Annotated in this window: 54 protein-coding genes and 1 pseudogene (2 of these 55 cut by a window edge); 44 read left to right on the forward strand and 11 right to left on the reverse strand. The window is 46.7% G+C overall.

Annotation, left to right across the window (positions count from 1 at the left end; translation table 11 throughout):
- The 7 genes from miaB to HII30_RS10775 form a co-directional block, all read left to right on the forward strand.
- A protein-coding gene (miaB, locus tag HII30_RS10745; protein WP_169505028.1) for a tRNA (N6-isopentenyl adenosine(37)-C2)-methylthiotransferase MiaB crosses the window boundary here: on the forward strand, window positions 1-1195 show its 3' portion. Its footprint begins 365 nt before the window's first position; the window shows 1195 of its 1560 coding nt (coding positions 366-1560); its start codon lies off the left edge, out of view; it ends in the stop codon at window positions 1193-1195.
- 37 nt (window positions 1196-1232) lie between these two features.
- Entirely contained in the window at window positions 1233-1682 is a 450-nt protein-coding gene (locus tag HII30_RS10750; RefSeq protein ID WP_169505029.1) for a YlbF/YmcA family competence regulator, read from the forward strand.
- Between the two features lie 171 nt (window positions 1683-1853).
- Window positions 1854-2627, forward strand: coding sequence for an NUDIX hydrolase (locus HII30_RS10755; RefSeq protein WP_169505030.1), 774 nt, complete (start codon window positions 1854-1856; stop codon window positions 2625-2627).
- A 56-nt stretch (window positions 2628-2683) separates the two neighbouring features.
- Window positions 2684-3235 (forward strand): cysteine hydrolase family protein, encoded by a 552-nt coding sequence (locus tag HII30_RS10760; protein WP_169505031.1) that lies wholly within the window; start codon window positions 2684-2686, stop codon window positions 3233-3235.
- A gap of 15 nt (window positions 3236-3250) precedes the next feature.
- A complete protein-coding gene (locus tag HII30_RS10765; protein ID WP_169505032.1) occupies window positions 3251-4717 on the forward strand; it encodes a nicotinate phosphoribosyltransferase in 1467 nt (488 codons plus the stop codon).
- Window positions 4718-4913: 196 nt separating this feature from the next.
- Window positions 4914-5927 carry an acrylyl-CoA reductase family protein gene (locus HII30_RS10770; protein ID WP_169505033.1) on the forward strand — a complete coding sequence of 338 codons (1014 nt, stop codon included), beginning with the start codon at window positions 4914-4916 and terminating at the stop codon, window positions 5925-5927.
- A gap of 26 nt (window positions 5928-5953) precedes the next feature.
- A complete protein-coding gene (locus HII30_RS10775; RefSeq protein WP_169505034.1) occupies window positions 5954-6526 on the forward strand; it encodes a hypothetical protein in 573 nt (190 codons plus the stop codon).
- Window positions 6527-6567: 41 nt separating this feature from the next.
- Here the strand turns inward: HII30_RS10775 and HII30_RS10780 are convergent, their stop codons facing one another.
- Window positions 6568-7080, reverse strand: coding sequence for a MogA/MoaB family molybdenum cofactor biosynthesis protein (locus HII30_RS10780; RefSeq protein WP_169505035.1), 513 nt, complete (start codon window positions 7078-7080; stop codon window positions 6568-6570).
- A gap of 108 nt (window positions 7081-7188) precedes the next feature.
- On the opposite strand from HII30_RS10780, the gene HII30_RS10785 reads away from it, so the two are divergent.
- The 6 genes from HII30_RS10785 (at window position 7189) to HII30_RS10810 (ending at window position 11888) form a co-directional block, all read left to right on the forward strand.
- Window positions 7189-8181, forward strand: a complete 993-nt coding sequence (locus tag HII30_RS10785; protein ID WP_169505036.1) for a CobW family GTP-binding protein — start codon at window positions 7189-7191, stop codon at window positions 8179-8181.
- 66 nt (window positions 8182-8247) lie between these two features.
- Entirely contained in the window at window positions 8248-8586 is a 339-nt protein-coding gene (locus HII30_RS10790) for a four-helix bundle copper-binding protein (RefSeq protein WP_169505037.1), read from the forward strand.
- A 113-nt stretch (window positions 8587-8699) separates the two neighbouring features.
- Window positions 8700-9608 carry an ABC transporter ATP-binding protein gene (locus tag HII30_RS10795; protein WP_169505038.1) on the forward strand — a complete coding sequence of 303 codons (909 nt, stop codon included), beginning with the start codon at window positions 8700-8702 and terminating at the stop codon, window positions 9606-9608.
- Window positions 9609-9622: 14 nt separating this feature from the next.
- Complete coding sequence (locus HII30_RS10800) at window positions 9623-10339, forward strand: hypothetical protein (RefSeq protein WP_169505039.1); 717 nt, start codon at window positions 9623-9625, stop codon at window positions 10337-10339.
- Between the two features lie 77 nt (window positions 10340-10416).
- A complete protein-coding gene (locus HII30_RS10805; protein ID WP_169505040.1) occupies window positions 10417-10905 on the forward strand; it encodes a hypothetical protein in 489 nt (162 codons plus the stop codon).
- Window positions 10906-10952: 47 nt separating this feature from the next.
- Window positions 10953-11888, forward strand: coding sequence for an S-layer homology domain-containing protein (locus HII30_RS10810; RefSeq protein ID WP_169505041.1), 936 nt, complete (start codon window positions 10953-10955; stop codon window positions 11886-11888).
- Between the two features lie 93 nt (window positions 11889-11981).
- Here the strand turns inward: HII30_RS10810 and HII30_RS10815 are convergent, their stop codons facing one another.
- On the reverse strand, window positions 11982-14075 hold the full coding sequence (locus tag HII30_RS10815) for an ABC transporter ATP-binding protein (protein ID WP_169505094.1): 2094 nt from the start codon (window positions 14073-14075) through the stop codon (window positions 11982-11984).
- 15 nt (window positions 14076-14090) lie between these two features.
- On the reverse strand, window positions 14091-15848 hold the full coding sequence (locus tag HII30_RS10820) for an ABC transporter ATP-binding protein (protein ID WP_169505095.1): 1758 nt from the start codon (window positions 15846-15848) through the stop codon (window positions 14091-14093).
- Window positions 15849-16339: 491 nt separating this feature from the next.
- Between HII30_RS10820 and HII30_RS10825 the strand changes: the two genes are divergently transcribed.
- A complete protein-coding gene (locus HII30_RS10825) occupies window positions 16340-16645 on the forward strand; it encodes a HesB/YadR/YfhF family protein (protein WP_169505042.1) in 306 nt (101 codons plus the stop codon).
- 53 nt (window positions 16646-16698) lie between these two features.
- Window positions 16699-17157, forward strand: coding sequence for an NUDIX domain-containing protein (locus tag HII30_RS10830; protein ID WP_169505043.1), 459 nt, complete (start codon window positions 16699-16701; stop codon window positions 17155-17157).
- Window positions 17158-17220: 63 nt separating this feature from the next.
- On the opposite strand, the gene HII30_RS10835 is transcribed toward HII30_RS10830, so the two are convergent.
- A complete protein-coding gene (locus tag HII30_RS10835; protein WP_169505044.1) occupies window positions 17221-17718 on the reverse strand; it encodes an ADP-heptose synthase in 498 nt (165 codons plus the stop codon).
- Window positions 17719-17826: 108 nt separating this feature from the next.
- Between HII30_RS10835 and HII30_RS10840 the strand changes: the two genes are divergently transcribed.
- Window positions 17827-19572, forward strand: coding sequence for an ABC transporter ATP-binding protein (locus HII30_RS10840; protein WP_169505045.1), 1746 nt, complete (start codon window positions 17827-17829; stop codon window positions 19570-19572).
- Window positions 19573-19652: 80 nt separating this feature from the next.
- Here HII30_RS10840 and HII30_RS10845 read toward each other — a convergent pair whose 3' ends face one another.
- On the reverse strand, window positions 19653-20096 hold the full coding sequence (locus tag HII30_RS10845) for a DUF441 domain-containing protein (RefSeq protein ID WP_169505046.1): 444 nt from the start codon (window positions 20094-20096) through the stop codon (window positions 19653-19655).
- A 34-nt stretch (window positions 20097-20130) separates the two neighbouring features.
- Complete coding sequence (locus HII30_RS10850) at window positions 20131-21114, reverse strand: YpdA family putative bacillithiol disulfide reductase (RefSeq protein WP_169505047.1); 984 nt, start codon at window positions 21112-21114, stop codon at window positions 20131-20133.
- Window positions 21115-21480: 366 nt separating this feature from the next.
- On the opposite strand from HII30_RS10850, the gene HII30_RS10855 reads away from it, so the two are divergent.
- Window positions 21481-21636 carry a hypothetical protein gene (locus HII30_RS10855; RefSeq protein ID WP_169505048.1) on the forward strand — a complete coding sequence of 52 codons (156 nt, stop codon included), beginning with the start codon at window positions 21481-21483 and terminating at the stop codon, window positions 21634-21636.
- Window positions 21637-21666: 30 nt separating this feature from the next.
- Here the strand turns inward: HII30_RS10855 and HII30_RS10860 are convergent, their stop codons facing one another.
- Entirely contained in the window at window positions 21667-21906 is a 240-nt protein-coding gene (locus HII30_RS10860) for a hypothetical protein (protein WP_169505049.1), read from the reverse strand.
- Window positions 21907-22277: 371 nt separating this feature from the next.
- On the opposite strand from HII30_RS10860, the gene HII30_RS10865 reads away from it, so the two are divergent.
- The 14 genes from HII30_RS10865 (at window position 22278) to HII30_RS10930 (ending at window position 39481) form a co-directional block, all read left to right on the forward strand.
- A complete protein-coding gene (locus HII30_RS10865) occupies window positions 22278-22589 on the forward strand; it encodes a hypothetical protein (RefSeq protein WP_169505050.1) in 312 nt (103 codons plus the stop codon).
- 24 nt (window positions 22590-22613) lie between these two features.
- Complete coding sequence (essC, locus tag HII30_RS10870) at window positions 22614-26609, forward strand: type VII secretion protein EssC (protein WP_169505051.1); 3996 nt, start codon at window positions 22614-22616, stop codon at window positions 26607-26609.
- Window positions 26610-26625: 16 nt separating this feature from the next.
- The gene (locus HII30_RS10875; protein WP_169505052.1) at window positions 26626-27432 is read left to right on the forward strand and encodes a hypothetical protein; all 807 of its coding nucleotides are present in this window, start codon (window positions 26626-26628) and stop codon (window positions 27430-27432) included.
- Between the two features lie 27 nt (window positions 27433-27459).
- Window positions 27460-27969, forward strand: coding sequence for a WXG100 family type VII secretion target (locus tag HII30_RS10880; protein ID WP_169505053.1), 510 nt, complete (start codon window positions 27460-27462; stop codon window positions 27967-27969).
- Window positions 27970-28118: 149 nt separating this feature from the next.
- On the forward strand, window positions 28119-28394 hold the full coding sequence (locus tag HII30_RS10885) for a WXG100 family type VII secretion target (protein WP_169505054.1): 276 nt from the start codon (window positions 28119-28121) through the stop codon (window positions 28392-28394).
- A gap of 132 nt (window positions 28395-28526) precedes the next feature.
- Window positions 28527-30689 carry a serine/threonine protein kinase gene (locus HII30_RS10890; RefSeq protein ID WP_169505055.1) on the forward strand — a complete coding sequence of 721 codons (2163 nt, stop codon included), beginning with the start codon at window positions 28527-28529 and terminating at the stop codon, window positions 30687-30689.
- A 26-nt stretch (window positions 30690-30715) separates the two neighbouring features.
- A complete protein-coding gene (locus HII30_RS10895) occupies window positions 30716-31468 on the forward strand; it encodes a vWA domain-containing protein (protein ID WP_169505056.1) in 753 nt (250 codons plus the stop codon).
- A gap of 171 nt (window positions 31469-31639) precedes the next feature.
- Window positions 31640-32311 carry a hypothetical protein gene (locus tag HII30_RS10900; RefSeq protein ID WP_246246256.1) on the forward strand — a complete coding sequence of 224 codons (672 nt, stop codon included), beginning with the start codon at window positions 31640-31642 and terminating at the stop codon, window positions 32309-32311.
- Between the two features lie 186 nt (window positions 32312-32497).
- On the forward strand, window positions 32498-33298 hold the full coding sequence (locus HII30_RS10905; RefSeq protein ID WP_169505058.1) for an SDR family oxidoreductase: 801 nt from the start codon (window positions 32498-32500) through the stop codon (window positions 33296-33298).
- A gap of 180 nt (window positions 33299-33478) precedes the next feature.
- Entirely contained in the window at window positions 33479-35956 is a 2478-nt protein-coding gene (gene hrpB / locus HII30_RS10910; RefSeq protein WP_169505059.1) for an ATP-dependent helicase HrpB, read from the forward strand.
- A gap of 71 nt (window positions 35957-36027) precedes the next feature.
- On the forward strand, window positions 36028-36576 hold the full coding sequence (locus HII30_RS10915; protein WP_169505060.1) for a general stress protein: 549 nt from the start codon (window positions 36028-36030) through the stop codon (window positions 36574-36576).
- Between the two features lie 153 nt (window positions 36577-36729).
- Window positions 36730-37908, forward strand: coding sequence for an acyltransferase (locus HII30_RS10920; RefSeq protein WP_169505061.1), 1179 nt, complete (start codon window positions 36730-36732; stop codon window positions 37906-37908).
- 185 nt (window positions 37909-38093) lie between these two features.
- Window positions 38094-38456: a replication termination protein gene (locus tag HII30_RS10925; RefSeq protein WP_169505062.1), complete on the forward strand. Its 363-nt coding sequence runs from the start codon at window positions 38094-38096 to the stop codon at window positions 38454-38456.
- Window positions 38457-38476: 20 nt separating this feature from the next.
- A complete protein-coding gene (locus HII30_RS10930; RefSeq protein WP_169505063.1) occupies window positions 38477-39481 on the forward strand; it encodes a Gfo/Idh/MocA family protein in 1005 nt (334 codons plus the stop codon).
- Window positions 39482-39559: 78 nt separating this feature from the next.
- Here the strand turns inward: HII30_RS10930 and HII30_RS10935 are convergent, their stop codons facing one another.
- The gene (locus HII30_RS10935) at window positions 39560-40126 is read right to left on the reverse strand and encodes a TraR/DksA C4-type zinc finger protein (RefSeq protein WP_169505064.1); all 567 of its coding nucleotides are present in this window, start codon (window positions 40124-40126) and stop codon (window positions 39560-39562) included.
- 223 nt (window positions 40127-40349) lie between these two features.
- Here HII30_RS10935 and HII30_RS10940 point away from each other — a divergent pair, with 223 nt between their 5' ends.
- Both HII30_RS10940 and HII30_RS10945 read left to right on the forward strand, forming a co-directional pair.
- Window positions 40350-40727, forward strand: a complete 378-nt coding sequence (locus tag HII30_RS10940) for a DivIVA domain-containing protein (protein WP_169505065.1) — start codon at window positions 40350-40352, stop codon at window positions 40725-40727.
- Window positions 40728-40758: 31 nt separating this feature from the next.
- The gene (locus tag HII30_RS10945) at window positions 40759-43404 is read left to right on the forward strand and encodes a response regulator (RefSeq protein WP_169505066.1); all 2646 of its coding nucleotides are present in this window, start codon (window positions 40759-40761) and stop codon (window positions 43402-43404) included.
- A 54-nt stretch (window positions 43405-43458) separates the two neighbouring features.
- Here HII30_RS10945 and HII30_RS10950 read toward each other — a convergent pair whose 3' ends face one another.
- On the reverse strand, window positions 43459-43659 hold the full coding sequence (locus HII30_RS10950) for a CLC_0170 family protein (protein WP_169505067.1): 201 nt from the start codon (window positions 43657-43659) through the stop codon (window positions 43459-43461).
- 200 nt (window positions 43660-43859) lie between these two features.
- Here HII30_RS10950 and ku point away from each other — a divergent pair, with 200 nt between their 5' ends.
- The 4 genes and pseudogenes from ku (at window position 43860) to HII30_RS10970 (ending at window position 47973) form a co-directional block, all read left to right on the forward strand.
- The gene (gene ku / locus HII30_RS10955; protein ID WP_169505068.1) at window positions 43860-44699 is read left to right on the forward strand and encodes a non-homologous end joining protein Ku; all 840 of its coding nucleotides are present in this window, start codon (window positions 43860-43862) and stop codon (window positions 44697-44699) included.
- 5 nt (window positions 44700-44704) lie between these two features.
- On the forward strand, window positions 44705-45643 hold the full coding sequence (locus HII30_RS10960) for an ATP-dependent DNA ligase (protein ID WP_169505069.1): 939 nt from the start codon (window positions 44705-44707) through the stop codon (window positions 45641-45643).
- Window positions 45606-46339 (forward strand): annotated as a pseudogene (gene ligD, locus HII30_RS10965) (non-homologous end-joining DNA ligase LigD). The gene HII30_RS10960 and the pseudogene ligD overlap by 38 nt, the downstream one beginning before the upstream one ends.
- Window positions 46340-46584: 245 nt before the next feature.
- Window positions 46585-47973 carry an amino acid permease gene (locus HII30_RS10970; RefSeq protein WP_169505070.1) on the forward strand — a complete coding sequence of 463 codons (1389 nt, stop codon included), beginning with the start codon at window positions 46585-46587 and terminating at the stop codon, window positions 47971-47973.
- Here the strand turns inward: HII30_RS10970 and HII30_RS10975 are convergent.
- Window positions 47970-48596 (reverse strand): LysE family transporter, encoded by a 627-nt coding sequence (locus tag HII30_RS10975; protein WP_169505071.1) that lies wholly within the window; start codon window positions 48594-48596, stop codon window positions 47970-47972. The genes HII30_RS10970 and HII30_RS10975 overlap by 4 nt on opposite strands.
- 201 nt (window positions 48597-48797) lie before the next feature.
- On the opposite strand from HII30_RS10975, the gene HII30_RS10980 reads away from it, so the two are divergent.
- The 7 genes from HII30_RS10980 to HII30_RS11010 all read left to right on the forward strand — a co-directional run bounded on the left by HII30_RS10980 (window position 48798) and on the right by HII30_RS11010 (window position 57017).
- Window positions 48798-49313: a metallophosphoesterase family protein gene (locus HII30_RS10980; RefSeq protein WP_169505072.1), complete on the forward strand. Its 516-nt coding sequence runs from the start codon at window positions 48798-48800 to the stop codon at window positions 49311-49313.
- 83 nt (window positions 49314-49396) lie between these two features.
- On the forward strand, window positions 49397-50278 hold the full coding sequence (locus tag HII30_RS10985) for a DUF72 domain-containing protein (protein WP_169505073.1): 882 nt from the start codon (window positions 49397-49399) through the stop codon (window positions 50276-50278).
- 139 nt (window positions 50279-50417) lie between these two features.
- On the forward strand, window positions 50418-53294 hold the full coding sequence (locus HII30_RS10990; protein WP_169505074.1) for a 2-oxoglutarate dehydrogenase E1 component: 2877 nt from the start codon (window positions 50418-50420) through the stop codon (window positions 53292-53294).
- A 6-nt stretch (window positions 53295-53300) separates the two neighbouring features.
- Entirely contained in the window at window positions 53301-54581 is a 1281-nt protein-coding gene (gene odhB / locus HII30_RS10995; RefSeq protein WP_169505075.1) for a 2-oxoglutarate dehydrogenase complex dihydrolipoyllysine-residue succinyltransferase, read from the forward strand.
- Window positions 54582-54740: 159 nt separating this feature from the next.
- A complete protein-coding gene (locus tag HII30_RS11000) occupies window positions 54741-55817 on the forward strand; it encodes a lactonase family protein (protein ID WP_169505076.1) in 1077 nt (358 codons plus the stop codon).
- An 83-nt stretch (window positions 55818-55900) separates the two neighbouring features.
- A complete protein-coding gene (locus tag HII30_RS11005) occupies window positions 55901-56692 on the forward strand; it encodes an SDR family oxidoreductase (RefSeq protein ID WP_169505077.1) in 792 nt (263 codons plus the stop codon).
- A gap of 73 nt (window positions 56693-56765) precedes the next feature.
- A complete protein-coding gene (locus tag HII30_RS11010; protein ID WP_169505078.1) occupies window positions 56766-57017 on the forward strand; it encodes a YuzB family protein in 252 nt (83 codons plus the stop codon).
- A gap of 82 nt (window positions 57018-57099) precedes the next feature.
- On the opposite strand, the gene trhO is transcribed toward HII30_RS11010, so the two are convergent.
- Window positions 57100-57671, reverse strand: the 3' portion of a protein-coding gene (gene trhO, locus HII30_RS11015; protein ID WP_169505079.1) for an oxygen-dependent tRNA uridine(34) hydroxylase TrhO. Its footprint extends 340 nt past the window's final position; only the last 572 of its 912 coding nucleotides appear in the window; its start codon lies off the right edge, out of view; it ends in the stop codon at window positions 57100-57102.

Below are 57671 nucleotides of genomic sequence, written 5' to 3' on the forward strand. Positions count from 1 at the left end.
CGAGAATGCAGAAGATAAGGTGTTTGGGGAGCTGGGCCATTTGAAACACCTGAAAGTGGAAAAGCCGGATATGCTGCTGGGAGTATGCGGATGCATGGCTCAGGAAGAAGGCGTGGTCAGACGGATTCTTCAGAAGCACGGCTTCATCGATTTGATATTTGGTACACATAATCTCCACCGACTGCCCCATCTGATCCAGGAAGCACTTTTCAGCAAGGAGATGGTAGTAGAGGTCTGGTCTAAGGAAGGTGACATCGTCGAAAATCTTCCCAAGAAGAGGGAGGGGCTTCGTGGCTGGGTCAACATCATGTACGGATGTGACAAGTTCTGTACGTATTGTATCGTACCATACACACGGGGGAAAGAACGAAGCCGCAGACCGGATGATGTGATAGCTGAAGTCAGGGAACTGGCACGCCAAGGTTTTAAGGAAATTACGCTCCTGGGTCAGAATGTCAATGCCTACGGCAAGGATTTTACCGACATTCAATTCAGCTTTGGTGATTTGATGGACGAAATCCGAAAAATCGATATTCCGCGGGTCCGCTTCACTACATCACATCCGCGCGACTTTGATGATCGATTGATCGAAGTGCTGGCGAAGAAAGGGAATCTTGTAGAACATATTCATCTGCCGGTTCAATCGGGAAGCAGTCAGGTTTTGAAAAAAATGAGTCGGAAATATTCCCGTGAGGTTTATCTCGAGCTTGTGGGCAAGATCAAGAAAGCTATTCCGGATGCTGTTCTGACGACAGACATCATTGTCGGCTTTCCAGGTGAAACGGACGAGCAGTTTGAAGAAACACTTTCCCTGGTGAGAGAAGTTGGCTTTGACTTCGCATATACATTCATTTACTCGCCTCGTGAAGGAACGCCAGCTGCGATTATGGAAGACAACGTGCCGATGGATGTGAAAAAGAAACGCCTGCAGACCCTGAATGATGCCATTGTTGAACACAGCCGCAAGAGTAATGACCGGATGATGGGAGCCGTTGTTGAGGTGCTTGTAGAGGGCGTCAGCAAGAATAAAGATCACATGCTGTCAGGCCGGACCCGCAGCAACAAGCTTGTTCATTTTGAAGGAACGCCAGAGCTGGTCGGCAGCTTTGTACATGTGCGCATTACAGATCCTATGACATGGTACATCAAAGGTGAGATGATCCCCGAGCCCGTCGTAACGAGTGATGCGGTGTAAGGCAAGAATTCACAATAGAGAAGAATTGGAGCGATGAATGGTGACACAGGAGCAGCGTGTTAACAAATACGGAATGCCGTCCTACAATACCCGGGACTTGATTATACGTGAAGATATTATGGCAAAAGCCGAGGAGCTGGCAGATTTGATATCTACCAGTGATGAAGTGAGAACATTTCAGCAGGCTGAGGAAAAAATCCGCAATCACGAGCATGTGCAGCAGCTGATCAAAACGATCAAGAAGAAGCAGAAAGAGATTGTTGCCTTCGAAACATTTAAAAACCTGGATATGGTTGCTAAAATTGAAGGTGAGATCGATGAGCTTCAAGATCAGATCGACAGCATACCGTTGGTTGTTGAATTTCAACAGAGTCAAAGTGATATCAACTACCTGCTGCAGCTGGTAATGTCGGTGATCCATGATACCGTTTCGCAAAAAGTGAATGTCGAAACCGGTAAAGACACTCCGCCAAGCAGCTGCGGATAAGAGAAGGTGCGGACTTTGGTTCCGCACCTTTTTTATGTCATGATCTCATGAAGTGTATCTTTCCTGGGTACGCTAAACCTAATCTGATTTAAGATGGGCTAAGGAAAGGCTTGACAGGTTTATTAAATATGTCATAATGATATTATCAAAACGAAAAATAATGGTGATCTAATGACGGACAATGCAGAACATTCTCAACCAAGCAATAAACGTTATCGTACACCGGATGGGGTTCCCGCTGACATTGTAATGTTTACCCTGACCAAGCGGGAGAGGAAGACCGTTACCAAGACCCTTCCTATCCGGGAATTAAAAGTCATGCTGATTCGGCGGAAATCCTGGCCTTGCGCGGGGATGTGGGCACTGCCCGGCGGATTTTGCCAGGAGAGTGAGTCTATTTATGATGCGGCCAAGCGAGAACTGAAGGAAGAAACCGGTGTGGATGGCGGACATCTGGAGTATCTCGGTGTCTACAGCGATCCTGGTCGGGACCCAAGAGGCTGGATCATTAGCAATGCTTTCTATGCGTTGGTCGAAGAGTGGATGCTGGAACATCGGCAGGCAGCAGATGATGCAGAGGAAGTCGGTTTGTTTACCGTACAGCAAGCCTTGGAAGAATTGGAGCTTGCTTTTGATCACAGAACGATCATCATGGACGCTTATCGCAAGATTCAGCAGCAGATGCTTCAGACGACAATCGCCAAACAGTTTCTGCCGGATCAATTCACACTCAGCGAGCTGTACCAAGTCATTCAGACTGTCGTTCCGGAATTCAATGAACCGAATTTTATTCGCAAAATCACGTCAACCCGAAGCAGGAAAGGGATACTGGAAGAAGCACGTGATCAGAGTGGAAAACCACTGCATTCCAATCAATACTCCCAGCGTCCGGCGCAGCTGTACCGGTTTACAGATCAGGCGCCGCTGCTCTCTATTTATACGTGACATGCCGAGCTGGAAGTGGTGACAACCTATTTTGGTGATTAGGAGGGTGTTAGGTGATGAAGTCATTAATTGTGATCGATTTTACGAACGATTTCGTGGATGGTAACCTGCCTGTAGGCCAAGAGGCTGTAGCTATCGAGCAAACTGTGGCGGATCTTACCAAACGGTATGCTGAGCAGGGTGATTATGTCGTCATGGCCGTAGATCTGCATGAAAAAGATGATCCATATCATCCGGAAGCAAAGCTGTTTCCGCCCCACAATATCCGGGGTACAGCAGGAAGGCATCTGTACGGTGCACTGGCTGATGCCTACGATACACACAAGGATCAGATTTACTGGATGGATAAAACGAGGTATAGTGCCTTTTGCGGTACAGATCTGGATCAGAAGCTGAGAGAACGGGGTATTAAAGAGATCAGCCTGCTCGGTGTGTGCACAGATATTTGTGTGCTCCATACGGCAGTAGATGCATACAACCTCGGATATTCTATTAAGGTTTATGAGGATGCGGTGGCGAGCTTTAATCCGGAGGGACATCGCTGGGCATTATCTCACTTTCAGAACAGTTTGGGAGCTGATGTTGTTTCGGTTCAAGAGAAAGACTGAAGGAGGAGCTTGCATATGAAGGCAGGACTGGCGCTGCACACCGATAAATATCAGATCAATATGATGTATGCACATTGGATGAATGGTTCCCACCAGACGAAGGCGGTGTTTGAAGCCTATTTTCGCAAGCTGCCTTTTGGAAACGGGTATGCGGTATTTGCAGGTTTGGAGCGAATTGTTAACTATATTAATGATCTTCGGTTTAGTGAGGAGGATATTGCTTATCTCGCCAAACAGGAAGAAGCATATGACGCTGCTTTTCTGGAGGAACTGCGGACGTTTACATTCCAGGGGTCAATTCATGCCATGAAAGAAGGAGCCCTTGTATTTGCAAATGAGCCGCTGATCCGTGTAGAAGGACGTATTTTCGAAACCCAGCTGGTAGAAACGGCGATTCTGAACTTTATGAATTTTCAGACACTGATTGCAACCAAGGCCTCCCGAATTCGTCAGGTGGCAAGTAATGATATACTCCTGGAATTTGGAACAAGAAGAGCGCAGGAGGCCGATGCGGCGGTGTGGGGAGCACGTGCTGCCTACATCTCGGGCTTTCATGCAACCTCCAATATGCTGGCAGGAGAACAGTTCGGAATTCCTACGAAAGGCACCCATGCCCATTCCTGGGTCCAGACGTTCCGGAATGAGCAGGAGGCATTTGATATTTTTGCAAAAGTCATGCCTGACCAAGTCACCTTGCTGGTCGATACCTATGATACTCTTGCCAGCGGCGTGCCGAATGCGATCCGCACAGCGAAGAATCTGGAAGCGCAAGGCAAGAAGATGAATGCAATCCGGCTGGACAGCGGGGATCTCGCCTACCTCTCCATACAGGCTCGTAAAATGCTGGATGAAGCGGGTCTCTCTTATGTGAAGATTGTTGCATCAAATGATCTGGATGAAAACACCATTCTTGATTTAAAGGCTCAGGGAGCGAAGATTGACACGTGGGGTGTCGGTACACAGCTCATTACAGCAGCAGATCAGCCAGCTTTAGGCGGTGTCTATAAACTGGTGGAACGTCAGGTAGATGGCGAAATGAAGCCAACGATCAAGATCTCTGCAAATCCGGAGAAGGTGTCTACGCCAGGCAAAAAGGAAGTATACCGCATTATTTCCAAGGGAAGCGGCAAGGCTATTGCGGATTATATATGCTTTCCGGAGGAAAGCATGCCTCCAGAAGGCGGAAAATTGAAGCTATTTAACCCGCTGCATCCGTATATGCGTAAAAATGTCCGTGATTTTGATGCCATTAAAATGCTCACACCTATATTTGTAGATGGCAAACAGGTGTATGACCTTCCTGAACTGCAGGACATTCGCGAGTATCACAATGAGCAGTTAGGACAGTTCTGGCCGGAATATTTACGTAAGCTAAACCCCGAAATTTATCGGATTAACCTGAGTGAACAGGTTTGGGACATGAAACAACGGTTAGTGGCTGAATACATGGAAGAGCATGTGCAGGAACCAGGCGAGGATTAAGATATATTGGCTTAAACATAGCTGTTCCGGTGAAAGAATACCGGGACAGCTTTTTTGTACATAACATAATTATTTCTCGGGAAAGCGCAGGAGACGCCAAAAGTCGGGATTGCCCGGTTAATTTCGACAAAAGAATGTAATGAGAATAAGGATTGGGTACATATTAATAAAGAGTCCCAGAGTTAGGAGGAAAAGGATGGTGATTCCAACGCAGTTTCAAGCGTATGTTGTGCATAAGGATGATCAAGGCTTCCGAAGCGGTATAGAGACCTGCAGCTGGGAACAGCTGCCGGAAGGTGATGTGACCATTAACGTTCAATACAGCAGCGTTAACTATAAAGATGGGCTGGCATCGCTGCCGGACGGAGACATTGTGAGGAGATATCCCTTCATTCCAGGAATTGATCTTGCAGGCACGGTTGTGCATTCCGCCCACGCTTCCTTTCATGAAGGGGACCAGGTCTTGTGTACAGGATATGGTTTAGGTGTGTCTCATGAAGGGGGATTCAGCCAGTATGCACGTTTGAATGGAGACTGGCTCCTTCATCTTCCTCAAAGCCTGACACCAAAAGAAGCGATGGGCATTGGTACAGCCGGGTTTACAGCAGCTTTGTCTATCCATGCCATGTTGAACAACGGGTTAAGGCCAGAGCATGGACCTGTACTTGTTACAGGTGCTACAGGCGGTGTTGGCAGCTTTGCGATTTCTATATTGTCCCGGCTGGGTTATGAAGTTATCGCATCTACAGGCAAGCTGGAAGAGCAGAAAGACTGGCTTCAGTCTCTGGGCGCTCATCAGGTTATTTCACGTGATGAACTACATCCGCCGAAATCTGGAGTGATGTCTTCTGAGCGATGGTCAGGGGTTGTTGATCCCGTCGGCGGCGGCATTCTTCCTGAACTGCTAAAGCAGATTCGATATGGCGGATCAGCAGCCTTGTCCGGACTCACCGGCGGAACTGAATTTAACGGGACCGTGTTTCCGTTTATATTAAGGGGCATTAAACTTCTGGGAATCGATTCCGTAAACTGTTCGATGATGCTGAGAAAAGAGATATGGGGACGCTTGGCGGCTGAGTGGAAACCAGAAACGATGCTGGGGGACGGGATTAAGGAAGTTGCTTTGACTGAGCTTCCGGAAGCTCTAAACCTCATCTTGAGAGGAAAAGCTGTCGGCAGATCCGTGGTCGTTTTGAATCCAAAAGAATAATAAATTAATGAAAGGATGAATTCAAGATGATGAACCGTTGGACAAAAGGATTGATAGCAGGTGTGCTGGTTATCGGAATGACAGGATGTAATGAAGAGATGACAAAGCAGGAAGTCCAGCAGTACAACGGACAAGCTTTTGAGGAAGGGACCCAGGAAGCCCAAAGTGAAGGACGTGGACTGAATGGTAAATTTCTGGACAGCATGAAACAGCGTTTTGAAGCTGAAAGTATGGAACTCACCAATGAGACCGTTGCAGAAGAGAGTGACGGAAGTATGATTTATCGATATCTCATTAACAATGACCAGCATCAGCAGCTCAACCTTCATGTTTATCCTGACGAGCAGACCCGGAGCAGCAGTATCAAAGACCTGTATTCAGGTAATGATGCGAAAGGTGAGGAAGGTCTGAAATCGGTTGTAGTAGAATCGGAAGAATCGGCTGTCGTTTATCTGGCTGCAGGAGAACTGAACGCAGATTATCAGCAGCATGTCGAGAAAATTGGTCCTCAACTGCTTGAAGAAATTGCGACATCAGCGAATGAGTCCAACAACATTGAAGAAGATGACGGCGACGTCTATGCCCCGGACAAAAAATAATAAAAAATCAGCTTCCCGGATGGTCCCGGGAAGCTGTTTTTTTATTGCGGCTTGCGAATCTCCCGCACAACATGCCGCAGTTCAGGCAGTAAAATCTTCTCCATTGCCAGCCGCACAGCATTTGCAGAACCCGGCATGGAAAATACAGCAGTATCTCCGACTGTCCCGCCGATCGCGCGGCTTAAAATGGCAGCAGACCCGATCTCCTCGTAACTGAGGGAACGGAAAATTTCCCCGAAACCGGTAAGCTCTTTGTCCAGCAGAGATGTTACAGCTTCAAATGTGGTATCTCTCCTGGATATGCCTGTACCTCCTGTGAGCAGGACTGCCTGAATGTCCTTATGTTCAGAAGCGGTTGTAATTAAAGATCGCACCTGGTCATAATCATCCTTTACGATAGTCTGGGCAGCGACAATATATCCTTCACGTTCCAGGAGCTCTCGCATCAGCTGCCCACTCTTGTCTGTAGCGGTTGTCCGTGTATCCGATACCGTAACAATCATGCATGCAACCGTGTCTGGAGCTTCTCTGCGATGTTCTTCTACCGTGTTCATCAAAATACCACCTCTTATTATCTTTTTTTGGGAAGATGCCGTTGCCGCGGCTTCATCGCTATAGTACACTTCCTTAACAGATGTTTTTGAAGGGAAGAGACGTATTCTATGAAGAACAGTATAACACCTATCTATATATTATCAGGCTTTTTGGGCAGCGGGAAAACAAGTCTGTTAACCCGTTTGATTCCGTATTGGCAGCAGCAGGGCTTAAAACCAGCGGTTGTGATGAATGAGATCGGGGAAGTCAATATCGACAGCGTGGCAGCGGGGCATGCAGTACCAACAGCGGAAATGCTCAGCGGCTGCATATGCTGCTCAATACGTGCTGATCTGGCGGGCGAGCTGGGACTGTTAATTCGGAATGAAAAACCGGATGTGATTATACTCGAAGCTACGGGAGCAGCCAATCCGATGGAGATTTTGGATGGTCTCGCCGAGGCTGCATTATATATGAACATTGAAGTCAAACAGATGATCACCGTCGTGGACTCGGCTCACCTGCTGTACCTCCATCGACAACAAAGAGCGAAAACGTACCGTCTGATGCAGGAACAGATCCGCTGCGCGAACAAGCTGATTCTCAATAAGACAGATCGCCTGAATAATAATGAACAGCAGGAAGCAGGTGATATCGTGGCGAAGTGGAATCCCCTGGCCACAATGGTTCCTGCTGTCCGCTGCGAGGTGGATCTTGATGTGCTGCTGACTGGTGCTCATGCGATTCAGGGGAATACATGCAGCGGTAAATCTGAAGCGGAACATAGCAGCTGCGGTTCTTCCAATGATCACGATCATGGAGGAACGCATCATACGCACCACCATGTAATGTCTTATACGCATCATCTTCAAGGTCCTGTGGACAGTGTGCATTTTGAACACTTGATCAGGGATTTGCCTAGGGACATTTACAGGGCAAAAGGCATTGTGAGCTTTCGCGATACGGCCAGCCGGTTTTTGTTTCAATATGCATTCCGAGAAACCGATTACACGAAGCTGGCACCTCAAGCCGGGCTGCAGGATGTGTTGGTGTTTATCGGGGAACAGTTTGACCGGGATGATCTGCAGGCCAGGCTGGAAAAACTGGCAGTTCCGGATTGATTCACCGGGTCCCTTTCACGTTTAATACAAAGCATCTGAGTAAAAGTCGTGGGAGGTTAACCGAAAATGACAAATGAACTGCAATATAAAGATTGTATCGAAGCATGCCACGAGGCGGCTGACGCCAGCAATATCTGTTATGTTTCCAGCCTAAAGGAATATGATATCGCTATGCTTCGCGATTGTATAGTTTTAACACGCGAGTGTGCTGAAATCTGCTCATTCACTGCAGATGCGATGAGCCGCATGAGTCCATTCGCTTCGGATATATGCAGCATTTGTGTTCAGATTTGTGAGGCATGTGCAAAAGAATGTGAGAAGCATGCCCATCAGCATTGCAAAGACTGTGCCGAGGCATGCCGCCGCTGTGCTGAAATCTGCAGCAATATGTGCTGTGTGGCCTAACCTGTATTATTAATAGAAAGCCTGTGTTCATTCAAAATTGAATGAATTCAGGCTTTTTTATTGTGCATTTGAGTGTACAATATAAGTAATAATTGGGAAAGCGGGACATTCAAATGGACGTTTTAGTTACACTTAATCAGGTCAGCAAACGGTACGGCAGACATATTGCATTGCACGACGTAAACTGGAGAATCTGCCGAGGAGAATGTGCTGCCATAACCGGAGACAACGGGGCCGGAAAAAGCACGCTGCTGCATATTTTAGCTGGACTTGCAATGCCGGATAAAGGAACAATAATAATAAATAATGGAGAGGTCAGCATCGGATACGTACCTGAGTTCTTCCCGGGACTGAAGTTTACGCCCCGAGAGTATCTGGCTCACATGGGCAGAATCCAGGGGCTTTCGAAACAAGCCGCTTCCAAAAGGGTGGAAGGTCTCATCTCCATGTTCCAGATGGAGCAGTCTTCAAATCGTTTGATGAACGGATTCTCGAAAGGCATGCTTCAAAAAGTGAATCTTATGCAGGCTCTGCTTGGCATGCCGGACCTGCTGGTCTTGGATGAGCCGCTTTCCGGTTTGGATGAACATGTACAGCATGAGATCGCGAAACTCCTGACAGAAATTAAACAGCAGGGGACCTCCATTGTCATGTCGGTACACGAGCATCTGCTGATCTCGGCGGTGGCAGACAGGCTTGTAGTTATGAAGAATGGCAAGATTATGCGTGACGGTTTGACGGATTTAACTTATCAACGTAATCCTCGTGCACGCAGCCGAGTTGTATTTCACGGGATATCACCAGAACACTGTATACATATAGAGCAAATGGATGGATTTATAAAATGGATTTCTCAGGGAGCCCCAAAGGAAGCGGATATCGCTCGTGAATGCAGTAACGAAATGCTGCAGTATATCCTTGATGCCGGAGGAAGCATTCTGTCCCTTCAACAATTAAAAGGTCCTGAGCTGCCAGTAGAACACCAATGCGTTTCAAAGTCAAAAAAGGCGGTGATAGGATGAAGGGGATTCAACTTATGAAGTATCTGTTGACCAGCTTTACCAGATCTTATCAATACTTTGGACCCTTAGCGTTTATCGTCATTTTTGTTCTTTTTCTATATTCTTATAGGCCGAATCCGGTCATGGACAGCTATGCTGTGACCTCATGTGTAATATTTATCGGTTCTGCCTGGCTTGGGATGAATTTTCTGAATCATGATCATGGCCGTCAGACTGGACTGCTTATTCTGCATGTTCAGAGTTCAAAGCTGTTTTACTGGATCCAGTTTGCTTCTGCTGCAGTGATCGGATTGATGTTAAGTGCATCCATAGTCATTTACCCGCTCTGGAGCGGTATGTTTGACAGATCGGTAAGCATGGCGGAGTTTGGATTGGCGATTACAGCGCACATGTTATTGGCTTTATTAGGGATTAGCTTATCGCTGTATGTTCAGAATTCATGGATTCCGAATCGTGGACGAGCTGCGGGGCTGCTGCTTTTGATGCTCGTGCTCTCGATGTCCGGGCTGTCTATGCAGGGAGAATTACCGGCTGAAGTAAGATGGCTGGTCTATTTGCTTCCACCCGTGTCTCCTATAATTGAAATGCTGATGAAGGAATCCGAAGTAGCAGTTTCTTCAAAAATCCTCATAATTGTGTATGTTTCAGGGTATATTGCTCTGCTGGCAGGAGTTTATCTCCATGCTTCCTCTGCCAAGGATACTGCTGATTTGGTTCGAAAAGCAGGTTGAAGGAGGGGGAATCTTCCTATACCATAGTATATGAACAATTAAACACGAAAAAGGCAGCTAATGATTAGGAGGAGCATATGAAACATACCCGTTTGCTGGACAGCGATCACTCCAAAGAGCTGTTAACCTATTTCGGTTTGGCGGTATATTACTCTCAGGCCCTTGAACAACAGCTTGCCAATCTGTTGATGTTGATCAAGCTGTCTAAAGGCAAGGTGCCGTCGGAAGAAGATTTTACACAGCTGTATCAGCGTAAATTAAGCAGTTCGCTGGGTCAGCTTGTTCAGGAGATACAGCATTACTTTCCATTTTCCGAAGAAGAGACGCTTCAGCTGAAAGAAGTTTGGAAACAGCGGAATTATATTGTACATGACTATTTCAAAGAACGGATCCATGAAACCTTTAGTCCCGGAGGCCGGTCACGAATGATTCGTGAACTGAATGCTTTTAAAGATCAGGCACAGGCGCTGGAGCAGAAGCTGCAGGGTTACTCCCGGGAAATGTATATTAAACTTGGTTTGGATAGTGAGAAGAATCCGGATTTTTATTCATCAGGCAATTCTTGAAACATAATCCGGCATCGGTTCGTCTGTAGTGATAGGAGGTGCTTATTATGAAAAAAACTACAAAGATCATTTCAACCATGTTCATTTCGTCTGCCCTCATGGGTACATTGGCGGCATCTGCATCTGCATTCTCAGACGTGGATAATCAAAATGATTTAAGTATCGTGAAGGAGCTTCAAACGGCTGGCATCATTCAAGGAATCAGTGATGAAAAATTCGCTCCGAATATGTCCATAACATCTGCTCAGGCTGTGAAAATGGTCGTTAAAACAGCGGGTCTTGAAGCATATCCGAATCTCACCGGCAAGTCGTTCAGCAGTGTGCCTGATGGCGCATGGTATGCGGATGCGGTAAACATTGCAGCGATGCACGGACTTCCCGTCCATAATGAGACAGCATGGAACAAACCGATTACTCGTGAAGATTTTGCCCAATTGCTGTATTCAGCTGTACAGGCTACCGGTGATTATCCGGTCATTATGATGTACGTGAACGTGGAAGATGATGAAGAAATCGCCGAAGACAAGCGGGGAGCAGTTCAGTTTTTACTGCTTACCAAGATGACTGAACTCGATAAAAACGGCGAATTCCGTCCCAAAGAGAACCTTTCACGTATGGAAGCTGCTCAGATGACGCATGCGGCGGTTAACTTTATTGAAACTCACAAGCAGGGAGAAAAGCCTTCTGTAGGTGAAATTATTACAGAAGAACAGCAGGGGGATGCCGCTGTGGATGTCATTAAAGTGAATGATGATGTTAATAAAGTCGTCATCACTAAAGATGACCTGCCCCATCCTGGATATGGCTTGGTCGTGTCGTCCATTCAATTCATTGATGACATGGAAGTGGTTGTTCACTATCAAATAACCCAACCGGATCCGGATAAGATGTATCCGCAGGTTATTTCTAAAGCATCTGTCGAAACTTACGTACCATCTCAATACAAGATTACCGTTAAAGAGCGGACGTCTCCAAGAATGTAACGCATTACTTGACACATCATTATCAATCAACATCAAAAGAGGCCGTCCCACAAGATCCTGGATCTTATGGGACGGCCCTTTAAAGTTAGATGATTAAATCTTTGCAGAGACTTGCGGAATTCGTGAATCGGCTGTTAATGTTTCCGAATCTTTGCCGCCATTCGCCTTCACGGATGAGCCCTGCTGCAGCTGATACATATTGAAATAACGGCCGTGCTGTTCCATCAGTTCATCATGTGAGCCCTGTTCTACAATCTCGCCCCGATGGAGGACCAGGATCTGGTCCGCATTACGGATGGTGGAGAGACGGTGGGCGATGATAAAGGTTGTGCGGCCTTTTTTCAGCACTTCCAGTGCGTCTTGGATAAGAGCTTCTGTTTCGGTATCGATATTCGCGGTCGCTTCATCCAAGATCAGAATCGCAGGATTGAATGCCAGCGCCCTTGCAAAGGAAATCAACTGGCGTTGTCCAGCCGAAAGGGTACTGCCTTTCTCAAGAACAGGCTCATCAAATCCTTGAGGCAGATGATTGAGGAGTCGGTCTGCTCCGACATCATTTAATGCCTTATTTACCTCTTCCCGTGTTATACGGGGATCACCCAGGCTGACATTGCTGGCAATCGTACCTGTAAAGAGATACGGATCCTGCAGGACTATGCCCATATGCTGACGAATCCATTGCTTTGGTATTTCGGTCACCGGGCGGCCATCGATCGATATGCTTCCTTTCTGTGGATCGTAGAAACGGAACAGCAGATTGATGATTGAGCTTTTACCAGAACCGGTATGACCGACAAGAGCGACAGTCTGACCAGGAGACGCCTGGAAAGAGATATTCTTTAAGACATCGTCTTTTTTGTAGGCAAAGTATACATCTTTAAACTCAACATGGCCTTTGTAGCGCGGCATAGATCCGTCGGTTACTGGCTCACCGGTCTCATCCATCAGCTCAAAAGCTCTCTTGGCAGAGACCACGGATGAATCGAGAGCAGCCAGCTGGTTTACCATGCCGGTAATTGGCTGGAACATGCGGCCCATAAGGTCTACATAAGCGTATAGAACACCGATGGACACGAGGCTGGTTCCGGTTAACGATGCAGATCCGAAGTACCACAAAATGACAACAAGAGCGATGTTACGAAGCACGTTAACCAGGTTATGTGTGGTAAGGGAGTTTAGATTCAGCATCTTGTTCTGATGTGCCATGTAATCGTTATTCAGATTTTCGAATTCTTCCTGCGTTGTTTTCTGTCGGCGGAAGATTCGGATAATGGGCATACCTTGAATCGACTCGTTGATAATGGCGTTGATTTCGCTTAAACGGGAACGAATGATAACATTGTATTTGGTCGCAAATTTGCGATAGAGCACAATCCATACAATCAGCATGGGGATGATGAACAGACTGATCAACGCGAGCCTTACATCCAGCAGGAAGAGGGCGATGTAAACTCCTGTGATGTACACGATCCCGGATGCAAAGTTGGACAACACTGCAACGAATAAGTCTTTCACAGCTTCCGTGTCATTCGTCACCCGCGATACAACCTTGCCTGCAGGCAGATTATCGAAAAAGTTTACGGGAAGCCGTTGAATATGGGCATATACGTCGGTTCGCAGTCGTTGAATGACCCGGTTGGCTGCAGACTGCAGCCAGTACGTCCGGCTGAAGACGGCAATCATGGATACTAACATGGCGATCAGGAACAATCCAACCAGCTTGTATATTCCAGGCAGTTCAGGTTCGTAAAACCCGAATAATTCTGAAGCCGTCAATGGGACTGCAGGATACACGTCGGACATGCTGCCATATGCAATGGTTATTTGTCCATTTTGGTATGAGCGTTCACCTTCAGCTCGCTCCACACGCTCTGGAATGAAGTAGAAATGGCTTCCACTCTGGAGAATACGAACTTCTTGACCTCTGGTTTCTCCTTCAGAAAAGTGGTCTGTCCGTTTATAGTAGTTTCCTTCATACTCAGCAGATCCTTCCGTAGTGCTGGTCTCGTAAAAGGGACGTTCTATGCCAAGAACGTGATTATCAATCATATTTTTGGCTATAAAAGGACCTGCAAGCTCAGCCGCTACACCGATGGCCAGCATGATTAATGCTGCGATAAAGGTGCCTTTCGCCGTTAATGCGTATCGGAACAGCCTTTTGGCAATTCCGGTGTTATTTTCAATCATGCGGGGTTCCGTCAATTAGGACACCTCCTCGGATGTAAGATGATTTTCAAGCTGCTGGCGAACATATTGATCACGGTACCATCCGTTCAAGGCCAGCAGTTCTTCATGCGTCCCTTGTTCGATAATGGTTCCTTCCTCAAGCACAACGATCCAGTCAGCATGCTGTACGGCCGACAGCCGGTGGGTGGAGATGAGCGTGGTTTTTCCCGCTCTTCTTGACCGGATGTTCTCAATGATTCGGGCTTCCGTCCGTGCATCAACCGCGGAAAGCGCATCATCCAGAATCAGAATCTCCGGATCAGCAATAAAGGCTCGGGCAAGCGATACCCGCTGTTTCTGCCCGCCGGATAGGGCAACGCCTTTCTCACCCACGAGTGTATCCAGACCGTCAGACAGGGTGTGAAGGTCCTGATCAAATGCAGCCGTGCGAATCGCATCCATGATGGTATCATCATCAGCGTCTCTTAAGCCAAACTGAATGTTCTGCCTGACGGTTTTTGAGAACAGAATTTGTTCCTGCGGTACATAGCCGATCCAGCCGTGAAGCCGGTCTTTGGGCAGGTCTGCAGCTGAGACTCCTGAGAAAAGAAGCCGTCCCGTTCCAGCAGGGTACTCATGCAGCAGCTGTTTGAGCAGTGTTGATTTCCCGCTTCCTGTTCTGCCGACTACGCCCAGTGTCTGGCCTCTGGACAGAGTTAATGAGATATCTTTCAAATTATCCGTGTTGGAACTCGGATAACGGAAGCTGAGATGATCAAACTGTATAGATTCCGGAATTTGAACATCTACCGGATGCTGAGGCTCCGGAACATCAGGCTTCACAGATAACGTACTGTTCACCCGGTCGAGAGAAGCGTTACCCCGCTGCATAATGTTGATCAATTCACCGATGGCAAACATCGGCCAAATCATCATCCCCAGGTACATGTTGAACGATACGAGATTTCCGAGTGTAATTTGATTTTGAAACACCATGTACACGCCGTAAGACAAACCGATTACATAGCTCAGTCCGATCGAGAAGTTGATGGTCGGTTCAAACAGGGCGTCAACTTTGGCAACAGTCAGATTTTTGCGGTACACATCATCGGTAATCTGCTGAAATTTACGCTGATCTTCGCGTTCCTGAACATATGCGCGGATAACCCGTACGCCCGCCACAGATTCCAGCACTTGATCATTCATGTCACCGAAGGCATCCTGGGCAGCCGTGTATCGTTTATGTATGGCTTTGCCATAGATCACCATGCCGACAGCAATAATCGGAAGGGGAAGAATGGCTGCAAGAGTCAGTTTCCAGCTGACAATGAACCCCATCGCAAACAGAATGACGAACAGAAAAAATGTGGAATCTGTCATGACCAGCATGCCGAAACCTGCTGTGTTGGCGACAGAACGAAGATCATTCGTAGCTTTGGCCATCAGATCACCGGTCCGGTTCTTTTCGAAAAAAGGCGGCATCATGCGAAGAAGATGGTTCATGTAGCGGGTACGCAGCAGCCGTTCTACCAGATTCGCTCCTCCAAAAATACGATGCATCCATACATATGTGCAAAGGTAAATCACAGCGACGAGTCCGATAATCGCCAAAAGGTATTGGGTCAGTGCGGACCACGTAATTGTGCTGTTGACAATATCATCAATCGCACGGCCCAGCAGCAGTGGTGGAAGCAGTTCCAGCCCCCCGCAAATGATGAGAAAAAACAAACCGATTAAATATCTTTTTTTCTCCAGCCGGAAAAACCAGGCCAAATTTTTAAGTACAGCAAACATGTTCATATCCCTTCCTCTCAATAACAACGCCGGCGTTTCTCGCGGATCAGACAAGGCCCCACTAACACAAAAAAAGCACACCATCCGAAAAACGGATGATATGCTTAGTGGTTAACTTATCATTCGCACGGTAATTCAGCGCACTGTACGAATTTCGAAACGTGAATTCATTAAGGCCAAAGAATCACGAAACGAGGTTTGATTTCCGCAGGGCGCCGACAGTATTTAATTGATAGTATGTGTGTCCGAAAACTTGTGGAGTAACAAAGTATGTATTAAACACCGTGATCACCCTTTCCTAAGAATTTACAATAAATTGAAAATCTCTAGCGTCGTTTGAATTTTATCACCGCTGAATGGATAATGTCAACTGCGATACAAAAAGAATTTGTAACCCGGCGGCGATATGCGTTATGATACATAATAAACATGCCAGCTGGTGCAGGAAAGTGGAACAGTGATCATTAGAATGTCAAAGGAGAGTGGAAGACATGATGATCCATGTCAGTCAAGAGGCCGCACAATGGTTCATTAAAGAACTGGATTTGCAGCCGGGAGACAGCGTTAGGTTTTTTCCGCGGTATAGTTCCAGCGGGGGGCTTCATCCTGGTTTTTCTTTGGGGCTCACGGTCGAAGATCCACAGCATCCCGGATTGGTTCAGGAGTCTGATAAAGTGATGTTTTATATGGAGGATCATGATCTGTGGTATTTACGGGGATATGACCTCACCGTCAAGTACGAGGAATCCCTGGATGATATTTCGTATATCTATAAGGAAGACGGTGCAGTTCATTAAGCAGCATACATGTGAATACAGCGCCGTTTTTCGGTCAAAGGAGGTTCCCGAAGATGGGCGTGTTTAACCGTGATATCCGTCAATATCTCGGTAAAGGCTCCATGGTTCAGGTCATGGCTGCGGCCATCGTCATGAACAGCCAAACAGAAGTTCTATTGCTAAGAAGACCAGGGAAGGAAGTCTGGGGACTTCCGATCGGAGCCATTAAACCTGGTGAGTCGATGGAAGATACGGCGGCCCGTGAACTTTGGGAGGAAAGCGGTTTGCATGCAGATCAGATGAAGCTGCTGGATCTGCTGTCTGGTCCCGATTATGTCAAAAAGCATGCAAACGGTGATAAAGAATACTTTATTATCGGTGTATATGCCGCTCACGGGCTTAGCAGCGCTATTGATCTGCCGTCAGCGAGCGATGTTTCCCTGAAATATTTTAATCGAGAGCAGCTTCCGGATATGGACCAGCTGACAGCTCACTTGATGAGCAAGCTCGCGCAGCAGTCTTATGAAGACTAATAATGGGCACACAAAAAAATCCCCGAAAGGGGAATTTTTTTCGTAATTTTCGTCAGCGGGATCTCAGTAATCATCCAGAGCGTAATCAAAATCTTCAATATCGAAAACCTGTACAGGCACGGAAGCGCTTATTATTCGTTGGATGAGTTCATATTGGTCCGTCAATACCGGAGCCTCGAGGCGCTGGGCAGCGGCAAGGACTTCCGTTTCCACCGGATCAAATAATTCACCGTACGGGGCATGGTCTACCGCATTCATAATGGTCACAAGCGTTTTCTCGCCCATTGGAATAGACGGACTTTTCGCCCAGGGAACTTGAAGGGCCCGGTCGATCTTTTTCTTATTCAGCGGTTCTTCAAAATACTGGATCAATTCGCTGATTTTGTTCCGGACATGCTGATCATCTGAAATGCTGTGCATCAGTGGTTCATCACTATTAATAAGTTCATAGAGCTCTAGAATTGTAGTATAAGGTATGATATATTCTACCGGCTTAGGCGGCACAAGAAGCTGGCCATAAATCGCAAGCATGACCGCTTCTGTTACGAAGATTGTATTCATGTTCTTCCTCCTGCACTCGAAAACCATAGAATCAGTTTTAGGACTATCAAAGCATTGAAGTCGGCAATTGTCAACCAGGTGATAACAGAAAGGGGCTGTATCCAGCTTTTGAAATCTTGGAGAATCTATTATCCGTTTGTAAAACCATATATTAAATGGATTATTATTACTTTGATCATCGGGATGATCAAGTTTACCATTCCACTGCTGCTTCCGCTCATTATGAAATATGTCGTCGATGATCTTCTCACCAATGATCTGATGAGCGCCCAGGAAAAGATTGAACAACTAATGCTTATTCTCGGAGGGACGCTCGCTTTATTTGTTGTGGTTCGAGGCCCTGTTGAATATTTAAGACAGTACTTTGCACAATTCATTACGAGCCGGATTTTGTTTGATATGCGTAACAAGCTTTATGCTCATCTGCAGAAATTGTCTCTCAGGTATTATCAGAATACCAAAGTAGGTGAGGCAATTTCCAGATTTATCAACGATGTTGAACAATCCAAGAACCTGGTGGAAGTCGGCATGATGAACATCTGGCTCGATATGTTCACCTTGTTATTTGTTCTTATTGTGATGTTCTTTATGAATCCGGTGCTTACCCTGGTTTCCATCGCCGTACTGCCGTTGTACGGGATCGCAGTAAATCTGCTCTATAAGCGTCTGAAAAAGCTGACAAAGGACCGGTCCCAGGCACTCGCCGGTATTCAGGCTTATCTTCATGAACGGATTCAGGGTATCTCGGTTATCCGGAGCTTTACGCTGGAACGTTATGATCAGAACAAATTCGAGAACATCAACAGCAACTTTTTGAAAAAAGCAATGGCACAAACTCGTATGAACGCATTGACCTTTTCCATCATTAATACTTTAACCGATATCGCGCCGATTCTTGTGATCGGTTACGGAGGATACCGGGTCATTCAGGGGGATTTGTCGCTGGGAACCTTTATCGCGTTTTTCGGTTACTTGGATCGGTTATATGCACCGCTGCGGCGTTTGATCAATTCCTCTACGGTTCTGACCCAAGCAACAGCGTCCCTTGAACGGGTTAAGGAATTGATGGATGAGCCTTATGACATTACCGATGCCCCGTCTGCTAAAAAGCTGCAGTCTGCAGGGGATATCCAGTTTGACCGGGTATGGTTTAAATACGGCAAGGAAACCGATTGGGTGCTGAAAGACATCCAGTTAAATATAAAGCAGGGTCAAACGGTTGCTTTCGTAGGCATGAGCGGAGGCGGGAAATCGTCCCTGATTGGACTTATTCCACGTTTTTATGATGTGCAGGAAGGTCGTGTGATGATCAGCGGACATGATATCCGGACATTGACCTTGGAAAGTCTTCGAAGGTCCATCGGTATGGTTTTACAGGATAACTTTTTGTTCAGCGGATCGGTCCGGGAGAATATCATGCTGGGTAACCCTGAAGCGGAGGAGGAGGACATGATCGCTGCAGCGAAATCGGCGAATGCCCATGACTTCATCATGAATCTGCCGCTAGGATATGATACCGAGGTTGGTGAACGCGGGGTGAAGCTGTCCGGCGGGCAGAAACAGCGTCTCGCTATCGCCAGGGTGTTTCTGAAAGACCCGGATATTCTTGTTCTGGACGAGGCCACATCCGCCCTGGATCTGGAGTCAGAGCATCTGATCCAGCAGGCACTGCAGTCGCTGTCGAGCAACCGGACGACCTTGATTGTCGCTCACCGGTTGTCCACCATCACCCATGCAGATCAGATTGTTGTAATGGAGAATGGTCAGATTACGGAGCAGGGCACACATTCCGAATTAATGCAGCGAGAGGGCAGCTATGCCCGCTTATATAATGTTCAGCATTTTGATAACTGATATCAAAACATAGACAAACTAAAGAGCTTCCAGCCTGGCGTGTGAACGTCAGTTTGGAAGCTCTTTTGCATATATCTCCGTCATGACTTGCCGATCAGAAGGGAGAGAAGTCCGGCCGCTATTAATGGGCCTACGGGGACACCTCTAAATAATGCTACACCGAGCACGGTACCAATCAAAAGTCCTGCAACAATCGTAGGCTGGGATCCCATCAGCGCCGCCCCGCGGCCGCCCAGATAGGCTACCATCATTCCGATCCCGATAGCCAGAAGTGATCTCCAGTGGAGAAAAGACTGACCCAAGGTTTCAAGGTTCATTTTTCCGCTGGCGAATGGCGACATGACTCCAATGGTCAGCATAATGATCCCTAATGTTAATCCGTATTTTTCAAGCCAGGGAAAAGCCTGCTGCAGTCCTGTGACCCTGATTAGCAGCAGCACAATCATGGCGATCGTCATGGTAGAGTTGCTGCTGATGATGCCGAGTCCTGCTAAACCTAGAAGAATGAGCGATGTATAATCCAAGCGGCCTTTCAACTCCTTGATGGTTGAGATAAGGTTACACTGTTTTTGCAGAGCTTAGATATTCGGCGATCAGACGGCCGTGATCACGCCCGGTTTCAATAAACACTTCATTGGCATTACGTCCGGAAGCAATGACTCCTGCCACAAACAGTCCGGGTACTGTCGTTTCCATCGTCTCAGGATTATAGCTCGGTTTCTCCATCCCATCATCCAGCTCCACACCGGAAGAAGCCAGCAGTTTGCGATCTGGACGAAATCCGGTTAAAGCCAGCACAAAGTCATTGTCGACGATAATTTCTTCACCGCTGATGTTCTTAATTGTGATTGAGTTTTCACGAATGTCCGTAACACTGGACTCGAGATATAGAGAGATGCGCTGCTTGGTCACCAAACTGTCGAACAGAGGACGTACCCATGGTTTGATGTTCTGGGAAATTTCACTCCCCCGATAAATTACCGATACGTCTGCCCCCACTCGGATCAGTTCCATAGCTGCGTCTACTGCGGAATTGCTGCCGCCGATAATTGCTGTTTTCATACCGGCGTATGGATGTGCTTCTCTGAAATAATGTGTGACTTTATCCAAGTCTTCACCAGGAATTCCGATATAATTCGGATGATCAAAATATCCGGTGGATATCACCACATGTTTGGCTTCTTTCACACTTTCTGTCCCGCTGCGTTTACGGGTATGGACCTGAAATGTACCGTCAGGCTGTTTTTTAATAGATAAGGCCTCTTCGTATGGCGATATTTTAAGTTGATAATGCTTGGCGACGCGCCGGTAGTATGCAAGTGCTTCATCACGATAAGGCTTATCGTTAGATAAAGCAAAAGGCACACCTCCGATCTCCAGCATTTCAGCAGTACTGAAAAACTGCATATGTGTCGGATATAGATATATGGAATGAACCACATTATGTTTATCAATGATTTCAGTGGAGAAACCTCGTTTTTCACATTCAATGGCCGCGGAAAGACCACAGGGACCTGCCCCTATTATTAAAACGTCCTGCATGTTTGACTGCGCCTCCTTGTGTCATGAGTTTAAAAATAAATACAGTACTATTCATCCTACCGTAATTTCAGCTTTAAATCCAACAGAATGGATCTCGAATAAAAAACATGGGAATGTTTATTCAAAAAAAATCACTGTTTAATTAAAAATAAGTTTTACCATATATCGGATTGGAAGAGCTTGGAATGCTGTTAAATGATCTATATATGGAGAAGACTCATATTATTAAACATTGGAATGCCGTATCGAAGTAAAGAAGGGGTTTGAATATGGCGTTTAATTCCAGCTGGATCAGGTTATATAAAGATACGAAATGCTAGGAAATATTTCCTCTTTCGAATTATGATTAGGTTAGGAGTGAAAGGCATGTCCGTTGATCGTTTTATCGTGAAGAAATTGGGCAGCAGCCAAGAAGTACACACTACTCTAAATCTGGCGAAATTATTTCAAATTCGTATTCACAAGGCCCAGACAGCTGAAGAAAAACGTTTAAACCTGCCTCTGTTGGTAAATCGCCGTTAATCCTCTCATACAATAAAAAAAGGCTAACTCTTAAAAAAGAGATAGCGCAAGAGAATCGTTTTCACTTTTACTGTGAAGAATTGCCTCGGAACCCTCGATTTCAATACTGATCAGGGAGTTGAGGCATTTTTTTAGCGCTTGTTTACCATTGTTGATTTTATGATCAAGCGCGCTGGTTAAAAGCTTAAGTACTTTTTGTACCGGTTGTTTGTTATCTGTCGTAAAATAAACGGGTACAGGTTTGTTTTGAAACATAATTAACATTTTCATATGATCACCTCACGAAAAGTATTCCATGATAGTGGAATTATAAACTTACAATCTTAAAATAACCTTAAAATAAGATATTTAATCAAAAACGTTTTGATGGTCGTGACATTTTTGTGAATGAAATTAGCGAGTAGGTATGAATGAAGCATTTTTTGTGCTGTCTGGCTTGATTTATATTGTAAAATTAGGGTGAAATGTTGATTATAGACCAAATTCCTGTTTCAAACTCATTTTGGTGCTGCAGAACCACTTCATTCCTATAAAATATAGGGACAGAGCAATATGACACAAATTGACAGGATAGACCTTATAATGATACAGTTACAATAATGTAACCAATTAAACACCATACGAAAGGCGGGCGTTCGAATATGATTCTTACGGTAATTTCCGGGCGCAGAGAGGGAGACTGGTTTGATATCGATATCCCTGAGGAATGTTCCGTCAACCGATTGAATGAACTGCTGGGTCTCAGGTTGTTCCACGAACTGCCAAGTCCAGGCATGCAGTACATATTGGAAGCTAAATTTCCCGAAGGCTTGTGGTTTAAAATTGAAGATGTTAGCAGCATTGTCGAGGCTGGATTAAGGGAAGGTGCTTATATTCGGCTCCAGCGCGCTTTTTCTACAACAAATGATGAAGCCCCAGTTTACGGACGGAGAACGCTGTTTCAAGAAACATAAAATTTTGACTTGAGGAGGTATCCCATGAACGTTTTGTACCAGAGATCGCCGCGAATGAGACCGGCCCTCCAACAGGAGGAAATGGAAATTTTCAGGCCTCCTTCTGAACCAAGTAAACCTTCTTTTTCCCTGATTTCTATTATTATTCCGGTCATAATGACCATTGCAATGATCAGCTTCTATATATATATGAATATGAGCGGGAAAATGGGCAGCAGCAATTATATGATGTTTCAGATGATTATGATCCCGATGATGCTCATGTCTTATACACTTCCTTTCTTCATGTATCTCAGCAACAAAAAAGTGTACAAGAAAAATATTGCTGAGCGAAATCAGAAATATCGCGCTCAGTTGGACCTACACCGAGAAGAGCTGAAAGCTCGCCAGCAGGATCAGATTGAAGTGATGTTTGAGATCCACGGGGATCCCGAGGTGTGTTATCAGGTGGTGAAAAACCGGAGCAGCAGCCTGTGGGAGCGGTCGCCGGAAGACAATGATTTTCTGGAGGTCCGTGCTGGTAAAGGAACCGTGCCTTTTTATGTGCACATCAGGCCTCCCAGAGCAGACGGTTACGATAAGGATCCGTTGATTGAGGCAGCTGAAGAACTGGCATCGGATTTTAAAACCGTTGAAAATGCCTCCATCACACTTCCTTTGTTCCACTCCAAAGTTATTGGTGTGGTCGGCAGCCGGGAAGATGTTATGAATGCCCTGCGTGTCATTGTAGCTCAAACCACGGTACGCCATTCACCGGATGAGGTGAAGCTTGCTGCATTCTACGAGGAGAAAGAAGCTCATGAATGGGAATGGATGCGCTGGTTTCCACATATCTGGGACAATGACCGTTCTTCACGGTATATGGCAGACCGCAGAAGTACTGCGCATCAGCTGGCAGACGAGATTTTCATGCAGTTGTATCGTCGAAGAAACAATGAGTCCGATTATGGCAGCAAAGCCGTCGAAATACCGGCTTATGTTGTCATTCTTTCGGCTAGTCAGCTCATAGAGGAAGAACCGCTGCTGCCACTCCTGTTGGAGGAAGCCGAGGCGGTGGATGCCGTTACGATCATTTTATCTGACCGGAAGGAAAGACTTCCGATGCATTGTCAGCTCATTGTGGAAGCCGAACGTGACAAAGCAGTCTATACGATCAAAGAAGACGGGCAGGTAAGACAGCATGCTTTTGAGATTGATCATATCTCTAAAGAACAGATTGAGGCTTTGGCCCGGTATATGGCGCCGATTCGCCTGAAACGTTCTTCGGCTTCAGATATTCCTCCTGTATTGACGCTGTTTGAGATGATGGATATTGAAAAGATCAATGATCTGGATCTCAAGCGGCGCTGGCAGCAAAACCGCTTTCCGGACACACTTCCAGTACCGATGGGCGTGCGAGCAGGAAATAAAAAAATCAATCTTAACCTTCATGATAAAATCGAACGAAGCGGCCACGGGCCGCACGGTTTGATCGCCGGTACAACAGGATCAGGGAAAAGTGAGGTCATTCAATCGATTGTGGCTTCACTGGCTTCTGAGTTTCACCCGCATGATCTTGCATTCATGCTGATTGACTATAAGGGCGGCGGCATGTCGAATACATTCCTGCATCTGCCCCATGTTGTTGGGACCATAACGAACCTGGATAATAACTTGATAGAGCGTGCAAAAATTTCTTTGAAAGCCGAGCTCGTCCGGAGGCAGAAGATTCTTAATGATGCAGGAAACCTGCAGCATATTGATGAATATTACAAGCTGCTCCGCAGCGGGCACGGTGTACCGCTTCCACATCTGGTCATTATTATTGACGAGTTTGCACAGCTGAAAAAAGATCAGCCTGAATTTATGGATGAGCTGATCAGTATTGCAGCTATTGGGCGTACATTGGGCGTTCACTTGATTCTGGCGACTCAAAAACCGGCTGGTGTTGTGGATGATAAAATTTGGAGTAACTCACGGTTCCGTATATGTCTTCGTGTTCAAAGTGAAGGAGACAGCCGTGATATGCTGAAGATACCAAATGCCGCCTGGATCAATAAACCGGGCCGCGGTTATTTTCAGGTGGGCAGTGATGAAGTTTTTGAAGAGATGCAATTTGCATGGAGCGGTGCTCCCTATATTGAGAAGAAGGACAATGAAGGTACGGTTAATATTCGTGAAGTTCGCATTAACGGCAAGCTGGAGCCGATGCTGGCTCCAGCTCAGGCTTCGAAGGTCCACCAGGAAGAGGTGCCTAAACAGCTGCAGGTATTTATCCAGAAATTAGCGGATGTCGCTGCAGAGGAAGGCATTCCTAAACTTCCGGGTCCGTGGCTCCCGCCGCTGCCTGAAATACTTGATCTGAGTGAAGTTGTCGAAGATGAGCAGGGGTCGAACCACATGGAAGAACTCAGCAGTACAGGACTCACAGCCTATGCAGGTATGGTTGACGACTTGCCTAATCAATGTCAAAAGCCGCTCAAAGTCAATCTGGAGCAGGGGCATTGGACAGTGTATGGAATGCCAGGTCTCGGCAAAACGACATTTATTCAAACCGTGCTCATGTCACTGGCGGAACGTTACACACCAGAACATTGGAATGGATATGTCATTGACATGGGACGTATGATGAGAGATTTTGCCGGACTTCCTCATGTCGGAGCAGTTATGAATGCCGAAGAGGAGGACCGGGTCAAGCGTTTATTCCGTTACTTGACCAAAACGGCCGCTGTCCGGAAGGATCTTATTGCTGATGCCGGTGTAAAAACAATATCATCGTATCGCCGGACTATGTCCAAACAGAATCCTCAGCAGATCGTCATTATTGACGGGTATTTGAATTTCAGAAACTCATATCCAGATGAAAATGATATGCTCGAATATTTGCTTCGCGAGGGCGGAAGTCTTGGTATTACTTTCGTGATTTCAGCGAACCGTATCTCTGATTTATTTGAAAAAGTGCGCAGCAATATTGCCAATGCAGTTTCATTTGAACTTGCTGACCCTTCTGATTATTACTATGCAGTAGGTCGTCCATCACGGGCACCGAGTCAGCTTCCAGCAGGCCGGGGATTAATCAAGGGACAGATTCCGCCGCTGGAATTCCAATCGGCTCTTCCTGCTTCGGGTGATGATGAAGGGAAACGTTCAGTTGAGCTGCGCAGTACGATACAACGTATTGAAAACTCTTGGAATGGAGAAAAAGCTCCTTCCATTTTGTCTTTACCTGAGAAAGTCAGCCTTTCGGAGCTTCTTAAGATGGATCAGCCATACGAGCAGGTATCCAGAACAAACAAATATAACGTGCCTGTAGGATTGTCGACAGATGATCTGAGCCCATTTATGGTGAATCTGGAAGAAGGGCCTCATTTTATTGTGGCAAGTCCGATGGAGGGGGGCAAAACTTCATTTATGCTCAGCTGGATGCTGTCACTTGCCCTGCATGCTTCTCCGGAAGAGATTGAAATCTATACGGTAGATACCCGATATGGCAGCAGCGGTTTAAGCCGGTTAAGCCATTTGCCTCACGTCAAAGGTCATGCATCCAATGAAGAGGACCTTGTACCTATGATCGCGGAAATTCATGATAAAGTTATGAATCGAACGAAAGATAATGAGGAAACTGCGCTCATGCTGTTAATTGATGATGCAGATGTCATGAGTAAGCAGCTGAATGATTTTACAGTCAAGGACCAGCTGTCTTCCATTGTCAGATTTGGCAGAGACCGCAATGTCCATGTTATTTTGTCCGGTGTTCCCGCAGACTTTCCGACTTACGGTGTTGACTGGTTTACGGATGTCAAAGCATCCCAATCCGGATTTTTATTTGGTACACTGGATTCCAATGATCTTTCGTTCTTTAGGATCCCTTTCTCGGAATCGGCGAATAGTCCGGGAGGCCTAAAAATTCTGCCTTCAGGACAGGGGTACTATGTAAAACGCAAATTTTCCAGAATAAAAGGCGCACTTCCGTTTGATGAAGTTTGGAATGCGCAAAAATGGGTCACAGAAATTCGCGACCGATGGCATGTTGTAGTTTGAGGGGAGGTGGCTCATAATGTTGACGATTCCTGCTTCCAAACAGGAAACCATAACGCTGAATGAAAAAGAGTTTTTTTTCTTGGCGGGTATATTAGGTTCTGACCGTCTGCTTGGGGTTGAAGATCCTTTTAGCGGCTATTTGACCGAAGAGATTGCAGAGGAGTGGGAAGCAGCCAAAAACTCTCTCATTGAAAAAAGTTATCTACTGCTTGAAGAGAGCGGAGAACTCTCTATACCTCCTGAAGTGTTTTCAAGAGTGGCTGTCGCCGGACTTGCCGAGAGGGCATGCTGGCTTAAATATGAAAACAAGGGTACTCATTTTGAAGGTTATCTTCATGTTATGGATGATCAGGTTATTCAGGTGTGCAGATGTGACAAGGATCAACGGGGGTATTCACTCAGCCAGTTGAGTACCATCGAAGACGCTTGTTCTCAGCTGGTGAGCGATTTGATGCTAAGCAGTGAACCTCTGGGTGAAATTCCTGCGCTTCTGCTCAGTCGGAAAGAATTTAGTGATATTTATACTTCTGCAGCAAAGTCATGCTGTGAAGAAATCAGCGATCGCCTTGCAAGATTGACTGATGATGCTGAGGGTTCGATTGCACTGGCAAAATGTTTAAAGAACCGGGTATCTACCGGTGAGTTGCAGATGTCTGTATGGAACGGGTATAACTGGGAAAGCCAAAATGCCGCCTTTATTGCTAATGAATCCATGAGCTGGCTGCTCCGTATGAGCCTTCAAGGCGACCAGGACTGGTTAACGGCAGCACCAGCGACTCGTGACCAGTTTTATCAAATGCTTCTGATGTGGCTTAAACAGTAAGGGAGCCTGAATGAAAGGTGAGGACCAATGCGTATTTCTGTCGAACCGGAACTGCTCCGGACATTAAGCCGTCAGCTTCTGCAATCCGGCGATCAATTTTCGGGTATTACAAATCAGCTTAGCCAGGCAATGAATTCTCTGGTTTGGGAAACGTCCCTGAAAGCGGCCGTTATTGATGAATGGCAGACCGCGCAGCGTATAGGAGAGCACGTTGGGGTTCTCCTGGAAAAAATGGGTATCTATTTACGCGACAAAGCAGATCTGTTCCAGGAAACGGATCATCAATATAACTCCATTCTGGAGCATGCTCAGGTAGGGAAAGTATCACCTGTGTCACTGTTCGCAGCCTCACAGCCTGAAGGCGCAAGCTCCATTTTACCTCAATCCGGAGGTTCACCTGTCATCTCGAATCCGAGTTCAGCAGCAGCAGCTGTTGGCATGACCATGGGCGAAGGCCAGGAATCTGCCAGGAAAGCGGCGCTCAGCGGACAGGGCTGGACATTCACGGACCCATCCGGACTTGGTATTGCTAACTAAATTTATAGCTAATTCACTAAATTGGTTTCATACCTGGGTCAATGGGGGTATATGGAAATTAGGTCGAAGGGCATTTTGAAATTTTTAACATCATGAACTAACATAATGGTAGCAAAAAAAACAGAACACACATTAAAGGAGGAACATACATGGCAGGACGTATTTTAATTACACCCGAACAAGTAGAACAAGTTGCAAACCAATTTAAACAAAGCGGTGACCAAAGTCAGCAAATCGTTAACAGTCTGACTCAATCGGTTAACGGCATGGAAGGCCAGTGGGATGGTATGACGAAGCAGCGCTTCTTCCAGGAATTCCAGGAAGCCAGCCGTTTGATGCAATCCTTCGTGCAAACGCTGGACAGCATCAGTAACGAATTGAAGGCGATCGCCCAGAAATTCCGTATGGCGGATCAATCTCGTTAATTTTTCATAGTTTTGAATTTGGTATATAATAGTTTTATAGACAAGAAAACCGGGTGTTTATCGACTCCCGGTTTTCTTGCAATCCAGAGCTGATAATGCTCTGATCCATAAATGACTGAAAGGGGGATATGCATGAGTTTTCAACCAAACCCGGGTGACGAAATCATTATTAATGGAACTGCCTATAAGGTAGGCCAGCATCCTGCAGCACCGGGACTTGCTTATGCCCAGGCAGGCAGGCAGGGCATTGTGTATCAGCTTCTTCCCGTTCAGGGAGAAGTTCATGAGGCCAAAGCCCTTAAGGTGTTTTTCCCTAAATTCCGTATTCCCGCTATGGTTTACCAATCCGACCATATGGCTACTTATAAAGATATTCCCGGTTTACAGGTGTGCAGTCGTGAGGTGCTGACTCCCGAAAGAAACGGAGACTTGATTGCCGGGTATCCGGACCTGCTGTACGCTGTTGTTATGCCTTGGATCCACGGTATCACCTGGTTTGATGTGATCAGTGACCAGCGTAACCTGGCGCGGGGGGATAGCCTTATGCTGGCTAAAGCTCTTGCTGCCATCGGCTCAAGCATGGAACAGCGAGGTTTGGCACATTGCGATTTATCTGCGCCAAATGTCATGCTTCCGTTTTTTTCGGAAGTTGAGCTTCCTGAAGGGTCGGCTGCGGTTGAACTGGTTGATGTGGAGCAGATCTATAGTCCCAAAATGGATCGTCCTGATGTTTTATTAGCAGGATCTCCGGGATATGCTGCTCACCGTACGGTTCACAGTGGATTATGGAGTGCTTATGCCGATCGTTTTGCCGGAGCTGTTATCATTGCGGAAATGCTCGGATGGAGTGATCCAGCTGTGGTAGGCAAGGCGTGGGGAGAAAGTTATTTTGATCAGCATGAAATGCAAACAACATGTGAGCGGTATTTCCTTCTCAAAAAATCTTTAAGCCAGCGGTGGGGGCAATCGATAGCCGATCTCTTTGGGCGGGCGTGGGACAGTCAGGATTTAAGCAGCTGCCCGACATTTGGCGAATGGCTTGTCGCTCTTTCGGCTTTGTCCGAAGAAGAACCTGCGGCAGTGGTGCCGGAAACCGCAGCAGCGGCAGAGGCAGAAGATAAACCTCAGGTAGACGGCGAATCGGCAGAGCGTCATGCGGCGGAGACACTGGGCCTGCAGCCAGGTAATCGGGAAGTAAATGACAATGTAGTGGGTCGATTATTTAATCAGGCGAGAGACCTCGAAGCTGCAGGGAACTTGTCAGGAGCTTTGGAGATATTCCGGTCAGCTTACCATTTCGTGAAAAAAGATAGTCCTTTGGAAGTGGAACTTGCGGCAGCCATACATGGGCTTGAGGCACAGTTAAACCCACCTTCCGAGGAGAAGACAGGATGGCGGGCATTCGTAAGTTCCAAAAGATTCATGGTTTCTGCAGCAGCTGCAGTCGCCATATTGACCGGCTCGGCGTTTACTGTAAATCAGATTTTGGCGGATAAAGCCGAAACGCGTGTACAGCAGGAAGCGGAAGCAGCTGCTAAGCTGGCAGCAGAGGAAAAGGCGAAGGCGGCTGAGGAAGCTCGTTTGAAAGAAGAGCAGGCAGCGAAGCTAGCCGCGGACAAGAAGGCGGAAGAAGAGCGTAAGAAAGCAGAAGAGGAGAGTAAGAAAGCAGAGGCTCTCAAAGCAGAAGAAGCTCGCAAAAAAGCTGAAGCGGAAGAGAAAGCTAAGAAGGCAGAGGAAGTCAAGCTTGCTGCAGAGAAAGCGAAGCTGCAGGAAAAGTATGACAAGCAGGCGAAATATGAAGCTTATCTTGCTCAGGTAGAAGCCAATAAGAAAAAAGCCGCTTTACAAGAAAAGTATGACAAACAAGAAAAGTATGAGCAGTATCTGGTTCAACTGGAGGAACAGAAGAAGCGTCAGGCCCGTGAAGCGGAAGCTGCCAGACAAGCGGAGGCCGCTCGCAAAGCGGAAGCGCAGAGACAGGCAGAATCTGCCCGAAAGGCTGAAGCGCAAAGACAGGCTGAGGCAGCCCGGAAGGCAGAAGCGCAGAGACAGGCGGCTGCTCAGCTAAAAAAACAACGAGCTGAGAATGTGGTGACACTTATTGCTTACTATAATAAAGCTTATAATGCACAAGTAGCCGGCAATCTGCCAAGAGCCAGAAATTTTGCCCGGAGCTTCACCTCCATGTATCAAAAGGATGCTGCCTACTATAATAAAGTGGGTAAAATGAGAACTCGTTTGAATGGCATTAATTTGTTTTTGAAAGACAGCAGTTTCTGGCTGCCAAGTATTTGATATCAAATCATGCAGGGGTGTTTTAGGTGAATTATAGTATTCAGGCGTCACAGCGTACACCGGCATTGGTCATATACTTGATCGATATCAGTGCATCAATGAATATGCTGATGGAAGGTCAGCGCAGGATCGATGTAGTTTATGAAGCATTATCACTGGCGATCCGACAAATGGTGTTCCGTTCAACCAAGGGTAACCGTCTTACACCCCGATATCGTATTGCAATTCTCGCCTACAGCGATGATGTTTATGACCTGCTGAACGGTATAAAAGGGATTGATGAAATTGCTGCGGTAGGCTCCCTGCCGGATTTGACGCCGAAGCGTTTTTCAGACTCTGCCAAAGCATTTTTACAGGCAGAGAAAATTCTGAAAGCGGAAATTCCGAACATGCAGGATTGCCCTGCACCTCTTGTATGTCATATGACCGATGGTGTGGCCACTGGAGAAGATCCCGAGCCTATCGCCAAACGTATTATGAGTATGAGTGTACCAGACGGAAATGTATTGGTTGAAAATATATTTATATCCGATCATTTGATGAGCCAGCCTGTCAATGAGCCCAGACGGTGGAAAGGTATACACCCGGACACACAGCTTCAAGATGAGCATGCGCTCAAGCTGAAAATGATGTCATCCGTCCTGCCGGAAAGTTATCGTGAGATGCTAGTGGAGGCGGATTATCAGCTGGCCCCAGGAGCACTTATGATGCTTCCTGGAACCTGTGCAGAACTCGTGTCTATTGGCTTTCAAATGTCGGCGGCAACGCCGGTAAGGTAAAAGCCTATGAGATCTTCCAATGCAGGCAGCGTCCACGTCGGAAAATCACGAAAGAACAATGCAAATCCGTTTCTTTATGAATGTAAGCAAACCGCCGAACTTCCAGTCACGAATGTAAGTGATAAGTTCAACTGCCGATATGCTTATGGGCGAGCATCAGAAACGGCCCATATGCAGGATCGTGGTCAGGATTTTATGGCTTTTGCTTTGGACGGAGGAGTATGCAGTTTTGTGTTATGTGATGGTGTCGGATTAAGCTTTCGGGGTGACATGGCTTCAAAATTCCTAGGCAGAGGGTTGTTATCCTGGCTCCGTTCTCAAGGAGAACTCAATCGGCAGAATCTGGAGCGTAAACTGGTTGAGCTGTCTGCGGAAGCCAGTCAGGAAAGTGATGCTCTAACATTTGACGAAGATACGCCGCTTCTGCTTAAAGAGGTCCTTCAGCAGAAGCAGCAGCAGGGAAGCGAAGCGATGTATATATGCGGACGCATTGAGCTTCCCGGCCGTTTTCATCGTAAAGGGAAGTTGTGGCTCGCCTGGCAGGGCGACTCGCGTCTGAGGATGTTCCAACAGCATATGGAACTCACTTCACAGTTCGGCGACCGTTTCCATACTAGTGAGCGATGGTCAACCCGCAGCGGTCCCATTGGCGGCAGGCCTCATATATTTGAAAGCCGTTTGGACGCTCTGTCCGGTTATCGACTTCTAATGTATAGTGACGGTCTGAATGATCTGGATCCCATTTTAGAGAGGGTTCCTGATGAGCAGGTTCAGCTTCTCATGGATGCTGTTCACACAGGCGGGCTGGAAGATGATGCTTCATTTTTAGAAATTTCATGGTAGGATGCACACATTGTTAACCAGCTTGAAGGCGATGGAGGGAGCCCCTCATCGCCTTTTAACGTTGGAGTCGAACGGATCACATCAGGTGGATATACATTTATCTCTTTTCATGATTATTCATTCATGTTTTGGGTAATCTTGTGACAGATGGTAACTATATGGTTACACGAAAAGGAGATGGATGACATGACTCAAGGACAGAGCCGTTTTCATGGAAAAACAGCAGTTGTAACTGGTGCAGGATCAGGTATTGGCCGGGCGGCGGCTGTGAAGCTGGCGAAAGAAGGAGCCAATGTGGCATTATTTGATCTAATGGACGACCGCTCCGAGGAAGTTGTAAAGGAACTGAACGACATACGTGATGGCTGTGCGCATGCATTTGATGTGGACACAACGGATGCCAAACGTGTTGAAAAAGCGGTACAGGAGACGGCCGAAATCTTCGGAGGCATCGATATTGTCTTTGCGAATGCTGGTATAAATGGAGTGTTATCTCCTGTAGATGAAATGAACCTGGAGGATTGGCAGAAAACGCTGGACGTCAATTTGAATGGTACGTTCCTGACGGTGAAGCATACAGTTCCCTATCTGAAAAAGAACGGAAAAGGAAGTATTATTATTACAAGTTCCGTGAACGGCACCCGAGTCTTTACCGGTTTTGGTATGATTGCCTACAGCACCACGAAAGCAGGCCAGGTTGCTTTTGCCAAGATGGCTGCACTGGAGCTAGCTAAGTTCAAGATTCGTGTCAATGTGGTCTGTCCAGGTGCCATCTCCACCAATATTGATCAAAGTACGAAAAAACAAGGTAACCTGGAAGAGATCACGATTCCGATTGAATATCCGGACGGTGGACAACCGTTGGAACATGGTCCGGGTGAACCAGAGGATGTTGCCGATCTGGTGGCTTTCCTGGCATCGGATGAGTCCCGTCATATTACAGGTGCACAAATTTTTATTGACGGCGCGGAATCTCTGCTCCGTTAAAGAAAAGTTGATCATGCTAAATAAACAGGGCTGCCTAAAAAGATCTTGGATCTTAACAGGCAGCCCTGTTTGCTTGCAATTGTTGCTAATGAATACAGTGCATAAATCTTTTTTTCCAAATCACCGCATGATACCATACTTGAAGAACAACTTAACGCACAATAGACAGGATTTGAGAACATGGACAACAACAAAAACGAGCTTCCGATCGAGCAGATACTGCCTCAATTAATAGATCACTTCCGAACTGAAAATAATGCAGCTCTGATTGCCGAGCCGGGAGCAGGTAAAACAACGCGTGTGCCTCTTGCACTCATGGATGAGGACTGGCTGGCCGGACAGAAAATCATCATGCTTGAACCACGCAGACTTGCAGCCCGTTCTGCGGCAGCTTATATGGCTCGTGCTTTAGGTGAAAAGGTAGGAGAGCGGGTAGGGTACCGAGTGCGGCTTGACACCAAAGTCAGCAGCAGCACGGTCATTGAAGTTGTTACAGAGGGAATTTTGACGCGAATGCTGCAGCACGATCCTTCGTTGCCCCGTGTCGGCATGATAATCTTCGACGAGTTTCATGAACGCAGCATTCATGCTGATACCGGACTTGCCCTGGCTCTGGAATCCCAAAGTGTGTTGAGGGACGATTTGAAGGTGCTGGTCATGTCTGCGACGCTTGAAGGTGAACCTGTGTCCGAGCTGCTGGGAGGCGCAGCGGTTCTGAGCTGTACAGGAAGAAGCTATCCGGTCACGACGGTTTATGCTCCTCCACTGCCGGGCCAAGCTTTGGAGCAGGCTGCGGCCGCATCGGTGATGACAGCACTACATGACTGTAGTGGCGATATCCTCGTCTTTCTCCCGGGCATGAGAGAAATCAGACGGACACATGAGGCTTTGCGAAATCTTCCTCTGTCCTCGGATGTTGTACTGCGGGAACTGCATGGACAGCTTTCACAAGAACAGCAGGACCTGGCTGTTCAGACGGATAGCAACGGTTTACGCAAAGTGGTGTTATCCACATCCATAGCTGAAACGAGTTTAACGATCCAGGGTATTGGTGCCGTTGTAGACAGCGGCTATACAAGAGTGGAAGAGTATTCCTACCGGACAGGCCTTCCTCTGCTCGTAACACATCGGGTATCCAAAGCAGCTGCGGATCAGCGGCGCGGCCGCGCGGGACGTCTTGCGGCAGGAACCTGCTACCGTCTCTGGAGTGTGGAGGAACATGCCAGACTCCGGCCGGCTGCGGTGCCTGAAATTTTAAGAACCGATCTGCTTCCGCTTGCTTTGGAGCTGGCGGTTTGGGGGGTCAAGGATCCAGGGCAACTATCCTGGATGGACGAGCCTCCTTCTCATGCTGTTCAACATGGACGGGGAATTTTATCTCTGATGGGAGCTCTGAACACCACTTCAGGTGCAGCGGAGCATGGACGCCGGATGGCAGAATTAAGCATTCATCCCAGACTGGCTCACATGCTGATATTAGGGAAATCACTGAACATTGGTGCACTGGCCTGTAAACTGGCAGCACTGCTTCAGGATCGGGAAGCACTGCATGACGCAGGTGGAGCAGGGGATCATGATATCGTTACAACACTTGAAACAATGAACATTAGGCATCAAAGCCATGCAAGGATCTCGGCAGAAGCAGGAATCCTGATGAAAAAGCTTGGCGTTGAAGAGGATCAAAGAAATGACCTTGAATCGGCCGGTATTCTGCTCGCCTTTGCTTATCCTGATCGAATCGCCAGAAAAAGGGGGAACGGAAGCTTTTTGCTGCGCAGCGGCAGGGGGATTATGTTCAAAACGGCTGTACCTCTGAGCAGGTGCGAATATATCGTAGCTGTGGGTGTTGATGACCGCGGAGCGGACGGGATCATTCAGGTGGCAGCTGAGCTGAATTCATTGGAGATGGAACAGCATTTTTCTAGTGATATTAAGGAGATCAAAAAGGTGACTTGGGACTCAGAAGGCGGAAGAGTCAAATCGGTCATTCAAAAAATGCTCGGTGAAATCATGGTTTCAGAAAAACAAGATCCAAGGCCGAATGATGACGATGTTGCTGCAGCTGTGATTGAAGGGATCCGAAGAGAAGGACTGAAGCTTCTAGGGTGGAGTAAACAGAGCATGCAGTGGAGACAGAGAGTAGCGTTTATGGGTTTTCAGCATGATGAATGGCCTGATTTCAGTGATACTGCGTTATTGAATTCATTGGAAGAGTGGCTGCTCCCATACCTGGCTGGTGTTCGAAGCAGGCAGGAACTTAAAGCACTGCATGCCGGAGAATTGATTGCACACCGTCTAAGCTGGGAACAGCGCCAGCAGCTGGAACTGGAAGCACCTACCCGCTTGGAGGTGCCTAGCGGATCCAGAATTCCAATACGGTATGATGATCCTGCCGCACCGGCAGTCGAAGTCAGGCTGCAGGAGGTCTTTGGGCTTGATCGCACGCCGCGGATTGGAGGCGGCTCTGTTCCGGTCACATTTCATTTGCTGTCACCGGCACGCAGGACTGTTCAAATTACCTCAGATCTGGACAGCTTTTGGCGCGGGGCCTACTTCGAAATTAAAAAAGACCTGAAAGGGCGGTATCCCAAGCATTACTGGCCGGATGATCCGTTTAACGCCACGCCGACAAATCGCGTGAAACCAAAGCTCAAATAACACCCGTTTGATGACGCCACCTGTAGGGTAATGGAACATAACATAACCGAAAATACAAGGAGGCGTTCAACATGCAAAAGCACGTGGTAGGCGTATTTGACACCGAGAATGAGGCGATTTCAGCCATTCAGGATCTTCAGGAACGAGGGATCCCGGGTGAACGTATATCCGTCATTTCCAAGGATAAACAGGAAATGGAGAACGTAACGGATGAGACAGGAACGAAAGCTCCTGAGGGAGTTGCTGCTGGGGCAGCAACAGGAGGTGTGCTCGGAGGTGTTACCGGATTGCTAGCTGGAGCAGGAGCGCTGGCGATTCCAGGTATCGGACCCATCCTCGCAGCAGGGCCCATTGCTGCAACCTTGGCAGGCGCCGCAGTTGGTGCAGGTGCCGGCGGCTTGGTTGGCGGCCTGATCGGGTTAGGTATTCCTGAAGATGAAGCGAAGGATTATGAGACCCATATCAACGAAGGCCGTATCCTCGTACTTGTAGACGGTGATGAGCAGTTCGATGATGTGCATGATGTGTTCACAACGCACCGTTCCTTGAACGCTGACCGGTACAGCGGAAGAGATACTCGTACAATCAATGGGCTGCCAACAAACAATACATTACTTTAAAACATAACTATATGTGCCCGGTTCCCTCAGGGGACCGGGTTTTTTATGTATACATATCCGTATTTTCTACAGGTGGCATCATTAACCGGTCGCCTTCCGGCGTTTATGCCGTTATAATGTGTCCTAGTTCAATCAGTAAAAGGAGGCTGCAGGATGCGTAAAGAAAGGCTTCCGGAAATTGAATACTTTCGGGGATTGGCTTTTTTAGCCGTCGTATTTCAGCACTCTATTGCTCACTATTCCGTAGAAGAAGGAATGAATAATGCAGACGGAATAGGTATGGCATTTTTACTAATGACGGTCAAATTCGCTGTTCCTGCGTTTGTGTTTATTACCGGTTTGCTGCTGTTTTATAACGATAAAGGGACTTTGAAATATGGACAATTCGTAAAGAAGAGAATTCAGGATATTTATATCCCTTTTGCCGTTTGGACCCTGATCCATGCCCTATATATTCATCACATCAATGTGTTTTCTTTAGCAGATTTGAAACAACTCGGACTCATGCTGATTACCGGAAAAGCGAGCTCGCATTTATGGTATATTGTGATGCTGTTTCAGCTCTACCTGTTATATCCGCTGATCCGCCGCGGCATGCGCTTTGCCATCCGTAAATGGAACGTAACGGTGAAACAAATATTGTTATTTGCAGCAGGAATTGCCTTTCTTCTGATGACATGGAAAATCACTTGGATCGGAAATTGGATAGGTGGCCTTCAAATCCCGATTTGGAGCGTAATGTTTACAGATTATGCAGATCGTAATGCCCTGTATTTTTCGTTTTATTTCATTTTGGGTGCTGCGGCTGGCTCCAATCTTCATCTCTGGCGGGAAAAGCTTAGAGCGTGGAGAATGCTGTACTGGCCTTTATTTTTCTTTTTATTCGGATTTCATCTCATGCATGGTATTCAAGAAGTGATAAGGAATGCGGATGGAATCACATTCTATTCCCTGTCTTTACTGCGGCCGTGGATGGCATTGTTCTTGATAGTTTCGATCCTTGTTATGTATGACATCTCGTTATGGATTCATCGAAAAGGCAGCAAACAGGCGCACAATATCCTCATATCCATTGGCAAATATTCGTTCGTGGCGTACCTTATGCACATTCTGACTTTAAGAATCAGTTATGCTGCGGATGAGGCCTGGCTTAGTGCTGCTCCGTCCTGGACGCGGATTTTATCTTCATGGATGATCAGCGTAGTGTTATCCTACGGAGCGGCTCGTTTGATTTCTCGCTGGTCCTTCGGGAAGTGGCTAGGAGGCGTACCGAATAGACAAAGACAAAAAACAAGAATAAACAGCACAAATAATAAAAATTTCAACATATGAAAAATTCATAATAGATAAATCCTACCTCTTTCTCCTACTTCCTGCCTAACTCTTCAATTCACGTTTCTAGCCTTCCCCATTCCGGTTAAAAGGAGAGGTAGGGCAGTATTGTGCAAATTGGGAATGGATGGTATACAATAGAATTTAAAAATATAGTGTGGTCAATGGGGGGAGGCGTCCAGGCGATGGCCTTTATGATCGCTCAGCGAGCTTTTATCAAAGTCTATTTGATTACGATGGTGGAGCAGCAGCGGGGTTATGGATATCAGATGCTCGAAGAAATGAGACAAGAATTTAAAAATCATGGTTATTCTCCTCCTCAGAGTGAAATATACCGGGCGCTTCATGAATTAGTTCAGGAAGGGGTATTTTACCGCACCAAGAAATTAAAAGGGAATGATCCGAAAGTGGATTTTCAGGAAATCGTGCTTTATCACTTCACAAGTGACGGTGCTGAAAAAGCAAAGCTTTATAAAAAGCAGGTAAAAACAGACCTTGACCGCTGTCTCGGCATTTTAAATAAAGCCGTCAAAGATAACTATTCATAAGTTACAGGGAGGTATTTCTCATGAGTACGAAATTGCGTTTTGGTATCATGAGTACGGCAAGAATAGCTCGAAATTCAATGATACCCGGCATTCTTAAATCAGAGCGCTGTGAAGTTACAGCCATAGCCAGCCGGAATGCGGAGAAAGCCGCCGAGATCGCTGAAAGATTCGATATTCCTACTTCCTACGGATGTTATGATGAGCTGCTGAACGACCCTAACGTGGATGCCGTGTACATTCCGCTTCCCAATCATCTGCATAAACCTTGGTCGATCAAAGCCATGAAAGCCGGAAAACATGTGTTATGTGAAAAGCCAGCGGCCCTTAATGAGGTAGAGATTCGTCAGGTCGCAGAGGCTGCGAAAGAGCACCAGCGGGTTTTTGCTGAGGCATTTATGTATCGATACCATCCCAAGCATGCACGTGTCAGGGAGTTGATTGAGAGTGGAGAAATTGGTGAGGTTAGAGGCATTCACGGCAGTTTTACTTTTAACAATGCAGGAGACAAACAAAATGTGAGATACAGCCGTGAAATGGGCGGCGGTTCTGTGTATGATGTCGGATGTTATCCCATATCTGCTGCCCGGATGATTTACGACATGGAGCCTAAAGCAATCACTTGCCATGCGTTATTCTCGGACGAGCATGATGGTGTGGATATGATGGCTCATGGTATGCTTGAATTTGACAATGGCTTGGGGCTGACATTTGAATGCGGAATGTGGGCTTATTCTAAATGCAGTTTGGAGATTGCGGGTACAGAAGGAAGAATAGAATTACCTTCTGCTTTCGGATGGGAACGAATGGAGGATCAGGCTCAAATCCTCATTCATACCCCAAAAGGTACACGGGAAGAGAAGTTGGGGGCGCATAATCACTTTGCACTTCAGGCGGATGCTATGGCGGCAGCAGTACTCGATGGAGTCCCTATGCCTTTCGGGCTGGATGATGCCATCCGGAATATGAGAGTCATTGATGCATGCCAGCGGGCCATTCACACATCAAGCCGTGTATTGATTCCTTAGATTATGTTATGAGTTATAAGACATCAAAAGAGCCGGCAGCTCCAGGATGCCGGCTCTTTGTTTACGGGAGCAAGAACATTATCCTTCGTTCTTGTAATCGTCTTCCCCAGGCTCAATATTCATGGCAGGGGATGTAGCCGTGCCATAGTTTTCAACATCATCCCAAGCTCCGGCATCATCAAAGCGCCCTTCAGAATGCTGCCGGTTTACACCCGCGCCGCCGGGAGGAGGGGTAATAACATCTTCTTCTGCCGGCCGGTCATTGGACAAGTGCTGATCTGGTGTATGTTCAATGCAGTATGCTGTAAAAGGCAATGCTTCCAGCCGTTCAAAAGGAATGTCATTCCCGCATTCCAAACAAGTTCCATACGTGCCTTCATCTATTCGTTTGAAGGCTTGATTAATTTCATCCTGCTCACTGCTCAGATTTTCATTGATAGCCAGGTCCCGCCCGCGTTCAAAGGTTTCGGTACCAACGTCACCGGGATGATTATCTGCCGCACTGAGCTCTCCCGTGGAATCACTCAAGGAATCACTAAGAAGATTTTCATCCTCATTTTGTTCAAAGTGAAGACTCAGCCGCTCCTGTTCCTCATTCAGTCGTTCTTTTAAAGTTTGAATTTGCTTATCGCTTAATTGGCTCATATTATGACAGTCCTTTCCGTTCAATCATAGTTTAAACACTTGTTTTATGTATTCTCCTTACCCCATAGGACTTGGATACAATCAGAAATACGTTTGCTTGCGCGCTGTATGATTTTGGAATCTTTCATAAAAATGCATGAAATAGTTTTTTCAAATCCTAGTATGTGATATAAAAAAGAAAGGGAGCGGGCTGCATACGCACCCATTTGTGGAGGGATAAATGATGGATGAACATATGAAACGCCGATTGGACAAACAAAAAAAGCTGTTCAAACAACTCGGAATCTCACTGGATGCTCTGTCAATCCATGAGAAAGAGTTCACGAACAAATTAAGAGGATACGACGCAGAAGAAGTAGATTCTTTTTTGGACGACGTGATTAAAGATTATGAACGATTCTACGCTACAATCTCCGATTTGATGGATAAATGGCAGGAGCAGCAAATTCTGATTCGTGATTTGAAGTCAGGCGTGCGTCCGGGAACGGAGAAGCCGTCCATTGATCCCGCTGCACTCGAAGAAGTCGTGGCCAGGTTGGAAGCAGATATGGCTCTGCTGAAAAAAAGAATTCGTCCGGATCAGAATTATTACATCGATTAATCTCATATTGAACTAAAAGGGGGCCAGCCCATTGCCTAACCGCTTGAAAATTAATATCCGCACTAAAATTATTATAAGTTATTTGCTGGTCCTGGTCTCGCTTGGCGTATTTCTGTGGATCGTTTCCGGGCGTATGACTTCACTACAGCAGGAGGCCGACTTTATCGGTCAGCATGATATTGAGGTCCACAAGCTGGCTCATGAAATTGAGAAGAATATGCTTGAACTGGTAAATGGCCAGCGCGGTTTCGTTATCACCGGAGATACATCGTATCTGGAGCCATATAAAGAAGCCCTATCAATATGGGAAACGAACTACAATAAGCTCGTCCAGTTGATTGAGGACAACAGCAGTCAGGTACGCGAGCTGACGAGTATCAAAAATAATATTGAAACCTGGATCGAGGTGGCGGGGCAGCCAGCGGTCCGTTTAAAGCAGGCTGGACAGAATGAAGAAGCACTGCAGTTTTTCATCAATGATCCTGGTCAGCCTGCTATGGAAACTCTTCGCAGTCAGTTTACAGCTTTCCGTACGACTGAGAGAGAAATGACCGCAGCACGTGTGGATCAAATGAAAAACCGCAATAATGAGCTTCTCATCATGATGTATGGGCTTTGGGGGGCCATTGCACTCATTACGCTTGCAGGGGCCTATCTATTATCCCGAAGTATCGTCAATCCGATCACACAGGTGACAGGCATGATCCGGGAGATCGCAGAAGGCGGAAACTTATCTCGCAGAATAACCGTGAATACACGTGATGAAGTTCATACTCTTGCCGCTGAAACGAATAAGCTGCTTGCAAACGTCAGCCGCCAGTCCTGGATCAAGGACCAGGTCGCGGTGATGTCGGCACTGCTGCAAAATGCGGATACCCTGGACACGTTAACCCGGTTTTTCACACATCGAACGGCAGGCGTACTGGGTGTGCCGTATGCTGCCCTTTTTCTCAGTAGTCAACAAGAACAATTGGTTAAGGCTGCAGCCTTTGCAGATCCCGACGGGGAGCCCTGGAACAAAGTCAGAGACCGTTTTTCTCCCGGTGAAGGGCTGGTCGGACAGTGCATGGTTGAGAAAAGAATGCTCATTATTGATGATATACCGCCTAATTACATCCGGATTGAATCCGGTCTTGGCGATGCGGAGCCGACAGGACTCCTGGTTGCTCCAGTGATTTTGGAAGATGAAGTGCTTGCAGTACTTGAACTGGCGCTTTTCAAGCCAATGGGGCAGAGTGATATCCAGCTTCTGGAACAGTTTCTGAACATATTCGGGAATGCCTTGAATGGGATGTCCCGCAAGATGGAAATTCAGAAATTGTATCAGGAGTCCCAGGCTCTGAATGAAGAGCTCCAGGTGCAATCGGAAGAACTGCAGGCACATTCCACCGAAATCGAACGTTACGCCCGCCAGGTTGAGCAGAGCTCAAGTTATAAATCACAGTTTTTGGCCAATATGTCTCATGAACTCCGCACGCCTTTGAACAGTATGCTGATTTTGTCCCAAATATTATTTGAAAACAAGAACAGGAACCTGTCGGACGAAGAGCAAAATTATGCAGCGGTCATTCACAAGTCAGGCAGCGAGCTGTTGACACTGATTAACGACATCCTGGATTTATCCAAGGTCGAGGCCGGAAAGCTGCAGATTGAGATGGATACGGTTAATCTCAGTGAGATTCCAGATCTGATGCATAATTATTTCGGGAAAACAGCAGAGAATAAAAATCTCCAGTTTAACATCGAGATTCAGCCGGACGTCCCTACCACAATTCTTTCGGATGTCACCAGACTGCTTCAAATATTACGAAATCTGATCTCCAATGCGGTAAAATTTACAGAAAAGGGCAGTGTCATACTGTCAATTAGAACCGTGAGTCAAGTATATACAGAGGAATATCAATTAAATGAGAGAGCCATTGTGTTTGAAGTATCCGACACGGGGATTGGGATCTCACCAGAAAATCTGGATCCGATTTTTGAAGCCTTCCGTCAGGGGGATGAAGCTACGGCTCGTAAATTCGGCGGAACGGGACTGGGTCTTACCATTTCCCTGCAGCTGGCTCATTTGCTTAGAGGTCATATAACTGCAGAGAGTCAAGCAGGCGTTGGCAGCAAGTTCACGCTCTACCTGCCTGCACGTCCTGCACATCTGAAGGAGAACGAGACAGAACGGATGTTTCTGCTGCCTGAAGCTGCAGCGGCAGCAGAGCAGCCGGTTACGGCTCAGTTAACGGTCACAAATGTTACGAATGTAGAAGATAGCGAGAGCGATCCTGTTCAACGGTTTGAGAATCAAACCGTACTCATTGTTGATGATGATATTCGTAATGTGTATGGATTGGCTAATGTGCTGGAGAAGGTGAACATGAGGGTTTTAACCGCTCAGAACGGATACGAGTGTCTGGAGATGCTGGAAGCGGGAGATTCAATTGATGTTATCCTGATGGATATCATGATGCCTGAGATGGATGGATTTGAGACCTTGAAGCGTATTCGCCAGCAGTCAGAGTATGATGATCTTCCCATTATTATCTTGTCAGCCAGAGCGATGAAAGAAGAAAAGGAAAGATGTCTATCAGCAGGAGCCGCAGCTTATGTAGTCAAGCCGGCAAAACTGAGTGATGTGCTGGGTGCCATCACTTCCGCTGTTATGAAAGATTCTGTTGCATTTTAAAACGCTCCTCAAGTACCGGCCGCAGCATGCGGACGGTCTTTTTTATACGCATATTTACTGAAGCAGAATATACATCAGAAGAGCGAGTAATCCAGCCACAGCAATGACGGCATGCACCCAGCCGAATGACCTGACGATCGCACGTTCTCTGCCCCGGTTTTTCGAAGCGGAAATTCGGGCATCAAATACAAAAAGCAAAACAGCACTGATAATTAAAATTCCGACAATATACCAAGGATAATAAGTCTGATTCATCTGAACCTCCTTTTATAAGCGCAGCCCCGTTTAAGTGGATTTTTACTTGATACTAGGATTGCCACAGTTGTCTTAAATATGTAACCTCTGTGAGATTATTCTAAGAGGACATCACACTGATTAAGTCGGGAAGCTGCCGTTTAATGAGAGGAAAGAGATTCTTAAACGCTTGTTAAATGTAGAAAGGGAAGGTGAACACTTTGCAGACGATTTGGAAAGGGGCCGTCAGTTTTGGCCTCGTTAATGTACCCGTCAAAATGTTCTTGGCAACCCATGATCACGATATTCCCATGCGACTACTGCATAAAGAATATAACGTCCCGATTCACTATAGCCGTACCTGTCCCAAATGCGAAACAGAAGTAAGCTGGAAGGATATTGTCAAAGGATATGAATATGAAGAAGGACACTTCGTTACGTTCGATAAAGAAGAATTAGAAAAGCTGGCCTCCGAATCCTCCAGGGAAATCAAAATTTCAGATTTTGTGGAATTAGCGGACATCGATCCGATCTATTATCAAAAAACGTATTATCTGGCACCGGAGGAAACCGGCAAACATGCCTATACGCTGTTGGTCAAAGCCCTTCAGGAAACCAGTAAAGTAGGGATTGCCAATGTCACGATCCGTCACAAGAGCAGTTTGGCTGCCATTCGGGTGATCGATGGTGTACTTTCTATGTCGACCATGTCTTATGGCGAAGAAATTCGGGACAAAAACCAGCTGCCAAATCTTCCAGAAAAACAAAAAGTTGAAAAAAGAGAGCTTGATATGGCGAAAATGCTGATCGATCAATTATCCACGGATTTTGATCCAGATCAATATGAAGATGCATACCGTGAACGACTGCTGGATGCCATAGAAGATAAAGTGGAGGGCAGAGAAGTGAAACTTGCTCCAGATGAAGAAGTAACCAGTGTGCTGGACCTGATGGACGCTCTCCAGGCCAGTCTAAAGGATCTAAAGAGTACCCCGTCTGATAAAGCAGCGAAAAAGACAGCAAAAAAATCAAACACCAAACGTAAGAAGACCGGAGCTTAAGTTAAATGGAACAACTTAATCCGATGTCTCCCCTGCTCGTGACATGTCTTCCAGAAGGTTCTGAATGGAGCTATCAGCTGAAATGGGACGGATTCCGGATCCTGGCTTCATGTGAAGAGGGTCAGGTACAGTTATTCTCAAAGCAGATGAGTGACAAAACCGAGATTTATCCTGAAATTACGCAAGCATTGCAGCATAAGACGGGCCGTTTTGTTATCGACGGTGAAGCCGTTGTGCTGGATCCCGTAACCGGGAATCCCAGTTTTCAACGTATGCAGCAGCGAGACAAGCTTCATGATTCAGGCGCAATTCGCAGGGCTGTCCAGAGTCATCCTGTACATTATATGATTTTCGATCTCCTGTATGCTGATGGCGAAGACCTGCGGCACCTTCCTTTTGTTCAGAGAGCTGCAAGGCTCATCAGCCTGACTCAGGACTGGAAGGCGCCTTTATATCGATGCGAACAGTATGACGATGCAGAGATCCTGTGGGACTGGGTGGATTCCCATAAGTTTGAAGGCGTCATTGCGAAACGAAATCAAAGTGTATACGGTCAGGGCAAAGATCACCAGGACTGGTTCAAAAGAAAAACGGTACATCGCAGTACGGTCCAGATTATTGGGATTTTAATGAAAGAAGGCAGAATATCCAGCTTGGTTATGTGTCATAACGGACAATATCATGGTCGTGTGTCATCCGGTTTGAATGGTTCCATCAAGCAGTCTTTATCTGTCTTGGAAACGACGAACAGTGCAGATCATTATTTCGATACATGGCCGGAGGGTGTACGTAACCAAGATGTCAGATGGCTTCGCAATCTCCTTCAGGCGGAAGTAGAAGGCCGAGAACTAACGGCAGCAGAACTGCTTCGCCATCCCAGGATCATTTCGATTGAGGGGGTGAATCATGACAGAAGCAGGCAGGCTAAGGATAGAAGGAAATGAGATCCACATCACTAATCCGAATAAAATGCTGTGGCCCAAATCCGGGATTACCAAAGGGATGTATCTGCAGACATTGATTACACTGTCACCATATCTTCTGCGATATTGTCAGAATCGTTATTTAACGACCATTCGTTTCCCTGATGGTGTTCAAGGACCACGATTTTATCAAAAGAATGCTCCGCAGCCGCTGCCTTCTTTTGTGGAAACCTGCGAAAAAGACGGTGTGAATTATGTCCATCTGAATTCCGTCAGTACACTGCTGTGGTTAGGAAATCTGGCTGTACTGGAATTTCACCCTTCATTTGACCTCATTACAGGTGATGATCCGGATTATTGGGTAATTGATCTGGATCCGGACCAGGAAGAGGATGAGCGCCTAACAGAGGCGGTGCTCCTTGTTGGTGAGACATTACGTTCAATCGGTCTGGAATCGGTTCCGAAAACGTCGGGTGCGAGCGGAGTGCAGATGGTTATACCCCTGCAAAAAGGGTTTACATTTGAACAGCTGCATACGGTCGGTCAATTTACAGGAACATATCTTGCTCAAAAATATCCTGGGATGAAGTCAAAGAAGGGATTAATCCCAAACACTATACACTGCGGAATGCCAAGGAACGGTTTGAAGAACATGGCGATTTACTGGACAAGGTAACTCCTCAGGATCTTCAGCCTGTATTAAATATCATTAAATAGGTAACATATCTATACCTGAAATAGGTAACATATCTATACCTGATAAATCATAGTTCCATACACGAACCGGGAACGAAAAGACTTGTACCAAGTCTTTTCGTTTTCGTTTTTTTGCATCCAGATTATTGTAACCAAGGATGTTTTTCTTAACGCACTTCAAGATTAGTCACCCTTGGCAAAGTACATAATAAATCATGAATTTTGTTGTGTTGTATCTGCAGTGGTAAAGGAGGAAGTAGACCTGAATGAGTCATACTAAATCATCAGATAACAAACCAGAACAGACGCTCAAATGGTGGCAGCTGTCATTACTAGGTGTTGCATCGACTATCGGCACCGGTTATTTCCTCGGTTCGAGCCTGGGGATCAAGCTGGGTGGTCCGGCCGTTTTGATATCCTTTGTGCTGGCTGCACTAGGTACGTTTATTGTGTTTGATGTACTTGCCCGTATGACCGCTGAAGATCCCCAGGAAGGATCCTTTCGGGCGTATGCCAAAAAAGCCCACGGGCGGTGGGCCGGTTTCTCCACCGGATGGATGTACTGGTGTTCCGAAGTGCTGATCATGGGCAGTCAAATGACCGCACTGGCCATTTTTTCAAGGTTCTGGTTTCCTGGAGTACCGATGTGGCTGTTTGCCACCGGGTATGCCGTATTAGGCATGCTGGTCATCTGGATTGGGAACAAACTGTTTGATCGGCTTGAGAACGTCCTCGCTATTTTGAAAATTGCTGCGATTCTTATGTTTTTGATCATTGGCGTCATCGCGCTTATGGGTTGGTTAAGAGGCGGAATTTCTCCCAGTATGCCGCTGCGAATGAATGAATTTTTCCCGACAGGCGGTATGGGGCTGTGGTCCTCATTGATTTTTGCCTTTTATGCGTTCGGAGGCATCGAAGTCATGGGCGTTATGGCAATTCGTCTCAAGGATCCGAAGGAAGCGCCAAAGGCCGGGAGAATTATGATATTACTGCTTACCATTATTTATGTGCTGTCACTGGGACTGGCTTTAACCTTGTTAAAATGGAACCAGTTCCCTACCACGAAGAGTCCTTTTATTGTGGCGCTCGGGTCTTATCAGCTTCCGTTTGTGCCGCATGTATTTAATGCTGTACTGATCGTGGCAGGCTTTTCAACCATGGTGGCCTCACTTTATGCGGTAACCACGATGCTGGTCACGTTGTCCGAGGATCATGATGCGCCAGGCATTTTTGCGAAAAAAATGTTTAAACACAAAACACCGCTGTTTGCTTTGAGCTTAACCGCTGCGGGTCTGCTGCTCTCCATTGTGCTGTCCCTGCTGATGCCCGGCAAAATTTACGAGTACCTCACGACAGCAGCCGGTTTAATGCTGCTCTACAACTGGTTTTTCATTCTAATTTCTGCAGGGCGTAACCTGAAGCTGAACACATGGGGGCAAGTGAAACGCTATACCGGTATGGTACTGATCCTTCTAGCTGTCAGCGGTGCTGTAATGCACAACACAAGCCGTCCGGGATTTTGGATAAGCCTTGGCTTTATTGCTCTGATCATGTGTGTGGTGCTCATTATGCAGAGTATCTGGCGCAAAGCGGAGAAGCAGCACAGCAGAAAACGGGCTGAAGGTGCTGATTTCAGGCCTAAACCAGCTCGTTAAAAGAAAAGCACCTGGACCGCTCGCCATCCGAAATAGATGCCAAAACCGATCAAAGAAAGTCCGGACAAGATGGAAATGACAGTAATAGCCCGGGTATTGAAATATTTACGGAACGTACTTGCCATGCCGGCCATTGTAAAGTCCCAGATGAGGACTCCCAGAATAACGGCACCACTATACAGCAGCAGATCGCCTGTTCCGTAATCGGCAGCCGTTTTTACCAAGACTGAGCCATAAATCCCCAGCCAGAACAGAATGGTCATTGGATTCGATAACGACATGAGGAAGCCTGACCGCATGGAGGCGATGAGAGAGTCATCCTTCTTCTCCGAGCTGACAGAGACCTTGCCCGCAGTCATAACACTTTCTATACCTGTGTATAACAGAACAAATGCCCCAAACAGCCATAGAAAGGTTTGAACAAAAGGGGTGCTTAGAAAGTGCACCACGCCCATATACACCAGAACCATGTACACAATATCGGCCAGAACCGCGCCTAGACCGAAAAGCCAGGCATGCCAGAAGCCTTTTTTCAAACCCTTATCCAGCTGGGCAGCGTTTATTGGACCTACAGGTGCAGACAATGATAATCCAAGAAAAATATAGCTGAGAAACAGACTCATTCACTTCGCTCCATTCTGTACTGAAATAGCTTGTCATCCTTTAGCTTGTACCCAGTATATTCATGAATTTCTGAATGTAATACCGTAAAATTCCATTAAAGCTCCGATCATAAGGACCGTGCAGTAAGCACGGTCTTTTGCTATGATTTAGAGGTACAAGGGAACAGCAAGTAATTTAAATCAACGAAAGAAGTGATGACGATGAGTCAGCCCTTTAAAATAGGAGTGCTTTCTGATACCCACATGCCAAGAATGGCCAAAAAGCTGCCACAGGTCTTGATTGAGGGGCTGGCCGGGTGTGACCTGATCATTCATGCAGGAGATTGGGTCGACTGGAGTGTGTACGAGGCCTTATCTGAACTTGCTCAGGTTGTTGGTGTGTCCGGAAATGGAGACCCGGAGGATATGGTAGATCACTTCGGTCTGTCCAAGGTGATTGAAATCCAAGGAAAAATCATCGGAATTGTTCATGGACACGGGACAAGAGGCAGCACGGTAAGCAGGGCCATTCAAACCTTTGAGCACTTGGACCGTATAGACTGCATTATCTTTGGTCATTCCCATATACCTGTGCTTCGTGAAGAAAATCAAATTCTTCTGTTTAATCCCGGTTCCCCTACCGATAAAAGAAAACAGGACCGTTATTCCTTCGGCATACTGGAGATTGCTGAGGGGAAACTGAGCGGGAAGCACATTTTTTATGAGGACAAACACTGAAATGCGGCTTATCGCTTTGAGTTGTCTCAAATCGGTTAATGATTGGGAGAAACATGGAATGCTAAAACCGGGAGAGGATGTTTATGCAGAACAGTCCTGAAAGAACTGCAGCAGATCAGATCAAGATCGGTTTGTCCGGATGGGGTGACCATGACGACCTGTATGAAAAAGGCACAAAGCCTGGAGACAAGCTAAGCGCTTATGCTGCACATTTTCCGATTATTGAGATGGACAATACGTTTTACGGAATTCCTTCCCAGGACCGGATGGACAAATGGAGTGCACAAACACCTGCTGATTTTGGTTTTATCGTCAAAGCTTATCAGGGTATGACAGGACATTCGAGAAAGAAAAGCCATTATGAAGATTCCAGATCCATGTTTCAGGCATTTAAAGATTCTGTTCAGGTGCTGCAGCAGGATGGAAAGCTGAGAACGGTCCTTTTTCAATACCCGCCCTGGTTCGGGTGTGAACGCAAACATGTCGAGATTCTGAAGGTGACCCGGGAATGGATGGACGGATTTCCGGTCGCACTGGAGTTTCGGCATCAAAGCTGGTTTTCACCAGAGTACAGGAAAAAAACATTAACCATGATGAGGGAGGAAGGCTGGATTCATAGCATCGCAGATGAGCCTCAAGCGGGAATAGGCTCTGTTCCTGTCGTTTTGGTGCCGACACAGGATCATGCTACGATGATCAGGCTGCATGGGCGTAACACATCGGGATGGCATTCAAGTGGTCAGCAAAACTGGCGTGAAGTGCGGTATTTATACCGCTATAGTGAGCAGGAACTGGAAGAATGGAAGAAGCATCTTTTTAACCTGTTAGCATCTACCCGGGAATGCTGGATGATTTTCAATAACAATTCAGGCGGAGATGCGGCTTTCAATGCTAAACAGCTTCAAACACTGCTCGGAATCGTTAAAGCACCGGACCCTGTCTCTCAAACAGAGATGGATTTGTGATTCATCTGTTTATGAGATCGATATTATATAAAAGCGCTATTTTCGATCTTGCTCAATAATGGGGTATAATGAGAATGTTAAACATTAAAGAGTTTCCGTCCAATAACCTATCAAAATAATCTGACGGAGGGAGTCAGCAATGAAGACCCTTGACAGAACAGCAGAGGGGCCTTGGGAAAAGTACCATGGTCCGAATTTAGGGTACATCCAGGAACAATATGAGAGATTTTTAGAGGATGCTGAATCGGTGGAACCTGCATACCGCGAATTATTCGCAAATTGGGGACCTCCGCCATCTTTAGACAATCAAGAAAAGAAAGCGGATACGAAGTTACCGGCAGCCGGCTTTGACCGCAGTATGCTGAAAAAAAGCGTAAATGCCGGAAAGCTGGTCTGGAACATTCGAACTTATGGGCATCTGGCCGCGGACATTGATCCAATCGGGATCTCTGCTGAAGCGGACACCCGTCTTCTGCAGCCGGAAACCTATGGACTCAGTGAAGCTGATTTAAAGGCACTGCCAGCTGAGGTCGTTTGGGAAGAAGCACCTGAAGACGTGATGAATGGCTGGGAGGCCATCCAGAGACTCCATCAAATATACACAGGTACGATTGCTTATGAATTTAGTCATGTACACGAGGAAGAAGAGCGTAACTGGCTGAACAGCCATGCCGAGTCCGCTCTCTATAAGCATGTACTGAGCAAGGAAGAACGACATCACCTTCTGAAGCGGCTTTATGAAGCAGAGCTGTTTGAAGATTTTCTGCATCGCAATTTCGTTGGCGCAAAGCGCTTTTCGGTTGAAGGTAATGACGCCTTAATTCCGCTTCTGGATGAAATTGTCCGTGAAATGGCTCATGAGCATGTGAATTCCGTGCTGATTGGGATGGCTCACCGTGGACGCTTGAACGTGCTTGCTCATGTTCTGGGCAAAGCTTACAGCAAAATTTTCTCGGAATTTATGCACGCTCCGAACAAGCATCTCGTTCCATCCGAAGGCTCAATGGGCATCAACTACGGCTGGACCGGGGACGTGAAGTATCACTTAGGTGCTGACCGTTTTGTCAAAGAAGGCGAAGCCCATGAGATGCGTGTATCCCTTGCGAACAATCCAAGTCATTTGGAATTTGTAAATCCTGTTGTTGAAGGCTTCACACGTGCAGCTCAAGAAGATCGTACTAAGCCAGGATATCCGAAACAGGATGTGAATAAGGCTGTTACGATTATTATGCATGGTGACTCTGCTTTCCCAGGTGAAGGCATTGTCGCTGAAACGCTGAACTTCAACAAGCTGCCAGGTTTCCGCAACGGCGGTACCATCCACGTGATTGTAAACAATCGGATTGGTTTTACAACCGAGGGCAAAGATTCTCGTTCTACGTACTATGCAAGTGATCTTGCAAAAGGATATGAGATTCCGATCATTCACGTCAATGCAGATGATCCTGAAGCATGTATTTCGGCAGCCCGACTGGCCAGCGAATACCGGAATAAATTTAAGAAGGATATCCTGATTGACTTGGTAGGCTATAGAAAGTATGGACACAATGAAACGGATGATCCGGAAACAACACAGCCATTGATTTATCAAAAGGTTAAGAATCACTCCAGCGTTTCCAGCATCTACAGAAACAGGCTGCTGGAACAAAATCAGATTACAACGTCTGAAGCCGATGAACTTAAATCAAGAGTGCTGAACGGTTTGAAGGTTGCTTATGACAGTGTGAAGAACAGTGAATCCTCGGATCATGTACTGCTGAATATCAAGCCTTCAGGCGACAGAAAGAAACCTAAAGTCAAAACCGGAGTGCCGGTGAAGACATTGCAGGAAATGAACCGTGAGCTTCTGAACTGGCCGAAGGACTTTACGGTTTATCCGAAGCTGCAGCGAATTCTGGAGCGCCGGAGCAATGCGCTGGATGATGGACAAAAAGTGGACTGGGGCCATGCCGAAACACTTGCGTTTGCTTCCATTATCGCAGATGGTAAACCAATTCGAATTACAGGACAGGATGCGGAGCGGGCAACATTTGCTCACCGGAATCTGGTTCTGCATGATTCTGTGAATGGTTCTGTCTTCTGCCCGCTGCACAGTCTGCCGCAAGCCAAGGCATCCTTCGCGATCCACAATAGTCCGCTCTCCGAAGCATCTGTTCTCGGGTTTGAATACGGTTATAACGTTTATTCACCAGAAACACTTGTGATTTGGGAAGCTCAATATGGAGACTTTACGAACTGTGCACAGGTCATTATTGACCAGTTCATCACATCCGGCAGTTCGAAGTGGAGACAAAAATCCAGTCTTGTTATGCTTCTCCCTCACGGGTATGAAGGACAGGGGCCGGAACACTCCAGTGCAAGACTGGAGAGATTCCTGCAGCTGGGAGGAGAAGACAACTGGGTTGTTGCGAATCTGACAACAGCTGCACAGTATTTCCATCTTCTGCGCCGTCAGGCGAATCTGTTGAATACCGATGATGCCAAACCGCTCGTATTGATGGCTCCGAAGAGCCTGATCCGTAACCCGCGCGTGGCATCACCAGCCAGTGCTTTCAGTGAAGGCACATTCCAAGAGGTTATTGAGCAGCCAGGTCTTGGTCAGTCGCCGAAGAAAGTGGAACGTCTCATTCTTTGTTCCGGTAAAATTGCGGTGGATCTGGAAGAAACGCTCGAGAAACAGAAAGATGAAGATTTTTCATGGCTTCATATTGTCCGTGTGGAGCAGCTGTACCCGTTCCCTAAAGATGAGATTGTATCCATTCTGAAGAAATTTCCGAATCTGAGAGAAGTGTTGTGGGTTCAGGAAGAACCGCAGAATATGGGCGGGTGGAGTTATATGGATCCTCGTATCCGTGAAATTGCAGGCAGAGACATTGAGGTCCGTTACAACGGTCGTCCTGAGCGTTCCAGCCCTGCGAGCGGATATCAGGATGTGCATGCCTATGAACAGCAAAGTATCACTTCTTTTGCCCTGAATCGTAAAACTATCAATCAACATATCTCATTGGGGAGGTAAGCAGCTGTGAATGAAATTACTGTACCGGCTATGGGCGAATCCATTACTGAAGGAACTATATTTAAATGGCACGTTAAAGAAGGAGACAGTGTGAATGTCGGTGATGTTCTTTTGGAACTGGAAACCGATAAAGTGAACCTGGAGATCAGTGCTGAGGCTGACGGTGTGATTGAGAAAATTCTAAGACAGGAAGGCGATAATGTTACTATCGGTGAGATTATCGGCCAGATTTCGGCTCAGGAAGGCGCAGGCAGTCAATCTTCGCCAACACCTGCACCTTCACAACAGGCTGAAACGGCTGCTGCTCCAGAAGGATCATCTCCTAAAGAAGCAGTAGAACAGCCGGTGCAGCCGGCTAAATCTGCTGACGTTTCAGAAGGATCCGGTCTGACGGCATCTCCATCTGCACGTAAACTGGCCCGTGAACGCGGCATTGAGCTGGATCAGGTTCAAGGACGTGATCCTATTGGACGGATTTATCATGAAGATGTGAAACAACATTCGAATTCCGGCAGCAAGCCTGCTCCGGCCAAACAGGAAACTGGTGCTGCTGCATCTGCAGCTCAGTCTTCCGACTTTGGAGGCAAGCCGGTGGAACGCAAGCGCATGTCCCGCCGCCGCCAGACCATCGCTAACCGGCTGGTAGAAGCTCAGCAGACAGCAGCTATGCTGACTACGTTTAACGAAGTGGACATGACAGCCATTCTGGACGTTCGTAAACGCCGCAAAGATGCTTTCAAAGAGAAGCATGAAGTTGGACTTGGATTTATGTCCTTCTTTACGAAAGCTGTCGTAGGCGCATTGAAACGTTATCCGCTGCTGAATGCAGAGATTGACGGTGAAGATATCATTGAAAAGAAATTTTATGATATCGGTATCGCTGTATCTGCTAAAGAAGGTTTGGTTGTTCCGGTTGTCAGAGATGCAGATCGTCTCGGCTTTGCTCAAATAGAGAAAGAAATCGTTAATCTTGCCAATAAGGCTCGTAATAACAGCTTGTCTCTATCTGAGCTTCAAGGGGGAACGTTCACGATTACCAATGGCGGCGTTTTCGGATCGCTTCTCTCCACACCGATCTTGAATACACCTCAGGTTGGTATTCTGGGCATGCACAAAATTCAGCTGCGTCCGGTAGCCATTGATGCTGAACGTTCCGAAAATCGCCCGATGATGTACATTGCCTTGTCTTATGATCATCGGATCGTTGACGGTGCAGAAGCTGTGAGATTCCTTGTTACCGTGAAAGAACTTTTGGAAGATCCGGAGTCACTGTTGTTGGAAGGGTAATAAATGCGTAATTAGATAGATAAAAAAGAGCTATTTCACAGCAGGATCATCTGCATGTGAGATAGCTCTTTTTTTCATCTTTATTGTGCTGGAGAGGATTGATTTTTAGAAAGAAAGAAGTGTAACATATTGATTATGTTAAGAGAGGAGCTGACAGCTATGACAACATCAAGCGGACAGAAGATATTGGTATTTACAGGTTCGTATGCTGAGATGGAAGAAACGGGTGTTTGCGTATATTCACTTGATCCCGATAATGGCGAGTTATCCAGAACAGATCAGCAATCCGGAATAAAAAATCCGACTTTTATAAATGTGGATGTGAATCGCAAGCTGCTCTATGTGATCGGTGAAAGTAATCATCATGGGGAAAAAGGCGGCGAGATCGTAACCTTTGCTATCGATCAGGAGAAGGGGACACTGGAGGAACTGTCCAGACTTCAAAGCAGCAGCAGTTCAACCTGCCATATTCAGCGGGATGAGGAAGGGCAATATTTGCTTCTCTCCAGTTACCACGGCGGGTTTGTGGACCTTGTGGCATTAGACAGTGATGGGATTCCGGAACGTCTGCTGGACGAGCACAGCCATGCTGCTTATCAAACATCAGCGGACCAAAAGCCCAAAGCGCATTCCGTATTTTTCAGTCCGGATCAACATTATTTGTTTGCTCAAGATTTGGGTCTCGACAAAGTGATTACATATCAAATTGATACCGAGGCGGGTAAATTGATGTATCAGCATGATGTCGAACTGCAGCAGGGTGCCGGACCACGACATTTGGTTTTTCACTCCAGTGGAGAGTATGCTTACGTCATCAATGAACTCCACTCCACCGTGACTGCTTTCCGTTACATCTCATCAGAAGGACGACTTGAACCGGTTCAAACCATTTCCACACTGCCAGCAGATTATCAAGGTGAAAATGGCTGTGCGGAAATTGCCATCTCTGAGGATGGACGTACTTTATACGGCTCCAATCGCGGACATGACAGTATTGTGGTGTACCGGGTTCATCCTGAACAGGGAACGCTGGATCCACTGCAGTATATTTCAACAGAAGGTGGCCATCCGCGTCATTTCTCGATCATGCCTGGCGGACGGCATTTGATTGTGGCGAATCGGGACGGAAACAATCTGGTCACCTACAATATTGCACAAGACGGAACACTGCAGTTTACCGGAATTACCGCTTCTCAATCCAAACCGGTTTGTGTGAAACCAGCAGTATTTAATTAACTAGTTTGAATTTTTTTCGATTCATTGAGCAGCCCTTTCGGGTATGTAATAAACAGGTTATTCATATCAGGGAGGGTTGTACCATGACATCAGAGAAACGTTTAGACGGAAAAGTAGCAATCGTAACAGGTGCTGGTTCAGGAATCGGCCGTGCCGCTGCCCTTCTTATGGCCAAACACGGAGCGAAGGTTCTGCTCATTGATATCAAGCAAGAAACGGTTGAAGAAGTAAAAGATGAAATCATGCAGGCCGGTGGAGAAGCGATCGCAGGGAACTGCGATATATCCAAGCCGGAATCTCTGACAGGGTGCTACAAGGAAGCCGTCGAACAATGGGGCGGGATTGATATTGTATTTGCGAATGCCGGTATTAATGGTGCGAAAGCTCCCATTGAGACGATGGAGCTGGAAGATTGGGATCAGACCATCAATACCAATCTTCGCGGCACTTTTGCCACGGTGAAATATGCAATCCCTTACCTTAAAGAAAAGGGCGGAAGCATTATTATTACAAGCTCTATTAACGGAAACCGTACATTTACCAGCTTTGGTATGTCTGCTTACAGTACTACTAAAGCAGGACAGGTTGCCTTTATGAAGATGGCCGCACTGGAGCTGGCTCAGTTCAAAATTCGAGTCAATGCGATTTGTCCGGGTGCCATCTCAACCAATATTGATGATTCTACAGACGAGAAACCGGAAATAAAAGAAGTGCGTATTCCTATCGAATATCCGGAAGGAGATCAGCCGCTGGCTAATGGTCCAGGTCAACCAGACCAGGTAGCGAAGCTCGTGCTGTTTCTGGCTTCGGATGACGCGTCCCACATTACCGGTACGGAAGTGTATATTGACGGAGCGGAATCTCTTCTGCACTAACAAACAGGTAAGGAAACCGTTTATCATTTGACATTACTCTCGCGGCTTCCTATAATGAGTAGTGGTGATAAACATGGGTATTATTATTGTTGAAATATGCGACACCAATCTGATGAGCGCGTTGGATCTGGAACGGCTTGAAGAGCTTTATCCAGAGATTGCCGTTCTGCGTGCAGACTGTATGAATCTGTGCGGCCTCTGCAGGCTGCGTCCTTATGCACTTGTGAACGGGAAGCGTATTATCGGTCAAACGACAGAAGAATGTGTCGAGAATATCAAGACGGCGATTGAAGCCGAACTGGCTATATATCACGATCTTCCATAATAAAAGGCATGCCGTTCATAACGGCATGCCTTTTATATGTCTAGCGTGCCCAGCCAAGCACGCATCTCCTAGCCGGTGTAATTTAGCCGGCAGTTACAATCTCTTCACATGTGGTGCTGCAGAATCCATGATGTTCCTCATCACATTTAGCGCAGCAGATATGCTGAAGGTGACAGGCATCATTGGCACAGTTGATATACGTATCGGCTGCTTCGCCACAATGGTGGCATTTGCCTACAATAATGTCTTCTTCAGTACGGTTAATCTGAACAGATATGCGCTCATCAAAAACATAACATTTGCCGTCAAACAATCGTCCCTGCACTTCCGGATCTTTACCGTATGTGACAATACCGCCATCCAGCTGGGCTACATCCTGAAATCCTTCTTTTAACATAAAACCGGTCAGCTTCTCACAGCGAATTCCGCCGGTGCAGTAGGTGAGAACGGTCTTGTCTTTAAATTGGCTCATATTCTGGCGGATCCATTCCGGAAACTCACGAAAGGACTCCACTTCAGGACGAATAGCATTGCGGAAATGGCCCAGATCATACTCATAATCCGTACGTCCGTCGAGAACAATAACGTCATCTTTCTGCAGTGTCTCGTAAAAGTCTTTCGGAGACAGACGTTTACCGCTAATAACATTAGGGT

It is taken from the genome of Paenibacillus lemnae (genome assembly GCF_012933385.1).
In the GTDB taxonomy this organism is placed as follows: domain Bacteria; phylum Bacillota; class Bacilli; order Paenibacillales; family Paenibacillaceae; genus Paenibacillus_AQ; species Paenibacillus_AQ lemnae.

Bases quoted from the DNA above. Each gene is read 5' to 3' on its own strand.
- HII30_RS10750 (WP_169505029.1), top strand. From the start codon at position 1,233: ATGGTGACACAGGAGCAGCGTGTTAACAAATACGGAATGCCGTCCTAC.
- HII30_RS10755 (WP_169505030.1), top strand. From the start codon at position 1,854: ATGACGGACAATGCAGAACATTCTCAACCAAGCAATAAACGTTATCGT.
- HII30_RS10760 (WP_169505031.1), top strand. From the start codon at position 2,684: ATGAAGTCATTAATTGTGATCGATTTTACGAACGATTTCGTGGATGGT.
- HII30_RS10765 (WP_169505032.1), top strand. From the start codon at position 3,251: ATGAAGGCAGGACTGGCGCTGCACACCGATAAATATCAGATCAATATG.
- HII30_RS10770 (WP_169505033.1), top strand. From the start codon at position 4,914: ATGGTGATTCCAACGCAGTTTCAAGCGTATGTTGTGCATAAGGATGAT.
- HII30_RS10775 (WP_169505034.1), top strand. From the start codon at position 5,954: ATGATGAACCGTTGGACAAAAGGATTGATAGCAGGTGTGCTGGTTATC.
- HII30_RS10780 (WP_169505035.1), bottom strand. From the start codon at position 7,080: ATGAACACGGTAGAAGAACATCGCAGAGAAGCTCCAGACACGGTTGCA.
- HII30_RS10785 (WP_169505036.1), top strand. From the start codon at position 7,189: ATGAAGAACAGTATAACACCTATCTATATATTATCAGGCTTTTTGGGC.
- HII30_RS10790 (WP_169505037.1), top strand. From the start codon at position 8,248: ATGACAAATGAACTGCAATATAAAGATTGTATCGAAGCATGCCACGAG.
- HII30_RS10795 (WP_169505038.1), top strand. From the start codon at position 8,700: ATGGACGTTTTAGTTACACTTAATCAGGTCAGCAAACGGTACGGCAGA.
- HII30_RS10800 (WP_169505039.1), top strand. From the start codon at position 9,623: ATGAAGTATCTGTTGACCAGCTTTACCAGATCTTATCAATACTTTGGA.
- HII30_RS10805 (WP_169505040.1), top strand. From the start codon at position 10,417: ATGAAACATACCCGTTTGCTGGACAGCGATCACTCCAAAGAGCTGTTA.
- HII30_RS10810 (WP_169505041.1), top strand. From the start codon at position 10,953: ATGAAAAAAACTACAAAGATCATTTCAACCATGTTCATTTCGTCTGCC.
- HII30_RS10815 (WP_169505094.1), bottom strand. From the start codon at position 14,075: ATGATTGAAAATAACACCGGAATTGCCAAAAGGCTGTTCCGATACGCA.
- HII30_RS10820 (WP_169505095.1), bottom strand. From the start codon at position 15,848: ATGTTTGCTGTACTTAAAAATTTGGCCTGGTTTTTCCGGCTGGAGAAA.
- HII30_RS10825 (WP_169505042.1), top strand. From the start codon at position 16,340: ATGATGATCCATGTCAGTCAAGAGGCCGCACAATGGTTCATTAAAGAA.
- HII30_RS10830 (WP_169505043.1), top strand. From the start codon at position 16,699: ATGGGCGTGTTTAACCGTGATATCCGTCAATATCTCGGTAAAGGCTCC.
- HII30_RS10835 (WP_169505044.1), bottom strand. From the start codon at position 17,718: ATGAATACAATCTTCGTAACAGAAGCGGTCATGCTTGCGATTTATGGC.
- HII30_RS10850 (WP_169505047.1), bottom strand. From the start codon at position 21,114: ATGCAGGACGTTTTAATAATAGGGGCAGGTCCCTGTGGTCTTTCCGCG.
- HII30_RS10855 (WP_169505048.1), top strand. From the start codon at position 21,481: ATGTCCGTTGATCGTTTTATCGTGAAGAAATTGGGCAGCAGCCAAGAA.
- HII30_RS10860 (WP_169505049.1), bottom strand. From the start codon at position 21,906: ATGAAAATGTTAATTATGTTTCAAAACAAACCTGTACCCGTTTATTTT.
- HII30_RS10865 (WP_169505050.1), top strand. From the start codon at position 22,278: ATGATTCTTACGGTAATTTCCGGGCGCAGAGAGGGAGACTGGTTTGAT.
- essC (WP_169505051.1), top strand. From the start codon at position 22,614: ATGAACGTTTTGTACCAGAGATCGCCGCGAATGAGACCGGCCCTCCAA.
- HII30_RS10875 (WP_169505052.1), top strand. From the start codon at position 26,626: ATGTTGACGATTCCTGCTTCCAAACAGGAAACCATAACGCTGAATGAA.
- HII30_RS10880 (WP_169505053.1), top strand. From the start codon at position 27,460: ATGCGTATTTCTGTCGAACCGGAACTGCTCCGGACATTAAGCCGTCAG.
- HII30_RS10885 (WP_169505054.1), top strand. From the start codon at position 28,119: ATGGCAGGACGTATTTTAATTACACCCGAACAAGTAGAACAAGTTGCA.
- HII30_RS10890 (WP_169505055.1), top strand. From the start codon at position 28,527: ATGAGTTTTCAACCAAACCCGGGTGACGAAATCATTATTAATGGAACT.
- HII30_RS10900 (WP_246246256.1), top strand. From the start codon at position 31,640: ATGCAGGATCGTGGTCAGGATTTTATGGCTTTTGCTTTGGACGGAGGA.
- HII30_RS10905 (WP_169505058.1), top strand. From the start codon at position 32,498: ATGACTCAAGGACAGAGCCGTTTTCATGGAAAAACAGCAGTTGTAACT.
- hrpB (WP_169505059.1), top strand. From the start codon at position 33,479: ATGGACAACAACAAAAACGAGCTTCCGATCGAGCAGATACTGCCTCAA.
- HII30_RS10915 (WP_169505060.1), top strand. From the start codon at position 36,028: ATGCAAAAGCACGTGGTAGGCGTATTTGACACCGAGAATGAGGCGATT.
- HII30_RS10920 (WP_169505061.1), top strand. From the start codon at position 36,730: ATGCGTAAAGAAAGGCTTCCGGAAATTGAATACTTTCGGGGATTGGCT.
- HII30_RS10925 (WP_169505062.1), top strand. From the start codon at position 38,094: ATGGCCTTTATGATCGCTCAGCGAGCTTTTATCAAAGTCTATTTGATT.
- HII30_RS10930 (WP_169505063.1), top strand. From the start codon at position 38,477: ATGAGTACGAAATTGCGTTTTGGTATCATGAGTACGGCAAGAATAGCT.
- HII30_RS10935 (WP_169505064.1), bottom strand. From the start codon at position 40,126: ATGAGCCAATTAAGCGATAAGCAAATTCAAACTTTAAAAGAACGACTG.
- HII30_RS10940 (WP_169505065.1), top strand. From the start codon at position 40,350: ATGGATGAACATATGAAACGCCGATTGGACAAACAAAAAAAGCTGTTC.
- HII30_RS10950 (WP_169505067.1), bottom strand. From the start codon at position 43,659: ATGAATCAGACTTATTATCCTTGGTATATTGTCGGAATTTTAATTATC.
- HII30_RS10960 (WP_169505069.1), top strand. From the start codon at position 44,705: ATGGAACAACTTAATCCGATGTCTCCCCTGCTCGTGACATGTCTTCCA.
- HII30_RS10970 (WP_169505070.1), top strand. From the start codon at position 46,585: ATGAGTCATACTAAATCATCAGATAACAAACCAGAACAGACGCTCAAA.
- HII30_RS10975 (WP_169505071.1), bottom strand. From the start codon at position 48,596: ATGAGTCTGTTTCTCAGCTATATTTTTCTTGGATTATCATTGTCTGCA.
- HII30_RS10980 (WP_169505072.1), top strand. From the start codon at position 48,798: ATGAGTCAGCCCTTTAAAATAGGAGTGCTTTCTGATACCCACATGCCA.
- HII30_RS10985 (WP_169505073.1), top strand. From the start codon at position 49,397: ATGCAGAACAGTCCTGAAAGAACTGCAGCAGATCAGATCAAGATCGGT.
- HII30_RS10990 (WP_169505074.1), top strand. From the start codon at position 50,418: ATGAAGACCCTTGACAGAACAGCAGAGGGGCCTTGGGAAAAGTACCAT.
- HII30_RS11000 (WP_169505076.1), top strand. From the start codon at position 54,741: ATGACAACATCAAGCGGACAGAAGATATTGGTATTTACAGGTTCGTAT.
- HII30_RS11005 (WP_169505077.1), top strand. From the start codon at position 55,901: ATGACATCAGAGAAACGTTTAGACGGAAAAGTAGCAATCGTAACAGGT.
- HII30_RS11010 (WP_169505078.1), top strand. From the start codon at position 56,766: ATGGGTATTATTATTGTTGAAATATGCGACACCAATCTGATGAGCGCG.